General features: G+C 51.0%; 36 protein-coding genes, 2 tRNA genes and 1 riboswitch (2 of these 39 cut by a window edge). Of the genes, 19 read left to right on the top strand and 19 right to left on the bottom strand.

The genetic code is table 11. The features are described from left to right. Positions 1–239, bottom strand: partial view of an NAD(P)/FAD-dependent oxidoreductase gene (locus QMG16_RS01260; protein WP_281791853.1) — the beginning only. The gene continues 688 nt to the left of window position 1, outside the view; the window shows 239 of its 927 coding nt (coding positions 1–239); the start codon lies at positions 237–239; the stop codon falls past the left edge of the window. A 711-nt stretch (positions 240–950) separates the two neighbouring features. Here QMG16_RS01260 and resB point away from each other — a divergent pair. The 6 genes from resB (at position 951) to QMG16_RS01230 (ending at position 5,637) form a co-directional block, all read left to right on the top strand. Continuing rightward, entirely contained in the window at positions 951–2,327 is a 1,377-nt protein-coding gene (resB, locus tag QMG16_RS01255; protein ID WP_281791852.1) for a cytochrome c biogenesis protein ResB, read from the top strand. Positions 2,328–2,334: 7 nt separating this feature from the next. Beyond that, complete coding sequence (gene ccsB, locus QMG16_RS01250) at positions 2,335–3,183, top strand: c-type cytochrome biogenesis protein CcsB (RefSeq protein ID WP_373878698.1); 849 nt, start codon at positions 2,335–2,337, stop codon at positions 3,181–3,183. A gap of 20 nt (positions 3,184–3,203) precedes the next feature. Continuing rightward, a complete protein-coding gene (locus QMG16_RS01245; RefSeq protein WP_281791850.1) occupies positions 3,204–3,401 on the top strand; it encodes a twin-arginine translocase TatA/TatE family subunit in 198 nt (65 codons plus the stop codon). Between the two features lie 115 nt (positions 3,402–3,516). Further along, positions 3,517–3,903 (top strand): Sec-independent protein translocase protein TatB, encoded by a 387-nt coding sequence (tatB, locus tag QMG16_RS01240; RefSeq protein ID WP_281791849.1) that lies wholly within the window; start codon positions 3,517–3,519, stop codon positions 3,901–3,903. Between the two features lie 145 nt (positions 3,904–4,048). Beyond that, positions 4,049–4,819, top strand: a complete 771-nt coding sequence (gene tatC, locus QMG16_RS01235; RefSeq protein WP_281791848.1) for a twin-arginine translocase subunit TatC — start codon at positions 4,049–4,051, stop codon at positions 4,817–4,819. Between the two features lie 155 nt (positions 4,820–4,974). Beyond that, positions 4,975–5,637: an XTP/dITP diphosphatase gene (locus QMG16_RS01230; protein WP_281791847.1), complete on the top strand. Its 663-nt coding sequence runs from the start codon at positions 4,975–4,977 to the stop codon at positions 5,635–5,637. Positions 5,638–5,903: 266 nt separating this feature from the next. Here QMG16_RS01230 and QMG16_RS01225 read toward each other — a convergent pair whose 3' ends face one another. Beyond that, a complete protein-coding gene (locus tag QMG16_RS01225) occupies positions 5,904–6,917 on the bottom strand; it encodes a proline racemase family protein (RefSeq protein WP_281791846.1) in 1,014 nt (337 codons plus the stop codon). A 195-nt stretch (positions 6,918–7,112) separates the two neighbouring features. After that, complete coding sequence (locus QMG16_RS01220; protein WP_281791845.1) at positions 7,113–7,523, bottom strand: iron-sulfur cluster assembly scaffold protein; 411 nt, start codon at positions 7,521–7,523, stop codon at positions 7,113–7,115. 594 nt (positions 7,524–8,117) lie between these two features. Between QMG16_RS01220 and QMG16_RS01215 the strand changes: the two genes are divergently transcribed. Both QMG16_RS01215 and QMG16_RS01210 read left to right on the top strand, forming a co-directional pair. Beyond that, complete coding sequence (locus QMG16_RS01215; protein ID WP_281791844.1) at positions 8,118–8,987, top strand: universal stress protein; 870 nt, start codon at positions 8,118–8,120, stop codon at positions 8,985–8,987. Positions 8,988–9,335: 348 nt separating this feature from the next. After that, on the top strand, positions 9,336–10,232 hold the full coding sequence (locus QMG16_RS01210) for a cytidylate kinase-like family protein (RefSeq protein WP_281791843.1): 897 nt from the start codon (positions 9,336–9,338) through the stop codon (positions 10,230–10,232). 288 nt (positions 10,233–10,520) lie between these two features. On the opposite strand, the gene QMG16_RS01205 is transcribed toward QMG16_RS01210, so the two are convergent. From QMG16_RS01205 to QMG16_RS01140, 14 genes are all read right to left on the bottom strand, one after another. Next, positions 10,521–12,212 (bottom strand): SulP family inorganic anion transporter, encoded by a 1,692-nt coding sequence (locus tag QMG16_RS01205; RefSeq protein ID WP_281791842.1) that lies wholly within the window; start codon positions 12,210–12,212, stop codon positions 10,521–10,523. A 445-nt stretch (positions 12,213–12,657) separates the two neighbouring features. Next, the gene (locus QMG16_RS19475) at positions 12,658–12,933 is read right to left on the bottom strand and encodes a DUF2442 domain-containing protein (RefSeq protein ID WP_373878646.1); all 276 of its coding nucleotides are present in this window, start codon (positions 12,931–12,933) and stop codon (positions 12,658–12,660) included. Continuing rightward, entirely contained in the window at positions 12,917–13,153 is a 237-nt protein-coding gene (locus tag QMG16_RS01195) for a DUF4160 domain-containing protein (RefSeq protein ID WP_281791840.1), read from the bottom strand. Before QMG16_RS01195 ends, QMG16_RS19475 begins: the two co-directional genes overlap by 17 nt. Before the next feature lie 1,033 nt (positions 13,154–14,186). Then, positions 14,187–15,641, bottom strand: a complete 1,455-nt coding sequence (locus QMG16_RS01190; RefSeq protein ID WP_281791839.1) for a catalase — start codon at positions 15,639–15,641, stop codon at positions 14,187–14,189. Between the two features lie 710 nt (positions 15,642–16,351). After that, positions 16,352–16,427 (bottom strand) — tRNA-Val (locus QMG16_RS01185). A gap of 114 nt (positions 16,428–16,541) precedes the next feature. After that, positions 16,542–18,425 (bottom strand): tetratricopeptide repeat protein, encoded by a 1,884-nt coding sequence (locus QMG16_RS01180; protein WP_281791838.1) that lies wholly within the window; start codon positions 18,423–18,425, stop codon positions 16,542–16,544. Beyond that, positions 18,422–19,207 carry a pseudouridine synthase gene (locus QMG16_RS01175; protein ID WP_281791837.1) on the bottom strand — a complete coding sequence of 262 codons (786 nt, stop codon included), beginning with the start codon at positions 19,205–19,207 and terminating at the stop codon, positions 18,422–18,424. Before QMG16_RS01175 ends, QMG16_RS01180 begins: the two co-directional genes overlap by 4 nt. Further along, positions 19,204–20,232 (bottom strand): tryptophan--tRNA ligase, encoded by a 1,029-nt coding sequence (trpS, locus tag QMG16_RS01170; protein ID WP_281791836.1) that lies wholly within the window; start codon positions 20,230–20,232, stop codon positions 19,204–19,206. The genes QMG16_RS01175 and trpS overlap by 4 nt, the downstream gene beginning before the upstream one ends. Positions 20,233–20,275: 43 nt before the next feature. Beyond that, on the bottom strand, positions 20,276–20,929 hold the full coding sequence (locus tag QMG16_RS01165; RefSeq protein WP_281791835.1) for a site-2 protease family protein: 654 nt from the start codon (positions 20,927–20,929) through the stop codon (positions 20,276–20,278). A gap of 182 nt (positions 20,930–21,111) precedes the next feature. Then, on the bottom strand, positions 21,112–23,796 hold the full coding sequence (locus QMG16_RS01160) for a CBS domain-containing protein (RefSeq protein WP_281791834.1): 2,685 nt from the start codon (positions 23,794–23,796) through the stop codon (positions 21,112–21,114). Between the two features lie 12 nt (positions 23,797–23,808). Continuing rightward, on the bottom strand, positions 23,809–24,693 hold the full coding sequence (gene xerD, locus QMG16_RS01155) for a site-specific tyrosine recombinase XerD (RefSeq protein ID WP_281791833.1): 885 nt from the start codon (positions 24,691–24,693) through the stop codon (positions 23,809–23,811). A gap of 183 nt (positions 24,694–24,876) precedes the next feature. Next, complete coding sequence (locus QMG16_RS01150) at positions 24,877–26,538, bottom strand: hydroxymethylglutaryl-CoA lyase-like TIM-barrel protein (protein WP_281791832.1); 1,662 nt, start codon at positions 26,536–26,538, stop codon at positions 24,877–24,879. A 180-nt stretch (positions 26,539–26,718) separates the two neighbouring features. Further along, on the bottom strand, positions 26,719–28,158 hold the full coding sequence (locus tag QMG16_RS01145) for an acetyl-CoA carboxylase biotin carboxylase subunit (RefSeq protein ID WP_281791831.1): 1,440 nt from the start codon (positions 28,156–28,158) through the stop codon (positions 26,719–26,721). A 307-nt stretch (positions 28,159–28,465) separates the two neighbouring features. Next, positions 28,466–28,729 (bottom strand): hypothetical protein, encoded by a 264-nt coding sequence (locus QMG16_RS01140; protein WP_281791830.1) that lies wholly within the window; start codon positions 28,727–28,729, stop codon positions 28,466–28,468. A 440-nt stretch (positions 28,730–29,169) separates the two neighbouring features. Between QMG16_RS01140 and QMG16_RS01135 the strand changes: the two genes are divergently transcribed. From QMG16_RS01135 to QMG16_RS01095, 9 genes are all read left to right on the top strand, one after another. Further along, positions 29,170–29,246, top strand: a tRNA-Trp gene (locus tag QMG16_RS01135). A 335-nt stretch (positions 29,247–29,581) separates the two neighbouring features. Then, positions 29,582–30,292: a DUF1614 domain-containing protein gene (locus tag QMG16_RS01130; RefSeq protein ID WP_281791829.1), complete on the top strand. Its 711-nt coding sequence runs from the start codon at positions 29,582–29,584 to the stop codon at positions 30,290–30,292. A 467-nt stretch (positions 30,293–30,759) separates the two neighbouring features. Beyond that, positions 30,760–32,121, top strand: coding sequence for a Trk system potassium transporter TrkA (gene trkA / locus QMG16_RS01125; RefSeq protein WP_281791828.1), 1,362 nt, complete (start codon positions 30,760–30,762; stop codon positions 32,119–32,121). Continuing rightward, positions 32,122–33,570 (top strand): TrkH family potassium uptake protein, encoded by a 1,449-nt coding sequence (locus QMG16_RS01120; RefSeq protein ID WP_281791827.1) that lies wholly within the window; start codon positions 32,122–32,124, stop codon positions 33,568–33,570. Between the two features lie 233 nt (positions 33,571–33,803). After that, on the top strand, positions 33,804–34,529 hold the full coding sequence (locus QMG16_RS01115; protein WP_281791826.1) for a hypothetical protein: 726 nt from the start codon (positions 33,804–33,806) through the stop codon (positions 34,527–34,529). A 443-nt stretch (positions 34,530–34,972) separates the two neighbouring features. Continuing rightward, a riboswitch (FMN riboswitch) is annotated at positions 34,973–35,125 on the top strand. A 114-nt stretch (positions 35,126–35,239) separates the two neighbouring features. After that, entirely contained in the window at positions 35,240–35,893 is a 654-nt protein-coding gene (gene ribB, locus QMG16_RS01110; RefSeq protein WP_281791825.1) for a 3,4-dihydroxy-2-butanone-4-phosphate synthase, read from the top strand. Between the two features lie 296 nt (positions 35,894–36,189). Continuing rightward, positions 36,190–36,861, top strand: coding sequence for a heavy metal response regulator transcription factor (locus QMG16_RS01105; RefSeq protein ID WP_281791824.1), 672 nt, complete (start codon positions 36,190–36,192; stop codon positions 36,859–36,861). A gap of 4 nt (positions 36,862–36,865) precedes the next feature. Continuing rightward, a complete protein-coding gene (locus QMG16_RS01100; protein ID WP_281791823.1) occupies positions 36,866–38,266 on the top strand; it encodes a sensor histidine kinase in 1,401 nt (466 codons plus the stop codon). 207 nt (positions 38,267–38,473) lie between these two features. Beyond that, entirely contained in the window at positions 38,474–39,958 is a 1,485-nt protein-coding gene (locus QMG16_RS01095) for a DegQ family serine endoprotease (RefSeq protein ID WP_281791822.1), read from the top strand. Positions 39,959–40,244: 286 nt separating this feature from the next. Here the strand turns inward: QMG16_RS01095 and QMG16_RS01090 are convergent, their stop codons facing one another. Further along, positions 40,245–40,715 carry a glycoside hydrolase family protein gene (locus tag QMG16_RS01090; RefSeq protein ID WP_281791821.1) on the bottom strand — a complete coding sequence of 157 codons (471 nt, stop codon included), beginning with the start codon at positions 40,713–40,715 and terminating at the stop codon, positions 40,245–40,247. Between the two features lie 584 nt (positions 40,716–41,299). Here QMG16_RS01090 and QMG16_RS01085 point away from each other — a divergent pair. Then, on the top strand, positions 41,300–43,135 hold the full coding sequence (locus QMG16_RS01085) for a PAS domain-containing sensor histidine kinase (protein WP_281791820.1): 1,836 nt from the start codon (positions 41,300–41,302) through the stop codon (positions 43,133–43,135). Between the two features lie 60 nt (positions 43,136–43,195). Continuing rightward, positions 43,196–44,101, top strand: coding sequence for a hypothetical protein (locus tag QMG16_RS01080; protein ID WP_281791819.1), 906 nt, complete (start codon positions 43,196–43,198; stop codon positions 44,099–44,101). 204 nt (positions 44,102–44,305) lie between these two features. Here the strand turns inward: QMG16_RS01080 and QMG16_RS19470 are convergent, their stop codons facing one another. Further along, positions 44,306–45,000: the 3' portion of a calcium/sodium antiporter gene (locus QMG16_RS19470; RefSeq protein ID WP_373878645.1), read on the bottom strand. 277 nt of this gene lie beyond the right edge of the window; only the last 695 of its 972 coding nucleotides appear in the window; its start codon lies off the right edge, out of view; it ends in the stop codon at positions 44,306–44,308.

The raw sequence follows: 45,000 nt of genomic DNA, 5'->3' as shown, positions 1-45,000 counted from the left end.
AAGAAGCGGGCACCAAACTTTTCAGCCTGCCGCTGCCCCTGTTCCAAAATATCCACTCCCTTTAATGTGGTATCCATACAACAGTAGTTTTCCACGTGAGCCTTGAAGAGAGAACTTCTCTCCATGCGTCCCAAAACCGCTACAGTGGCCTTGGCACGGGCCGCATGCACTGCAGCCTGCAACCCGGCAGGTCCGCTTCCCAGAATAATCACATCAAAATCGAGCAATTCCTGACTCATGAATTTCTCCTTCCAGAATCGCATCAACAGGCCAGAGCCCGCTTCCACGATAACGTTTTCAAAGCATTGAACCATGCAGAAGGTTTGTTTATCCGTGCTCTTTGCGTCCCTGTAGTGAACTACCACGTAAAGAACATTCGAAACTATAATACCTGTTCATTGTCGATGCAAAATAACGGGAGAAAAATCTATTCCTTACAGGTGAAATGTCGCGGGGTTCCAGCTCAACAGTCGACTTTGCATTACTTGAATCATGGAGATTTTCGTTCCCGTACCATAAAGATCCTTGCACCTGCTTTCCAGGTGGATTTCTTTTAGGGAGTAAGTCGCTCTTGCTCCCCCATTTACCATGGAGGTACAGAGATCACGGAGGAATCCCATAAGAATTCCAATGGCTTCTCCGGGCCGAGGTGGTGAATAACAGGATATTAGAATCCCCCACCCCCCTTATCCCATAAGGAAAATGTCCCTCAAAAATCATTTTCCTACAACGGCATTCATTTTCTGCGCTTCTGCAGACCCTTCCCACGATTGAAATTCCGTATCAGTTTTTTATATAAGCATCCTGTCCCCATTTTAAGGGAGGGGACAATCGGGGGAACAAAAAGATCTTGGAATACTCTCTTATCCCTCTTGTCATAAGGAACTGCGGCGAGTTAATAAACGCAGTACATCAGGTTCCCTCATTCAAAGTGAAAGGCTGAAGAAAACATGCAGCAAAACAAAGGATTGTGGCAGCAGATATACCAAACTTTTGCATCCCTGAAATTATCCATTTTCATTTTTCTCACTCTGGCAGTGGCTTCAGTCATTGGAACCCTTCTTCCCCAGGGTTTGATGGAGCAGGATCTCGAACAACATTTCAGTCCGACCGCGACATGGTGGATCGCAACATTTGGGCTTCATGACCTCTATCGTACAGGTTGGTTTCGATTCCTCCTTCTCCTGCTCTGTTTGAATCTTATTGTCTGCACCATACAAAGGCTCCCTAAGGCCATCAAACTCCTCAGGTACCGCGACGACCACGTGGACCCGGAGAAGTTGACGAAATTCGCTCACCATAAGCATTTTTCTACGAAGCTTGGTTGGGAACAAACAAAAGATGTCTTGGCCCGAGTCATCGCAAAAGAATTTGGCACTACAACTGAGCTGCAAAATGAAGGTTTGTACAGTGCCATAGCCGAAAAGGGGCGTTGGAGCACTTTAATAGTTTACGTTGTGCATTTCAGTGTTCTCATCGTTCTTTTGGGAGCCCTGATAGGATCCCTGTTTGGATTCAAGGGCTTCATGAATATTTCTGAAGGTGAAGCAACTGCCGGGGTTGTCCTTTCCAGCGCAGACCGCATCCTCAACCTTCCCTTTCAAGTACGTTGCGACGCATTCGAAGCCTCTTTTTATGAAACGGGAGCCCCCAAGGATTTTCGATCGGATTTGACGATCATCGAAGACGGTAGGGAGGTACTCCAGAGAACCATTCGAGTGAATGATCCCTTGACCTATAAAGGAATTACATTTTATCAGTCTTCTTATGGTTCTTCGGTCAGGAATGCCGAAGTGGAGTTTCAGGATGTCGATTCGGGCAAAACCTACAAATTGGTGCTTCCTTATCGTCAGGCCATTCCTATTCCCGGCACAACCGACCGGGTTCAAGCCATGCAATATCAACAGGACATGGCTCAATTTGGACCAGCCCTGGCACTGGTTCTCTTTCGAGAGGGTCAGGAGCCTTCCGGGTCCTGGATTCTGGTAGACATGCCGAAATTCCACGGGAACCGCATTCAGAACTATCAGGTCAAAGTCGATCATGTGGAACAGAGCCGGTATACCGGACTCCAGGTGAAGCGAGACCCTGGTGTTTGGATCGTCTGGTTTGGATTTGTAGCCATGCTTGCGGGAATTGGTCTCACCTTTTATACGAGCCACAGAAAATTATGGATTTGGGCTGAGCCGGCGGGTGAAGAAAGAGAGTGGGGAAAGGTTGTTATTGCAGGAAGGACAAATAAGAATCCGCTTGCTTTTGAGCAGGACTTCAACCACCTTTGTGAACGTCTGCAGGAAGAACTCAAACAAAAAGATCAAAGGGAATAATTAAATGATTGAAAGTTCTCTTCTTTTAAGCATAACCACATTTGCATATCTTCTATGCATGGCTTTCTATTTGGTAGGAGTGGTCTTCCGCACCGATCGGATGCTTCTGGCAGGCAGTATCACCGCGTTTGGCACACTCGTCATTCAAGCCATCGGCATTCTCCTGCGCTGGTGGGAATCCTACCGGATTGGCTACGGCCATGCCCCGCTTTCGAATCTTTATGAATCTCTCGTCTTTGCCGCCTGGTCTATCATGCTGCTTTATGTTATTTTGGAATTTCGGAGCAAACAAAGGGTTCTCGGCGTTTTTCCCTCCCTGTTTGCGTTTCTTGCCATGGCCTATGCGTCTTTTTCAGACCAGATTGATTCGAAGATCCAACCCCTCGTACCGGCACTCAAGAGCAACTGGCTCATCGCCCACGTCGTTACATGTTTTCTGGGCTATGCAGCATTTGCCGTCTCATGCGGAATCAGCATCCTCTATCTTTTGAAGAAGAATCAGATGTCTGATTCAAATGAAAAAGGAATACTGATATACCTGCCAAGCTCCAGGCAACTGGACGAGTTCAATTACCAGATGATCTTTTTCGGATTTTTATGGCTCTCACTGGGTATCATCACCGGTTCCGTCTGGGCCAATTCCGCATGGGGAACCTATTGGAGCTGGGACCCGAAAGAAACCTGGTCCCTCATCACCTGGCTGATCTATGCGGCACTGCTGCACGCTCGAACCATGAAGGGCTGGCGAGGAACCCGTGTGGCCTGGCTCTCCCTTTTGGGATTTGTCTGCGTCCTCTTCACTTATTTTGGTGTCAATTTCCTTTTGAGCGGCTTGCACAGTTACGCCGTTAAGTAACAGAAAAAAGGAGACAGCAAATGCTTGGTTTGGGGCCCATGGAATTAGTCATCATACTCTTTCTTTTGCTATTTTTCTTTGGCGGCAAAAAGCTGCCGCAAATAGGGGAAAATCTGGGAAGAGGCATCAGTGAATTCAGAAGATCCCTAAAAGGAAAGCCATCCAACCTCGCCAGTCCCGGAGGAGACGGCACCGGAAAAACCGACAGAAAATCCTGAATCCCGCAGGGGGAGGTATTCTTTCTAATGAAAGCTTTTGCCTGCTTTTACCTTAAATATGCAAGTAATGTTCAATTCTTTTGTTTGTTTCGAACCCCATAAGGAGTAAATTTCGATGTTTGGCATTGGATTCCCCGAGCTGCTTGTGATTATGGCGATCGCCCTGATTGTCGTCGGGCCAAGTAAACTTCCCGACCTGGCAAGAGCCCTGGGGCGTGGCTACGCTGAATTCAAAAGGGCTACCAATGAACTCAAAGAAACTTTCGATCAGGATGACACGGTGCGAGAAATTAAGGACGAATTTCACTCAGCGCAACGTGAAATCCTTTCAGGAAAAAGTTTCTTGAAGCCATTGGAAGCCGTCAATTCAAGGATATCCCCAGCCAGCGAAGAGCCGCCGGCTAAAAGTGTTCCAACGGAAAGCAAGGGGGGAGCGGGGAGGAAACCAAAGCAGTCCGATGCGGAAAAGTCCGATGAAGACTCGCATGCGAATTCAAGATAGCGTTTTTAAATCAATTTCATCTAATTTGCGCTGCCAGCGACAGGGGCGCTCAAGGAATGTTGCGATGCGTCACATGATATTTTGTTGTTTTCACTCACCGGCGCCTGCAGTGTAAACTTAACAAATGATAAGCGAGTAAATAACGATGTCAGTGGATAAGATGCCTTTCACCGAACATTTGGAAGAACTTCGCAAAAGACTCATTTACATTGCGGTAGCCATCGGAATCGGTTTCCTCATCAGTTACGCCTTCAAGGAGAAGCTCTTTGAAATCCTCATGAAACCCTGGATCGAGGCGCTTCCCCAAAACCAGGGGGCAAAGCTCATTTACACCGCACCCCATGAAGCCTTTTTCACCTATTTGAAGGTTTCCTTTATTGCGGGGTGTGGTCTCTCCGTGCCGGTCGTCGTCTACCAGATATGGAGTTTCATCGCTCCCGGCCTTTACGAACATGAGCGACGTTACATCATTCCCATCGTGTTCTTTTCAAGCTTCTTCTTTGTGGGCGGGGCGCTCTTCGGATATTTCCTGGTTTTTCCCATTGGATTCCAGTTCTTCACTTCGTTTGCCAACGATTATATCACCCCCATGATCAGTACCAGGGAGTTCCTGACCTTTTCCATGAGGCTTCTTCTGGGGTTTGGCTTCGTTTTCGAATTGCCCATTTTCGCCTTTTTCCTTGGCAAACTGGGACTCGTAACAGCCTCGTTTCTGAGGCGTCAGCGCAAGATCGCCATTGTCGTCATCTTTATCATCGCTGCGGCTCTCACACCCGGCCCCGATGTCTTTTCACAATTCATGATGGCGGCCCCTCTCCTCATACTTTATGAAGCCAGTGTATGGATCGTCCATTTCTTTGGGCGCAAGGAGAAAAAAGAAGAGGCCGTTGAGGAACAGCCGGATACTGTAACCTAACTCGACATTGTCAGATTTCATCTGAACCACGGAGACACGGAGAACACAGAAATTTCATTTGAAGGTCTTTCTCCGTGGTTAATGTGACAATTAGTGATCTAATCCTATCCAATATTCTGATATATCCATTTCCTAAGAGAAAGGGCTAGAAACACATGCAGAAAATCACGTTGATCGTAGCAACACGGAACAAGGGGAAATCTAAGGAAATTCAAGAGTATCTCCAGGGCTTTCCAGTGGAGATCAAGGACCTGAACGACTTTGGACCGATCCCTGAAGTTATAGAGGATGGTGAAACTTTCGAAGAAAATGCCTACAAGAAAGCGAGCTTCACGGCCAAAGTGCTGGGACTACCCGCACTGGCGGACGATTCGGGCCTTGAAGTGGAAGCACTTCATGGAGCGCCTGGAGTCTATTCTGCACGATATGCAGGCCCCAACGCCACCGATGAACAAAACAACTCCAAGTTATTGGAAGCGCTCTCGGGAAAGTCGGAACGCAAGGCACGCTTTTGCTGCGTCCTCTCACTGGCAGTCCCCACAGGACCGGCTCTCACTTATGAGGCCAGTTGCGAGGGTGTTATTCTGGAGGCTCCCCGAGGCACCAACGGCTTTGGCTATGACCCGCTCTTTTACTATCCACCCATGAAGAAAACTTTTGCCGAAATGACACTGGAGGAAAAGGCCCAGGTCAGTCATCGCGGCAAGGCACTGAAAGAGTTGAAGGACGAATTCGACAAGGTTCTTAAATGGTTGAACATGAGGCTGGCTGAGGAGAAAAAAATTCTTGGCCTGGGAGAAGATATTTGCGTTCATTAAAAGGCCTGCTGCCCCGTCTCCACCTGCCCCTCTTACCAAAGCGGATTTGCACGTAAGAGAGTCTTTCCCCGGCACTTTGGATTCCCCAAAAAGAGTATTTGCAGCCGCATACTGTGTGACATGAGCTCCGATACTCACCCAGCGGGAGGAAGGCTTTCTTATATTCACGCAAATGCCGAATTCTGTAATTCCCCCCGGTAAAAACCGGGGGGTATCCATAATCAATTACCAATGGCAGCCGCTATGAAAAACGGCAAAAAGAAGCGCTATCGGCCGAGGACAAAGCCGTACATGAGCGGATCATCCGGGTCCACAACGAACTGCTGGATTCCCGTAATGTACGCTCTGCCGGCCACAAGAGGATTTACCGCGGCAAAATCACCCACTCGGGTTTCACTCAAGAGCTTTCCCGTGAAACGAGTCCCTATAATGCTTTCATTGATGAATTCAACCCCCAGGGGGAGCTCGCCCCTCCCGAAAAGAGCGGCCATGGTCGCTGAGGTTCCCGTGCCGCACGGACAGCGATCCAGCTGCCCCCTGCCAAAGATCACCACGCTGCGGGAAAAGGGCCTGGAAGGTTCCGGTTTTTCGTAGATTTCCGTCAATTCGACCGAAGCAATATGCTCTTTTGTGGGGTGACGCACGCTTAGTTTCTCATTGACAGCGCTTTTCACCCTCATCCCCAGCTCGATGAGTCTTGAAACCTGGTCAACCTGAACCGCAACCCCCAGATCCCTTGCCCTCACCACAGCAAAGAAATTTCCACCGAAAGACACATCAACCGTGATTTTTCCAACATCGGGAAGATCGAGTTCCAGATCCCTGACATATAAAAAGGAAGGCACATTGGTCAGGGATACTTCAACCAGCTGTTTGTTCTCGATTCGGGCATGCCCCTTGATCCGTCCGGCAGGGGTATCGAATACAACCGTGGTTTCCGGCTCCGCCATGGTCACCATACCCGTTTCAAGGAGAACCGTGATAGCACTCATGGTGCCATGGCCACACATGTCGACATACCCACCGTGGTCCATGAAGAGGAGACCGTACTGGGCTTGATCCGTCGTTGGAGGCGTGATGATGACTCCGAACATGTCGTTGTGCCCCCTCGGTTCGTGCATGAGGAGTGTTCGAAAATGGTCCAGATGTTCCATCATGTAGCGCTTTTTTTCCGCCATGGTAATGCCCGGTATGAGCGGCAAACCACTCAAGACCACCCTGGTGGGTTCCCCCGCCGTATGAGCGTCAATGGCTGAAATAATATGGGCAAACCTCGCCATCCTTCACTTCTCCCCATTTCTCAAGTCGTCAGCGGCCAATGCTCCATCGTTTCAAGAGCAATAGGCATGCCGTTCCCTGGTTTTAAGGATTTTTGAGATGTGGCGGATTCACAATGACATATTCAGTCCTTCCAAACCAAAGGAGAAGATTCCGGCACAATATGAATCCCTCCTTCGCTTTGAGAATTCCCATCGTCAACTGTGAAGGACCGGAGACGTCTTCGCCCGGGCATCATCCAATGCAAGGCGCAAAGCCGCTACAGCCAAGTCTGCACAATGGCTTTCGTTTTCCGGAAGCGTTTCCAGGTATCTTATCACGTCTTCCGGAGTGATCCGCCCTGCCTCGGGCAGGGTCTTTCCCTCAGCCAGGTGTACAACGGCATTGGAACATGCTACGGAATAGAGACAACCGTCAGTCTCAAAAGAAGCGGACCGGATTTTTGCTTCATCCAACATGAGAAAAATCTCTATGGTGTCCCCACATTCACGAGTCTTTTTCCCATAGCCATCAGGCTTTTCCAGTGTTTCCCTCTTAAAAGTTTCAAACGCCATTTCCAAAAACTGCAACGAATGTCGTTCCCAGAAATCCAAACCACTCTGTTCCATGCCGAGTCCTTTTGAATATTGCATTGAATGTCGCAGAAAAAAAAATCAATATTTCCCCATCGCATCAGGTCGCGGCAGACTCTGACGGATTTTCCATTAATTCCCATGATCGGAACGATCACAACGAAAAATGAAAAAGGCAAAGAGATGCAAGCCAATATGGAAAGCGGGAAACGCTCTTGAAAAGCGATGTTATCATGAGCCATGAGCTATGAACCATGAGCCTTTTTTCATATAAAACCGCTCATCCTTCACGACGATTGCACTCACTCTTCGTTTCCTCCAGCAAAGTGATAGCCTCCCACGCCTTGCCCCGTGAAACTATAACCTAAGCCATTGAATTTTTAAACGTCCCTATCGATGCACCATAAGTCGCGTTCACTGCATCACTGCAGGATGCAAGAATGACAGATTTTTTCTCATTGTATTGAATTCAACTCTGATAGCGGGTAAAGTCAATTTTTGGAATCATGGATATCTCTTTCGAATCATCCGTTCCATCCCCTTCATGAATGACTCGAAATGCGAAAGGGTGATGCTTCCCTCCATCCCCAAGAACCGACTCTATATTTAACTTTTTATGAGGAGAACCATATGGAAAAACATCTTCTGATTGCCATCGGTGATGATTTGAGTTCGCTTCATGGAATCCGCTTTGTCACGTCGTTTTTTGCCCATAAAGAAGAGATCAAACTGACCCTCTTCAATATTACCCCGGCCCCTTACTCTCCGGAACCCGACAAGATAGAACGCGCCGGCTTCAAAGCCACAATTGTTCAGATGAACACTGCGGAGATTGCAAAGCACCCTTCCCTTCAGACCAGCCAGACCCTTTTGCTCAATCGAGGATTCCCTGCGAAGAACATCACCATCAAGTTGATGACCAAGCACAGTGGAACGGTAAGAGACATTGTTCACGAGGGCAAGAAAGGAAAATATGACGCCGTAGTCCTGGGGAGGCGGGGCTACAATATTTTCGAGCAGGCACTGGCGACGAGCGTCAGCCGCGAAATGCTGGAACAGGAGATCGGGTTCCCCCTCTGGATTTGCCGGCGCGTCGAAGAAGGGCGCAAGAATGTGCTCCTTTGCGTGGACGAAACGGAACCCAGCATGCGCATTGCCGATCATGTGGGTTTTGTACTTCAAGATGTTAAGGAGCATTCAGTCACCCTTTTCTATGTCGACGAAGGTGGAGGAAACAAAGCGGAGACCGTTCTGGAACAGGCCAGGAACAAACTCAAGGAAAACGGCGTGGAAGAAGAAAGGGTCACGAGCCGGGTTGTTTACACCGCGGAAGTCCCCAAAGCCATCCTGAGCGAGGCGGAACGGGGCGCATACGCTGTAGTGGCCATGGGCCGCGGAGGAAAACAGCCGCAGGGTTTCCTCAGGAGATGGCTCATAGGGTCAAGAAGCTTGAAAGTGATGGAAGAGTTGGAAAAGAGCGTTTTGTGGCTGAGCAAATGAGACGTACCCGGCTTTCCCAGGCGATCGAGTCGCAAAAAACGAAATTTTGGAGGCAATCGAGGAGAAGATAAAACCAGGTATCCCTGGAAGATGGCTTGAAACGGGCGTGGGTCGTAGCCGCTGACGGACAAAGTTTTGCGACGTGATACCGAGGTATTTTGAAGCGCGGATTGGCGGATGGATCCTTGTAGGATGCTCACCCGCCCCCAATATTACCCCATTGACACCCTGTCTCTTTCCTGACATACTCCGCCCGAAAAAAGTAGGTTTCCATTTCAAAAGAACAAAGATGGCCATGATTGCAGTCGGGCCGGTTTGCTAAATATCTTATCTTTGCTGCAGGGGCAAATGGCCATCATTACAATTTCAAGAGAATCTTTCAGCCGGGGCGAAGAAGTAACCACCAAAGTTGTTCAAAGGCTCGGCTATAAGATGGTTTCCCATGAAGTAATTTCCGAAGCCTCCCGAAAATTCCAGGTCTCTGTGAATAAGTTGGAACGGGCAATTCATTTCGCACCGTCACTTCTTGAACGGTTTTTCTCCAGAAAACAAAAATATGTTACCTATGTCGCCGCCGCCACACTGGCCTATTTTAAAAATGACAACATCGTCTATGACGGCTTGGCCGGACAATTTTTCGCCAACAGAATCTCCCCGATGACGGCTAAAATTCTTGCTTATTTCAAAAACGATAATGTGGCTTACAGCGGTTTTGCCGAGCGATATTACACCAGAACCATCTCGCATCTTTTAAATGTGAGGATGACGGCAGACATGGAAGACCGTCTGCATCTGTTGATGAAGGAAAAGAATCTGGCCCGGAAACAGGCGATGCGCGTATTGAAAAGGGATGACCGTCAGCGCAATGCCTGGAGCCGTTATTTTTATGGTGTGGATAGTACGGATGACGATTTATATGATCTGGTGCTTCATATGAGCAAAATGAGAGTCGACGAGGCGGCGGATGTCATATGTGAAACCGTGACAAAGCCTAAATTCAAGACCTCCTTCGACTCCCAACAGGCTATCGAAGATCTGGCCTTTGCCGCTGAAATCAAAGCGGCTCTCTATGACTATTATCCCGATTGTGAAGTTGTCGTCGATAGGAAGTCCGTCGAGATCTATGCCCGATTCACGATCCATACCGATACAATGATCGCCGATAAAATTAAAGCCAAAGTCCTTAAAATGAATGGAGTGTCATCGGTTTCGGTTATACTTATTCCCAGCATTGTTTTTACCTAACTGCCGGGAATGGCAGTTTCCCTTATCCCTCTTATAGTACTCATGATCATAATTACGCAGCCATTTCTTTGTAGGAACGGCTTCCAGCCGTGACAGGAACCGACAACCGCATACCTTGTCGCAGCAGGATGCCACTCCTATCGAAAACATATGGGTAAGCGGTTGCGTAATTACGAAGACCAGTATTTAGGTGGGGCCTGGCGGATGGAAATGCGGAAAGCATGCTGAGAAAGATAAAGTAGATCGTACCCTGCATCACCATGAAACCCCACCGGAATTATCCCGATCTCACATCGACGCTTCCAGTCTGCTTCGCAACTCCCTGGCCGCCAAAAGATCTGTAGCGAAAAGGTTGTCTCTGCCTATCAGATCATTGAGCCCCGTTTTTTCAATCACATCCTGCACATGTTCCTTGAAGCCGCTGAAGCAAAGGCAAATATTGTTGCTCTTGAATCTGATGATCAGTTTGGAGAGCATGTCCACACCGGAAGCATCGATGTCGTTGATCCCGCCGCAGGAGACCAGAATCGTGTTGATCCCCGGATTGCCCCGTTCCATCTCGAGCACGGCTTTCTCGAATGTGGCGACATTGATGAATCGCAACGCACCGTCGAAGCGGATGGCGCCCAGTCGGCGATGTAAGGGAGGCAGGTTGTGGCGTTGGGCGTCGCCCAGAGTTCCATCCTGATGAATGCCCAGTTTAGCGATGCGTGGCCGCATCATTCGATACAACATCAACCCCAGGGAAAGACCGATGCCGATCAGTATGCCATTCTGAATATTGGGGGAGAACGCCAGCGTGGCGGCAAAGGTCGCAACCGCGGCGATGCCATCGTCACGACTGACGCGCCAGGCACGCAACATGATAGGGAAATTGATCAGGCCCACTACCGCCACCATGATGATGGCCGCCAGCACCGGCTTGGGCAGGTGATAGAGCAGCGGCGTGAGAAAAAGCAGAGTGATCAGCACGCAGAGGGCTGAAATCACGGAGGACAATCCGGTGCGTGCATTGGAGGCCAGGTTGAGTGCCGAACGTGAGAACGATCCGCTGACCGGCATGGAGTGGCAAAAAGCGGCGGCCACCTTGGCCAATCCCTGTCCGATGAGCTCTTTGTTCTCATCCCAGGGCACGCGGGTATTGTTGGAGATGACCTTGGAACTGGACATCGCTTCCATGAAGCTGACCACGGCGATAATGAAACCGGCCGGCACCAGAGACATCGCCGTATGCCAGTCGAGGGTCGGAATGCTGAAGCTGGGCAACCCTTTCGGGATGGCACCGACCACCTTTCCACCCATGTCGACAAAACCTATAGCATAGCTGCCCCAGGTCAGCACAGCCACGGTGATAAGCACCCCTGGCAGTTTGGGGGCATATTTCTTGAGCGCCACAATCATCAAAATGGCCGTAACGCCAAAGCCCAAGGACAAGGTGTGCATCGTATTGATACGTTCGATCACCTGCAGAATGTCGAGCAAAAAATGGGATGACTGGGGAGCCGGTATGCCCAGCATGGTCGGTAATTGCGCCAGTCCGATGATCAGGGCGGCGGCATTGATAAAGCCCATCAGCACCGGGTGCGACAGGAAGTTGAGAATCGCCCCGACCCGAAACGCGCCCATCAGGATTTGAAACAGACCCGACAGTAATGCCAGCAGGATCACATAGGAGTAAAACAATTCAGTATCCGCAACAGCCAGCGGTGCAACACTGGCTGCGGACAGCAATGAGGTCATGGCGACCGGACCGGTGGAAAGCTGACGCGAGGATCCGAACACGGCGCCGATGATGGTGGGGATCAACGCGGCATAAAGGCCGTAATAGGCGGGTACGCCGGCCAATCGAGCATAGGCCAGCGATTGCGGAATGGCAACCAGTGAAACCGTTATACCGGCCATCAAATCGGATTTGAAGGTGGAAGTGTCGATCCATAAGGGCGCAAAAATCGATGAGGTAACGGTGGCTGCATATTTCATAAAAAATCACTCCTGGTGGCAGCAATGTCTCTCTCGAAAACTGCATTTCTGTTTAACAACAGTAAAAAAACGGTTGTAAGCTACTCCTTCCCGCAGGTTTCTGCAATAATTTTTAACCGGCCGCCGATTGAAAAGACTCAAGACATGAGAAATCGGGCAATAAAATCCTCTACAGAGCCTGGTACACTTCTGACCTATCCTTGTCATTCACCCCAGATAATCCAGGTCCGCTTGAGCATTGCGTTATGTGGTTTTTCTTTGTGTTCTCTGTTTTCTTTGTGTTCCTGAACACATAACGAGAAGATCAGCGGCGGCCAAGGAGCTTGAAGAAAACGGCACTATCTGTTCCCGCGCGTCCACTTCACTAAATTGTTGGCCCATAATGACAGGATAATTGACAAAAATGCTGCTTTTCAAAGTCGCATCTCTACACTGCCTCAGCACTTTAGTCAGTGGAAGAACCCTTGGGACGATGGGCGGGAGAACCGCAAAGCATCCCCTCTACACTGATGTCTTCATCAATATCTGGCCAGTGAATGCCTTGTCCATCACCGATTATCTCGAAATTCTGACGCTGGTCGGGAGTTGCCTCTGACAGCCGCCAAGACCACGCAAGAGGAACACTGATGGTTCGACCGTCTACAAGGTGCGCTACGATCTCGTCTTCTGTGACCTGAATGTCCAGCAGCCTAGGCTCGATTACATTAACCGCAATGCTCATTCCATGCCTCCAAGAAAGTATTCCGATTGGAGCTGATGATCTGTCGAATCGCATTCAGCCCCTTCGGAGAAAAGCCGTAGTTCTTGCTCAGAGCTACGGGTTCGAGCCAAAACTTGCAAACAAGCTTCTCGCGTTGAACGTGCACATGCTTCGGTTCATTACAGTCGAAGCTGTAGAAGTAGAATCTGTATAGTCCCGAAACACCTTTTACTGTAGGCATGATCTGTTCATCCTGCTATGACCGATATGCTGAGATTTCTTGCTTGCATGATACCTCTCACCGTACGACCTGCGTACGCCAATGGGGGCGGAGCCGCCGGAGGCGGCGCAAACTAGTGCGTAACCGGCGCGCCGAAACGGCACGGACTGCTTGCGAACACCACTAAATCATGCGGTCCCGAGGATTGCGCGTCCGGTTCACGCAAAGTGTACGCCCGGCATGGGCGTGAACTTATGGGGTGCAAGTCCCCTGTACGTGAATCCTGTCAGTGATTTGATCACTGACACAAGCAAAATAGGACGATTATTTTGAGTTTTTCAGAAAAAGGTAGTTTCGATACTATCCAGAAAATAAAGTACAAGACCATAACATATTCAACGAACCATGCAACTGCATTAACACGAACAAGTATGTCGTTTAGATGAAAACCCAGGAAATTGAAGATGAGCTCTGGCAGTGGATGATGGAGATTGATAAGGAGATCATCCATAATAATAAAAAGCAACAACGTAATCCATAACGGTATGTAAAGTTTTAGAATTCGGCACGCAGCCGAGGCACAGGAGCAGGAGAATAGAATAATGGGTGTTTGAGCAGGCGAAAGCGGTCACATGTCAAAAAGGCTGTCTGTTTTTATGCTCCCGCAATGTAAGCTTTGTCAATCAGGAGATTCCTGATTTTTCGAGATTTGGCAACATAAGGAATTCCGATGGAATGATGTGTGTTTGTAAAAACCCTGTGCTCGGACTGCCATCTTGCATTGGAAATGAGAAACGAACACCCGGTCAAGGGTCCGCGGGATATTTCGGTTTGGTTGTAGGGCTTTATTGACTTTTCTTCGTTCGTTTTCGAAAGGGTTCGTTATACTTCAATGATTGATCAGAGAGACACCCCCTTAGGCGCGAAGGCGGCTATTTATTACACACCAAGCACCAATGGGGGTGCAGCCTTGAGGTGCCAGCCAAAAGGCGTGGCTCGATCCCGAGTTAGCTGATGGCTTCTATTTCTTGAGCTCTCTCACAAGTATCTGAGATCAGCCCCCTTGTACGCCCTTGGCTATGCGATCGCCGATCTCCTTGTCGATGTTGCGCCAGTATTCAAACGCACGCTTCAACACGGGTTCAGACACGCCGTTTTTCAGGTGCCCCACCACGTTGGACACCAGCCGATCGCGCTGGGCATCATCCATCACTTTACGCACCAAGGTGCCGGCCTGGCCGAAATCATCATCGTCCTTGCGCTTGGTATAGGCGGCGCGGACGAACTCACCGCCGGCGCTCCAAGTGGCCGCCTCGGGATACCGCTCGGGGTCGGCCTTGGGGCCACCCTTGGAGTTCGGTGCGTACACCGGATCAGAGACTTTATCAATTCGCATGGCACCGCCCTTGCTATAGTTGTGGACCGGACTCTTTGGCCGGTTGACCGGGATCTGTTTGTAGTTGGCACCGAGGCGTGCCCGGTGGGCGTCGGAGTAAGAAAACAGACGGGCAAGCAGCATCTTGTCCGGGCTGGGGCCGATGCCGGGTACGAGATTGTTCGGCTCGAACGCCGCCTGCTCGATCTCGGCGTGAAAATCGCTCGGATTGCGGTTCAGCGTAAGCCGGCCGACTTCGTGCAGGGGGTAGTCGCCGTGGGGCCAGACTTTCGTCAGATCAAACGGGTTGAACCGGTAGGTATCGGCATCTTTAAAGGGCATGATCTGCACCTTGAGCGTCCAGCTGGGATAATCCCCCCGCTTGATCGCCTCGAACAGGTCGCGGCGATGGTAGTCGGCATCCTCACCGGCGATCCGGTCTGCCTCCTCCTGGGTGAGATACTCAATGCCCTGGTCGGTCTTGAAGTGGTACTTGACCCAGAAGCGCTCGCCTTTGGCGTTGACCCACATGTACGTGTGGCTCGAGTAGCCGTTCATGTGCCGATAGCTCCTGGGAACTCCGCGATCGCTCATCAGAATGGTGACCTGATGGGCGGACTCGGGAGACAGGGTCCAGAAGTCCCACTGCATGTCGTTGTCGCGCAGGCCGCTGTCCGCGCGGCGCTTCTGCGAATGAATGAAGTGCTGGAACTTCATGGGATCGCGTACGAAGAACACCGGCGTGTTGTTTCCCACCATGTCGTAGTTGCCCTCGGTGGTGTAGAACTTGAGCGCAAAGCCGCGCACGTCCCGCCAGGTGTCGGGACTGCCACTTTCGCCGGCCACCGTGGAAAACCGTGCCAGCACTTCGGTCTTCGTACCCGGTTGGAACACGGCCGCCTTGGTGTAGGAGCTGACGTCCCGGGTCACCTGGAAGTATCCGAAAGCCCCCGAGCCCTTTGCGTGGGGCTGGCGGTCCGGAATCATCTCCCGGTTGAAGTTGGCCATTTGCTCGATCAGGTAGTGGTCCTGCAGCAGAATGGGACCATCAGGCCCTACGGTGAGGGAATACTCGTCGCTGGATACAGGGATGCCCGCATCGTTGGTTGTGGGTTTGCGGTCGTTGTCGTTCATAACAAGGTCTCCTTTCAATTGTTGTTTCAGTGGCCCATCACGCTTTCGATGCGCCTGATACGCTAACGATTAACGTGAGGAGCGGCCGAAGCGGCGGAGGGAAAATTTGCAAGCGTAATCTGAAAATTATTCCTCTCCATGGAAATTATAGGCATTGGGATCCATTTTTGCTCGCGGTTGCATCAAGATTGGAATAGAGAACAGTAAATTTGACGGCTTCCAGCAGACACACTTCCTGTCGAGCCAGGTGTAAGTTCAGGTGTAAGTTATGGCTATAAATATTAAACCTGACTTTTGCACTTTGACATGAGCGATGCAAGGAGAGAACAGTGCCACCAGTTGGTCTTGCCGATGGCTTTTTATATGAAAACCGTGGGAAGAAGCGAACAATCTTCAAGGGAATATTGCAGCATGGATCGGAGACAGTGCGTGCTTCCATCGAGAGGAAATCAGCCAGGCTGCGAGTGAAGTTGAAGAAGTGTCCGAGGGATCGGAGGCTCTCCAAGGACGAGATGGGCGGATCCGAGTGTTGGTTGTAAGCGGGACGGTTGGGTGAGGATACGATGCAATGCTACCTGGCGGCGGACACCCTTGCCGTCCGGCTAACAGTTCCCCCTGTCGGGCCTGTAGAGGACTTTCACCTCCAAGCCCCCTGCCGGACGCACAAAAAAAGGCTGACCTCTTTAAGTCAGCCTCATTACTAACAATTTTGGTGGGCGGAAGAGGATTCGAACCTCCGACTTCCACCGTGTGAGGATGGCACTCTCACCGCTGAGTTACCCGCCCATCAATTGGAGAAGCTTTATACAACAGAAACCGACGGGGTGCAACATAAAACTCTTTTTATAAAGCAACCCCTTCCATCAACAGGGTATGAGAACCAACAAAAGCGGAATTTCATCAAGATTTCTTTTTGGGAGGGGCCAGAGACTTTCGCCGCAACCGGAGATAATCGTCTTGCGCCTCTTTATCTTTCGGATCCAGCTTCAGGATCTGTTCCAGCTTCTTGGATGCTTCAGCATAATTTCCAGTATTTTCATATAGATTCGCAGCCTGCTTCAAATGCTTTTTTTCCTTGGGCTGCAAGCGGATCAGCTGCTCCAATTCCTTCAAGGCGCCCTGAGAATCCCCCTGCTTCAACAGGCCATACAGCAGATAGTTGTGGAATGTAATGGAATCGGGAGCACGCTCGGCGACACTCTGGAAGAACGCCACCATTCCTTTGTAATCCCCCTTCTCCTTGTAGGTGGAGAAGAGGGAGTCATAATAGGACGAATTCTTCGGGTCCAGCTGAGCCAATGATTTCAAGGTTTCGAGTTCCGCTTTTTCATTTTTCGCCTTGCGATAGATGTCCAGGAGATACTTCCGGGATTCCACATCCTTGCTGTCGCGAGCGGCAATGGCTTCAAAAGCGCTCGCTGCCTTGTCCCACTTTTGGGAGTCGTAATAAAGGACGGCGAGATTGTGTTGAACGGTCCTGTTTTCGGGCTGCAATCGAGCTAGTTTTTCATAGGCCTCCTGCAGTGCTCCCTTATTGTTCGTCTTCTCCAGAAGGGCGACCAGCCGGACCAATGCCGCCTTATTCTGGGGACTTTTTTCTAAAACCTTTTCATACACATCGCGCGCCCTGTCCACCGCTCCCTTCTTTTCCAGGAGTGAACCCAGCTGCATCCAACTTCTGATGTCACCAGGATTGGATTGGAGGTATTTTTCCATGGCAGGAATGGCCTTGTCCAGGTTGTCGCTCTGCTGGTAGGTGACTACCAGATTATAAAGAACATTCTGATCCTTCACTCCAGATCTGATAGCCCGCTCATAGCTCGCTGCCGCCTTATCCCAATTTTTCGCCTGAGTATTGAGATCCGCAAGAAAGAGAAGGAGCGAACTCCTGAAATCGCGGGGAATTTCCCGCTGATACTTTTCCAGAAACCTCACTGCATCGTCCTTGGATTTGTACCTTTGGATGTACTGTAAAAACTCTTTGAAGTATTCCTCGTCTTCAGAAAGTTTGATCAAATCCAGGTAGACCATGAGGGCCTCATCCACCTGATTTTGCTGTTTGTAGACTTCAAGCAACCGTTCGAGAACGGATTTGGACTTTCCGGACTGATCGACTTCTTTATAGAGTCTGGCGGCTTCCTCATATTTTTTCTTTTCAAAATAGAGTGCAGCCAACTGTGTTTTCACCAGAACGTTTCCGGGATTTCCCAGCAGAGCTTTTTCCAGATAACCGATTTTCTGATTGTCACTGGTTGCCGAGGTCGCCTTTTGCAACCAATCTTTGCCATCCAGTTCCACCAGAAAAGAGACCTTTCCAATGACCCGGTTCCAGAGCAGAACCCGAATTTCAACCGTTTTGGGTGTTTCAAAATCCTCCTGCGGCATCAGATCCCTGATGACGGCGGGCTGTTCCTTTATTGATTCAATATCGAAATCCGATGCATCGACTTTCACTCCCCAGGAAACCCACCCGTCCGTCTGAACGCTCAAGAGGTGAAGAGAATCTCTTGGATTCACTACACATTGAGAGTCCGGCAGGAGAATGACTTCCTGCCCATTGTGCTGGAATCGCAGGGCCAGGAGTTTTTTGGGAAAGGGAAGATAATTGGCGATGCGTTCCTGGGGAACGGAACCGATCAACCAATAGCCCCCCACCCCCAACAATGCCAGCAGGACAAGCCATGCGAGAAAACGGAAAGGACGGCGTTTTTTTTCCTTTTGTCGAGATGCAACTAAAGAGTCATCTAAACTGTAAGGATAGGTTCTCCGACTTCTATTGTTCATTTCCTTCCGGTTTGCTCCTCTTCAAGTTGAACCAGTTGATACAGCCGGCGCACTTCTTTTGCGGATAAGGTTCGGAAAGCGCCCGGCATGAGTTTTCCCAAGGTCAGAGGACCATAGGCCACTCTTTTGATTTTCAAAACCGGGTGTCCCACCGCTTCCCCCATACGTTTGATTTGCCTGTACCAGCCTTGATGCAAAACAATCCGCAGCCAGCCGGCCTTGGGCAAAAGTCGAAGGATCGACACCTCTGCGGGGGCGGTTTTTCCCTCTTCAAGAACGATCCCTGAACGCAGGCGGCTCAAAGCCTCGGCATCCGGTTGTCCCTGCACTTTCACTTCATATGTTTTAGCGATTCCGTATCGTGGATGCTGCAGCCGGTTACCCAAAAGACCGTCATTGGTGAGAAGCAGCAAGCCCTCAGCATCATAATCCAGGCGCCCCACGGGAAACAAACGTACTCCAAAATCCGGGATCAGATCAATGACGGTCTGACGTCCCTGCGGATCCTTGAGAGTCGTAACACACAGTTTCGGTTTATAGAAAAGCAGGTAGACTTTTTTCTCGGCGATGGAAATTGTTTTCCCGTCAACGATGACTTCATCTCTGCCAGGATCCACGCAACACCCCAATGTCGTGACCACGCGGCCGTTGACCGCGACCCTGCCCTGTCGAATCATTTCCTCGGCTGCACGGCGCGAAGCGAGCCCAGCCTGCGCGATCACCTTCTGAAGGCGCACCCCTTTCACATCTACCGGCGTATCTTCTAAATGAACGGCTTTCAATTCTTTCTTTCCTCAACCCGGCACTCCGGATTCATACTCAAACCGATGGCTTCCCGCACTTCGACCATTGTCCGGCCCGCTTCTCTTCCGGCCACCTCCCTCCCTGCTTCAAGGATCTCCCGCACCACATGAGGTTGGCCCTCGAGCCGCAATCTCTTTTCCCGAATCGGACCCAATCTTGCCAACACATTCTGCGTCAAACGCTTTTTGCATTCAACACATCCGATCCTCGCGGTTCGGCACCCTTCGGCCACATCGGCAACTTCCTCCGGAGGCGAATAGAGTCTGTGGTAAGCAAATACCGGGGAAAGCTCCGGATTTCCCCGATCAGTGCGGCGAACGCGCTGAGGGTCGGTCATCATCTTAGCTATTTTCTCGCTGATACTCTCCGCCGATTCTGTAATGTAGATGCAGTTTCCGTAGCTTTTACTCATTTTCCGCCCGTCAAGCCCCGGCAACACCGGCACCTCCGTCAGAAGAGGGTCCGGAATGGGGAAGACTTCCCGCTGATAGATGAAATTGAAGCGCCGAGCGATCTCTCTGGTGAATTCCACATGGAGCAATTGATCCTTCCCCACAGGGACTCCATTGGCTTTGTACATGATGATGTCCGCCGCCTGCAACACGGGATAGCCCAGAAAACCATAGGTCGAGAGGTCTTTTTGATCCATTTGCTGCAGATGTTCCTTGTAGGTGGGGTTCCGCTCGAGCCAGGGCAGAGGAGTAATCATTCCCAAGAGCAGAGAAAGCTCCGCATGTTCTTTTATATCCGACTGAATGAAAAAAGTGCACTGCTGCGGATCCAGCCCCACACTGAGCCAGTCCAAAATCATATTCCATATGTTCTGCCTTATCCGGCTGGAAGATGCGTAATCGGTTGTCAGAGCATGCCAGTCCGCAACAAAAAAAAAGCATTCGTACTGCTTTTGAAGCTGGACCCAGTTATCGAGGGCACCATGGAGGTTCCCCAAATGCAGACGTCCCGTGGGGCGCATACCGCTGAGAATTCGCTTTCGCTGTATCATCGAGATAAATTCTTCACTCCCTTCCCGTTCCTACCGTATCGGATCAATAGAGAAAAAGCCGCACAAAAGTATAGACAACAGGGCGCACGACATACCCCCAAAGCCCCGTACCGATCAGCAGCAAAACGATCAACAACCCGTAGCGTTCCATGCTTTCCAGTTTAGAGGCCAGGGAATAGGGAAGGACTCCCATCAGGATATGCCCCCCATCCAGGGGTGGAATGGGCATCAGATTGATCACCATCAAAACGAGATTGAACTCTACGGATATGAGGGTCATGTGCCGAAGCGGCACCAGAACCCAATCCAACTGTCCCGGGGCTGCAATATGGCCGCCCTGAATGCTGCGAAAGACCAGGGCGCTGATACAGGCCAAAAGAAAGTTCGTCATGGGCCCGGCCAGGGAAACCAAGGCCATATCCCGGCGTCCCCCCTTCAGGTTTGCAAAGTTGACGGGGACCGGCTTGGCCCACCCGAAGAGGAAGGGGGATTTGGTAACCAGCAGAATGAGGGGAAGAATCACCGTGCCCACCAGATCAATATGGGAAATGGGATTGAGTGTGATGCGCCCCATCATTCGGGCGGTGGGATCTCCCCGTTTTTCGGCAACCCAGCCATGAGCCACCTCATGGAGGATCACCGCAAAGAGCAAGGGGACAGCGTAAAGAATTGCATCTGCTATTATATTGCCTACCATATATTTTTTTCGATCCTCGATTCGCCGTTTGTCATTTCAGGGAGATGGCGGATTCCAATATCCCGTCATTCACCACGGAGACACGGAGGGCATGGAGAAGATTTTGGAATTCCTCTGTGATCCCTGTGCCTCCGTGGTAAATGAGGATTTCAAGAGCGACTCACTCCCTTAAGAACCATCTTTCAAACACCCTCGGAAAAAGACATCCCGGAAGACATATTTTTTTCTGCATTTTCAAAAATTTCCGGATGATGCACCTTCAAATAGCCCCACTCGTCCTGCAGACTTTTCACTTCTCCATTGAGATGCGCATCGATAAGTTCATCCAAAATGATCCTGTAAATCGGCCCGGGGGGGACTCCCATCGCCTTGAGGTCCTTGCCCTTCAATTCCGTGCGAACGCGCCGGTAGCGGTGGAAGTAGTGACTGATGGCTTTGCGGACCTCTTCCCGTTCCGTCCTGGCCATCATGAACAGGAGCTCTTCGGGCTTAAATGGCTGTAAAGTTCGATAGATATCACTCGGACGGTGTTCAGGCAACTGGAAAAACCCCCTCAGAAGGGATTCCACCTGCCCGTAGGTCCAGAGCATTCTCTCTCTTTGGTTTTCCGTCATTTCAAGGCGGTTCCATACCTTTTCCAAATCATTGCGGTGCAAACCGGATAAGAGCCCCAGAAAATATACCCAGGATCCTTCCAGTGGTTCGTCGAGAAAGCTCAGTCTGTACCACGAAATCATATTTCGAATGCGATTGAAGAGTTCTTCCATCCTGGTGTCAAATCGCATGCCGGAAGCAAGCAGGCCCAGAACTCCATATTCGTCCATCCTGCGGACCGCGGGTACGGGGTTCTCCTCCATGAGTATCAAATCGATTTCATGAAAAAAGCGCCGCCCTCCAAGTTTTTGAATCAATCCCATGCGAACGGCGTTTTTCATGAGTGTAGCCGTCTGCTTGCCGATCTTGAAGTTGAACCGTTGTTCAAACCGAATCGCACGCATGATCCGTGTCGGATCTTCCACAAAGCTGAGGTTGTGCAGAACCCGAATGATTTTGTCCTTCAGATCTCTTTGACCACCGAAAAAATCGATCAGTTGCCCAAAGTCATCGGGGTTCAGAGTGAGCGCCAGCGTGTTGATGGTAAAATCCCGTCGATATAGGTCCATTTTAAGAGAACTGAACTCCACGATGGGAAGCGCCGCAGGATACTGATAATATTCAAACCGTGCGGAAGCCACATCCACCTTCAATTTATCGGAAAAAATGAGCACCGCCGTATTGAACTTCTTATGACACCGGGCTCGAATGCCATGGCTTGCAGCGAACTCTTTGGCAAATTCGATGCCGTCTCCCTCCACCACAATATCGATATCCAGGTTCGGGCGCCGCAAAAGGAGATCCCGAACGAATCCACCAACGGCATACGCCTTGTAGTGAAGCCGGTCGGCCAGCTTCCCCAGATCCTTTAGAATCGCAATAACCTCGCCGGGCAACTGTTCCATCACCACGCTGTGAATGCTCTTTTTCTTCGGCCATTGCGCCGGATTCAAAGCATCGGCAAGAGTCTGCGGCTTGTTGGAATGGTCCGTAACGAGAAAATTGAGGAGATCCCGACGGGTAATCACCCCGACCACTTTGCCGTCGTCGATGACGGGCAAAATCCGTTGCTGATGTTCCACCAGGTAGGTCTGGATTTCGAGAAGTGTGGCATGAAGGCCGACGGTGACAAAGTCCGAGCTCATGAATTCACGCACGGTGTGTTCCACGAGCTTGTGAAAGATGGCCTTTTCCAGGATCTGGCGGGTAATCAGGCCCACAATGACACCGTTTTCCATGACGGGCATGGAGTTGATGTTGTAACGGACCATGATTTGCTCGGCTTCTTTGATGGAAGCATCCGCCTCGACATAGACCACCGGACTGCTCATGAGGTTCTCCGCCATGGGAAAGGGCGTTATACTGCTCTTCAACACCTCGAGAAGCCTGTCTTCGGCCTGGAATAACGTCAAATCCCGAATCGTGGCCGATGCAGCCGTCGTGTGCCCTCCTCCGCCGAAGTGAGAGGCAATGAGTCCTACATCGACCTCGGGAATCCGGCTGCGGGCCACGAGATAAATACGATCCTCCATGCGCCCCAGGGCGAAAACCACATCCAGGTTATGAATATCTTTGAGTTTATGAACCAGCAGCGCAAAATCCCCCACGTACTTGTCCACCGAAACGGTGGCGATGCAGACTTCGATCCCCTGAATGTCATAGGTGCGTGCCGAAAGAATGAGCTCGTTCAGAATGCCGATCTGCTCCGCGGTCAGTTCCTGTGTGACCATATCCGAGACCACATTGAGGTCCGCTCCCTGGCGGCGCAGGTAGGCCGCCGCTTCGAAATCTTCAGGGGTCGTGGAATTGAAGGTGAATGATCCCGTATCCTCATAAATTCCGAGGCATAAAATCGTGGCTTCCTCCGGGGTCAATTCGATCCCCCGTTCCCGGATGAGCTGCGTGAGAATCGTGACCGTCGCCCCCACGGGTTTGACCACGGATACGTGTCCTTTGACATCTTCCGAAGTATCCGGGTGATGATCGTATACGTGAATTTCAACTTCGGGGCGATGGATGATTTCTTCAAACTTGCCGATGCGCGAGAGCTGGCGGGTATCCACGAGAATCAGCCGGTGGACCTGTTTGAGATCCACATCGCGCAGGCGCTTGAAGTCGTAAATATAGACCGCCGACTTTATAAAGAATTCGCGAAGAGTGCGTTCCTGCGATCCGGGAAAGACGAGAATCGCTTCAGGATACAGCTTCTTGGCCGCAATCATGGAGGCCATGGCGTCGAAATCGGCATTGATGTGGGTGGTGACAACTTCCATGGACATTTCCTGTCAGGAACGGGGATGATATTTTTCGTGTATCTCTTTCAATCTCGCTCGCGCCACATGCGTATAGATTTGCGTCGTGGAGATATCCACGTGCCCCAGCATGGTCTGCAAGGACCTGAGGTCCACGCCGTTTTCAAGCAAATGGGTTGCGAAGGAATGACGCAGCATGTGGGGAGTGAGATTTTGCTGAATTCCAGCCTGCACCGCATAGCTTTTCATGATCTTCCAGACTCCCTGACGCGAAAGCTTCCCGCCATGATGGTTCAGAAACACTTCCTGGCTGAAACCTTTTTTGAGAAGTCTGGGGCGCCCCTCTCGAAGATAAGTCGTGAGAGCCTCGGCTGCCCATTCCCCCATGGGAACCAGCCGTTCCTTGTCTCCCTTGCCTCGCACTACAAGGTACCCTGCATCGAAATGGATCTGTTGAAGCTGCAGGTCCGTCAGTTCGCTAACCCGAAGACCCGTTGCATAAAACAGCTCCAGGAACGCCTTGTCTCTTTGTCCCAGGGGCTGACTGATGTCGGGCTGATTCAAGAGAGCCTCCACTTCAGCCGCCGAAAGAACCTTGGGGAGCTTGGCGTTGAACCTGGGGAACTGTATGCGCGCTGCGGGATTTTTCTTCATGCGTCCCGTCCTTTCAAGATAGCGGAAAAAGGACCGAATCGCCGCCAGCCGCCTGCTCCTGCTCCTGTGAGAAAGCCTTGCCCCAAGCCATTCCAGATATCCGAGAATCTGTTCGCGGGAAACGTCATCGAACCGCGTGATCTCATGGTCTTTGAGATATTGGATCCATTCCTGAAGATCACTGTTGTACGCGCTCAGCGTGTTGGCGCTCAATCCTCTTTCCACCGACAGATAACTCGAAAAAAGATCCAGCAGTTCATCCATGGAATTGCACTCCTTCAGTGAACTCCGAGAAGCCGGCATTTGGGCATCAGCAGATTTCTCCATCAAAACAGAACCCCCCAGAAGGGCTCACGGCTGCGATATGCTGCGTGAAACACCTGTGGGGGGCTGGAATAAAGACGCAATCGATGAACTAAATACTCAAGATCGCAATGACGCGGCCCATCAGTGCCCCCCGGCCTTCTTATTGCGGATGGGGGTGCTGTAAGTTTGAAAATGGTAATCCACCAGAAGCGAAGTCTGCACGGAATCTCCTACACGGCGGGTGGAAACGATGTCTATGGAATGCGTTTTTCCATCGTAGTCGGGAATGTTGATGCGCTCCCCATCCTCGAATTTCTTTCGCCGGAACCAGACTTCAGGGGGGAGGAGCCAGGTCTTCCCGAACCGTTCTTCAAAGACAAAGTATTCCAGGGCATCCCGTGGAAACTGAAGATAAAGGCATACCTCTTCGTCTGTTACGGGACGCTTCAGCTTCATCTCAAGTTGACCTCTTTTCTCATTGAAGTCTTCATCGGGAAGTTTCCTGATGCCGCCCTCCTCCTTGAGAATCTGCTTCCAGTTCTTTCCATCCGTCCGGTTACTCTCGAGAACCTTCTTGTAAATCCATGCCGGTGGGTCATAAAAGGGAAAAGGTCCATAACGGCCCAGAAGAAGGCGCTTCAAATCGTCCGAGGGCTTGCAGTAGCGGCCGTGAAGAACATTGTTCACCGCCGTGGTCCAGAAGATCTGACTTCCGGGGGTCACCGACCAGATGTTCCCCAGTTCGCGATTGACCTGCACAAGATCGCTCAGAACCTCATGTATCCGTTCGATAAGCCCGAGTTTTTCCGCCTGTTCGAAAGCGATGTTCGCCGCACCTCCCGCCAGTTTGTGGCGCTTGACCGTGGGATCGAATCCCCGGTACGGACTTTCAAACTGTTCATAGACGCGACGCTCCCGCCTCAAAATATCGGAAGCGTCCACCAGGGGCTGGATCTTGAAGCCCGGAGCACTGAAACCATAGTCGTTCAAAATCTGGATGAAACTCAGAGCCGGAGCTTGGCTGTAGATGCCGCCGAAGCCGTGATCCGAAACTTCTACGATCTTGACGCCTTCCAACACGGCGGCCACCATTCGAGCGAGATCGTTGCCGTCGGTATTGTGGCCATGATAGGCAAGCAGCAGATCGGGGAATTCATGCCGAATGGCTCCCACCAGGTTGGCGATTCTATTGGGGGTGCCGAGAGCGGAATGATTCTTGATGCAGAGGATGATATCCTCCCCCATGTTCGAGATGATCTCTTTCACTTTGCCGACATAGTACTCGTCCGTATGTTCCGGCCCCGTACTGAAGCAAATGCAGGGCATCAAAATCTTTCCCGCATTTTTCACCTCTTCTGCCACCACTTGCAAGTTTGGGACATGATTTAGAAAATCATAAATGCGCCAGACATCTATGTACCGGGAAAAAAGCCGGACCGTCTGTCGAAGTGTGCTGTCGGGGTAGGGACGATAGCCGAAAAGATTGCGCCCGCGGCACACCGTCTGCAACAGCGTGTTGGGCATGGCTTTTCTTACGAGGCGCAATTTCTCAAAGGGATTGATCTGCTTGCGCAGCAGATCCACGTGCACTGACGCCCCTCCCGAAATCTCAAAGGCGAAATATCCCGTTTCATCCCTGTAGGGAGCCACCTTGAGTGTGGTATTGGGCATGATGCGACATTTAAAATCCGACTGAGATACGTCCCGTTCATTATTGGTCATGAAATATCCGGGAGTATTCCGAAGAAAATCAAGGATTTCCTGGCTGGACATTTGAGGAGTGATTCGTTTAAGCTCCGCCATACTGGACTCCTATGTGTTGCACATGGCACACAGCCATTGTTTCAGAACTTCAGGATTGTTGATTCTCCGTCACCGCATCCCCGGACCGGCAGGTCAAGGCTCCGTGCTTCGTCACTCAAGGGACCCTTTGCCCCCTTCACACGCTCATCGAACCGCCCCCCGGTTTTGGCCTGGAAGCTTCTAGGACTCGGCGTACGGATTATAACCATAGGCGTTTATTTCAGCGACCAGACTGGCCAATTTTTCCAGCTCGGGCACTTCCTCCTGGTAGTCCAAAAGGTGAGGGTGGGTTTCTATATATGAAGTATCGAATCGCTGCGCAATGAAGTCGGGATCTTTGACAATCTGCTTGTAATACGGAATAGTGGTTTTTACACCGGCGATGGCGAAACTGTTGAGCACCCGGTGAAGCCGGTCCACCGCCTCGCGCCAGGTGAATCCGTAAACCGTCAACTTGACGAGCATGGAATCGTAGTAGCGAGGAATTTCGTACCCCTGATAGACCGCACCGTCCAGTCGAGTGCCGTGTCCGCCTGGTGACATATAAATCTGCACCACACCTGGGCTTGCCATGAAATTGTTCTTGGGATCTTCCGCGTTGATCCGAAGTTCGATGGCGACTCCGCGGAATGTAACATCTTCCTGACTCAGGGAAAGGGGCTGGCCCGAAGCGATGCGGATCTGTTCCCGGACCAGGTCAACCCCCGTGATCACTTCCGTTACAGTATGTTCCACCTGGATGCGCGTATTGACTTCGAGGAAATAAAAACGGTCTTCCTCGTCCAGAAGGAACTCCACCGTTCCGGCATTGAGATAATTACATGCCCTGGCTGCCTGCACGGCCGTGTCACAGATGCGGTTCAGGACCAGCTTGGGAAGATTGGCAGGGGCGATCTCGATCATCTTTTGATGCCGCCTCTGAATGGAACAGTTTCGTGTGCCCAGATGGATCACATTCCCAAAGTCATCGGCAAGGATCTGGACCTCCACATGTCGTGGCTTCACAAGACTCTTTTCCAGGTAGACCTGATCGTTTCCGAAGGCCATTTTGGCTTCGGAGCGAGCCATTTTCAGATTCTTGAGCAGTTCGGGCAGGTCGTTGGAAAACCGGATTCCACGCCCCCCTCCTCCGGCAACGGCCTTCACCATGATGGGAAATCCGTACCTCTCTGCAAACCGCGTCGCCTGCTGCTCCCCCGCTTCTCCATCATCCAAAACCGGAGTCCCGGGAATCACTGGAATACCCGCTTTAGCCATGATCTCTCGGGCGACGACCTTGCTTCCCATATCGGAAATAACCTTGGGGGGAGGTCCAACAAAGACAAGGCCCGCTTCGGTACATTTTTTAGAAAAATTGGGGTTTTCTGCAAGAAAACCATAGCCGGGATGAATGGCTTCGGCCCCCGTGGTCTGTGCAGCCTGAATGATGCGCTCAATGCTGAGGTAATCTTTGCGTGGGCCGGAACCAATACAAATGGCTTCGTCGGCCCTCATGATGTGCATTGCAGTCTTATCCGTCTCCTCATAAATCGCAACGGTTTTGATACCCAGTTCCTGGGCCGAGCGTATGATCCGGATAGCAATTTCCCCTCGATTTGCAACCAACAGTTTCTTGAACATACTTGCGCTCACTCTCTCAGAGAAGGAATCCAGCTTTCTTCTATAGTTCGCTCATGGCCACATGGCCCGTCAGGAAAAATTCCTGGTCGGAACAATGCCCGCTTCTGCCACAATGGTTTCCCTCAGGGCGAATCAGATCCTGACTCACTCAAGGAAAATCATTCGGTCGGTGTTCTGTTACAAAGGATTTTATTAACACAAGAAGTGAGCTGACATCAATGGGAGAGGTGCTATCAAGATAGAATTAGAAAATCGAAGGAAAAAGACGGAGACAAACCACTCCGCTCTGCACCCGAAGTCTTTGATCCTATCCTCTTGCAGCAATCGCTCCTTTTCTCAGGCGTTTTTTCCGGTTCAGCAAATTCAAATATTCCCTGTCAAGCAAGTTGCATTTGAACGGCTTGATTACCGCATTAACATCCCATTTCGGACGCCCTTGATCCGCAAGCAGATCCTTGATGCTGTTCCAACACTTGGGCGAGTAATATTCGCACTGAGCCCCCTCGTTGAAGAACTCACAGTGCCTCTGGCTCACATATTTTTCATATTTTTGACAGTATTTTATTTTCATCCATCCTCTCCTTCTCTACCACACCTGCCCCATTTATTGGAAATAACGATATTTTTTGTAAAAGTGTAATCAATGTTCAGTCACTTGACAAGTCCATATCAAATAAATTTGATAAAAATCATTCCATATCAAACGAAACATCAGGAAACAAAGTCACAACGACGAAATTTCTTTTCTTAAAACACCATTACTAAAACAGTGTCCCAAAAGCCGAATACATACCCGGCACCTCACGAATTTTCATGTGAGTCCCTATACAAGCCAGGAAATTATCGATGTAATCTTTTGATTAGCAAAATTCAAGCCTTCAGACTCAATGAGGCAAGAACATTCCAAGAGATGAAACCCGATAAAAGGAACTTTGTTGACTGAAATGAGGCGGGGAAAAAATATTTTGCTTTACATCGGCGGGAGAAACCATTATACAGATTGCCACCTGCAGGCCAGTAGCTCTAACGGTTAGAGCACCGGACTCCAAATCCGGGGGCTGGGGGTTCGAATCCCTCCTGGCCTGCCAGAAAATTCAAGGGGTTACAGGTTGAATCTGTTTCCCCTTTTTTCGTTGCGTACATGATATTGCGTACATTCAATGCAGTTTTCCTCACCTCTGCGTACATCCGTTCCCGGCAAGAGGTAATTTTTCGCTTTCTTTATAATGACATTTCCTAATACATAACAAATATTCAGTTTTCAAAGAGCGGTATTCAGACTCTCCAGAGACATTCTCTATAGAAAAGAATGTCTCATATGTCCCGATTGACCGACAAAAGTCTGTAAGATTTTGATTTATCGGAAGTCTGAGAACCAGACCGCCCGATGCAAAGACTCTCTCTTGAAACGAAGGGAAATGAAATGCATTACTTTCCATTATCACTACCATTCTTGCTGCTTTTATTGTTTCTTTTCATCTTCCTGGTCACCCTCGTTGAAGTCGGAATTCTAAGCTATGCATACCAAAGAATCGGGATTAACCAACGGTATGTGTTTTCCTTGATGCTCTTTTCACTCTTGGGAAGCTATATCAATATTCCCATCTTCGAGCTTCCCCCAGAGCAAGTTATCTCGAATTCATATGTTGATCTCTTCGGCATACGGCATATCATTCCCCACGTTCAGGAATGGCCGGGCACCGTCGTTGCCGTAAATGTTGGCGGTGCGCTTGTACCCTTCTTTCTTTCCATCTACCTCACAGTAAAAAACAAACTTTACGGACTGGCTTTTGTAGGAGTGGGCATTGTCACATTTCTGGTCCATCAGCTGGCTTATCCCGTAAAAGGGGTGGGAATTGCGGTGCCATTCTTCACTCCTCCGTTGGCCTCCGCAATTGTGGGGCTCGTTATCTCCCGAAAATACGCCCCAGCTCTGGCATATATTTCAGGAAGCATGGGAACTCTACTGGGCGCGGACATTACAAACATCGATAAAATTCGAGGCCTTGGCGCCCCAATTGCCTCGATCGGCGGCGCAGGAACTTTCGATGGCGTCTTCCTGACGGGTATCATCGCAGTGTTGCTTGCAGGCTTTTGGTCAAGTAGGGACAGAGGGACATCCCTTGCTCCGTGATAGTCTGCTCTTACCAGATTCTATTTTTGAATTGCTTTTACCAGGGCCACGTCGGCACTCTCTCGCAGGGTTCAGCCGCTCGCAGCATGTTCACTATTTGACAAGATTGGTACAGCGTCAGGCGAACAGGTTCAGCGTCTTTCAGGATTTGGACCAGTTCTGAATCTGGTAAGCATCCGGTGGTTTCACTCTTGGAAACATTTGGTTGTCACGTGGGAAATATTGGGCACCTTGATCACCGATAGATTTGATTTACGATTCAGTCACTTTTCAAAATGAGAATTGCTGCCGGAAGATTTCCCTATCCTGCAATGAACAGTTGAAAGTATAACGATTAAAGATTTATGCATCCCTTGAATGGGCAGCCATTATATGCACTCGACCATGCCCAATGGCGGATGGCTGATGAACGTATTTCGCAGGTTCCCCTCTGTCTGGCCACGTAAAACGAGAAAGGATTCCCCGCATTGAAGATCATTATCGTGGGAGCCGGTGAAGTAAGGTTTCATATCGCGCAAAAGCTGGCTCTCGAAAGCAAAGAAGTGGTCATTATCGACAATCGCGCGGAAGCTCTGAAGCGCTTTTCCGAACTGCTTGACGTTCAGACGATTCAAGGGTCCGGCAGCAGCCCCTACGTTCTGGAGCAAGCCGGCGTTCAGCATGCGGACACTTTCCTGGCCGTTACCGATAAGGATGAAACCAACCTGGTGGCATGCCTTTTCGCCGATGCACTCTCGCCCGGCATCGTCAAGCTGGCGCGCATCCGTGACGAACACTACACCACTTACCACGCGGAACTCACCCGGAAGATCCTCAACCTCAGCATGATCATCAACCCCGAAACGGAGGTCGTGAAGAGCATTACAAGATCCATGAACGTTCCGGGAGCGGAAGACTTCAGCGAATTTGCAGGCGGCAGAATCAAGCTCATCGGCATTCGAGTGAACGAGAATGCCGCGGTGACCGGAACCCGCCTTATGGAACTCCGGGCCAACGTGGGTGCGCTTCGATTCATTGTGGCGGCTGTTTTCCGAAACGACCGGTTGATCATTCCCTCGGGAAAAGACCGCATCAAAGCGGGAGACCTCGTTTATTTCGTCTGCGAAGCCGAGGATACGGAAAAGGTCCTCGAACTCTTCGGAAGCCGCATGGAATCCCTTCGGGACATCCTCATTGTGGGCGGGGGAAATATAGGGTTGCGCCTGGCAAGACACTTGGAAGAAAAGCCTTTCCATGTGCGACTCATTGAAAAAAACCTGGAACGCTGCGAATTCCTGGTGGAACAGTTGCAACGCACTATCGTTCTCCACGGCGACGGCACGGATCAGACCCTCCTGGAAGAAGAAAACATCCAGGGAATGGATGTGGTGATCTCACTCACGGGCGACGAAGAAACCAACGTGCTGACCTCTCTTCTCGCCAAGCGGCTGGGAGCCAAAAGGTGCATCACTCGACTCAGCAAGTTCGCCTACATCCCCATTGCCGGAGCCATCGGACTGGGCCACATCGTCAGCCCCAGGCTTTCTGCCATCAATACCATCCTCCAGCACGTACGCCGGGGGAAGGTGATTTCGGCGGTTTCCCTCAAGGAAGAAGCGGAAGTGCTGGAAGCCATCGCCCTGGAGAGTTCGGGTATTGTGGGAAAACCGCTCAAGAACCTGCACTTTCCAAAGGGCGCGATTGTTCTGGCCATTCTGCGGGGAGATCAAAGCATGATTCCCACGGGAGACACGGTGGTGTTGCCCCAGGACAATGTGATCATCCTTTCCACCCGGAAAAACATTCCGCGCGTCGAAAGGGAATTGATGGTGAAGCTGGAGTACTTTTAGATGCGTTGGAGTTATGTCATCCGGACTATCGGGGCCCTCATTTTCTGCATCGGGCTGACCATGCTTCTCCCCCTGGGCTTTGCCCTTCACTACAAGGATGGAAGCGAACTTCCCCTCTTCAAAGCCCTCCTGATCGTCCTCGCCACGGGTCTGGGCTTGTTCGTTGCTTTTCGGCACTCCCGGGTTCCGTCCATGACCCACCGTGAAGGAATGGCCATTGTCGCACTCGCCTGGTTGACCGCGGGATTGGCGGGAGCGTTGCCTTTCTATTTGGGATCCACCACTGAATATTTTGTGGATGGCTTTTTCGAATCCGTATCGGGCTTCAGTACAACGGGAGCCTCCATCTTTACGGACATCGAAAAAGTGCCCAGAGGCATTCTCATGTGGAGGAGCCTGACCCACTGGCTGGGGGGCATGGGCATCATCGTGTTTTCCCTGGCCATTCTGCCCTTTCTTGGAGTCGGTGGGATGCAGCTCTACAAGGCTGAAGTGCCCAGCCCTGTTCCGGACAAACTGAGACCCCGGATCCACGATACGGCCATGGTTCTATGGAAGGTCTATCTTTTCTTTACCCTGGTTGAAACCGTGATGCTCATGTTTGGCGGAATGGATCTTTTCGAATCCCTGTGCCACACGTTCGGAACCATGGCTACAGGCGGATTTTCCACAAAAAACGCCTCCATCGCCCATTACGGCAGCGCCTATATCGATGCGGTAATCACCGTTTTCATGCTTATCGCTGGAATCAACTTCTCCCTTCATTATTTCGCTCTCATGGGCAGACCCAGGGTCATGTGGAAAGATCCCGAATTCCGTTTTTTCATGATGCTCGTAAGCATCTTCACAGCTGTGTCCACCTTGAGCGTCTTTCGGGAAACATACGCAAGTTTCTGGGAATCCCTGCGACATGCGGCATTTCAGGTCGCTTCCATCATTACGACGACGGGATACGCCACGGCCGACTACGAAAAATGGCCGCCCCTGCCCCAAAGCATCCTGTTCTTCTGCATGTTTCTGGGGGCTTCGGCGGGATCCACGGGAGGAGGCATGAAGTGCATGCGGATCATGCTGCTGCTCAAGCACGGGTATCTCGAACTGCTGCGCCTCATTCACCCCTGGGCTGTGCTGCAGGTCAAACTGGCGGGGCGTCCTGTCCCGGACGAGGTCATCAAAGGGATATGGGGATTTTTCATCCTTTACCTGGCGCTTTTCATTCTCTCTTCATTCCTGCTGGCTGCCATGGGGCAGGATATTCTCACCGCCTTTTCCGCCGTTGCGGCAAGTATTGGGAATATCGGCCCGGGGTTCGGCAACGTGGGTCCCACAGAAAATTACGCCCATCTCCCTCACTCCGCCAAATGGCTCCTTGCCCTATGCATGCTTCTGGGACGTCTGGAAATCTACACGGTCATCGTCCTCTTCGTCCCTGAATTCTGGAGAAAATAGGAAGACCGGCCCTTCCCAGGATAAAACGAGGCTTGAGAGAGCAAAAATGGGACAAGGCAAACACACCGGAACGGGCCACGGTCATGACAATATTCATCATCCCGGTTATATTGTGTAGACGGGATCTCACCCGCGTGGAGTATAAAGTCTCTCAATAGGCAGATCTGCTGAAGGATGTTCATATTCACTGAGGTTGAAAGGTTGCGTTTCATAGGAAGGAGCTTACGTAAGGAATGAAAAAGAAAATCTTTTTGCTTATATTGTCGATACTGGTCCTGGGAACTCCAACTTTTGCCGCCCGTGGAGGGCGCGGGGGAAAGGGAACCGGACCGTCGGTCCGTGTCTACAGAGTGAAGACGAACAATGCGAATCAAAGCGTGCGAACACCTTCCGCCAACAACATCACTCCTTTCAGCGTTTCTTCACCGAACGCCTTTCAATCCGGCACACTTTTCGGGTCTGGAGGGGCAATCGGTACCTCTGTCAACCCTTTTGCCCCAAGCGCAACCACTGTCAACCCCTTTGGAGCGAACAGCACCACCGTCAATCCCTTTGCACCGGGACCGGCTGTCAGTAATCCGTTCACTCCCGGATTGACGGCTGCCAATCCTTTTGTGAATGGATCCGAAACTACCAATCCTTTTGCATCAAATGGGATGACGATGAACCCTTTTGCCCCCAGTCTGACGACGGTCAACCCTTTTGCTTCAGCGGCGGTCAAGAATCTGTATGATGTCATCAATGCGTACAGCCAGTCGGTTGTGGCCGGTCAGCCCTCTGTGAATTTTTCCAGGCCGGGGACAACCACAAGTTCAAGCCCATACGGTCAAGGTTTCAAATCGACCGACATCTTTTCCACATCCCCTTCCCCCGGCACATCTCCTCTTTCTGGCACATCCTCTCCCCCCGGTACATCGCTCACTCCTTTCCAGACGGGACTCCCTGTTCCCCAGCAATGATCAGGCATTCCATCGGGCTGAGAGGAGGCAAAGACAATGTTTGAAAATCCTTGAGAATGCGTTTACACAGTTGAACCTTCGGCTTTTTTGATGAATACATACAGCACGTAGGTCGCGTTGAGTTTCGAAACGCGACATGTCATTATTGTTTGTTGCGTTTCATTTCATTCAATGCAACCTACGCACTGAACCGTATTGTCCCTTAGCTCGTAGGCCGCTTCTTCCAATCACTTTGGATTGCACCCAATACATACATACAGCAGTTTTCATTTTGAAAAGCCTACCCCCTCGAGGGGGAATTTTTAGGATAAAGTCTCCCTTCGAAGGGGGATTGAGGGGAGATGTCGAAAATGCCAATATCATGAGAGACATCCAAAATGAGAATTGCTGCAACACATACAAGGTCATTGACAATAATTCGGGCAGTGGTACTTTATCGACTCACTTATTCTCAGGGCGGGGTGGAATTCCCCACCGGCGGTATCCCGGCTTTACGCCGGGGAGCCCGCGAGCGCTCCCTTCGATTCGAAGGGAGGTCAGCAGATCCGGTGTAAAGCCGGAGCCGACGGTAAGAGTCCGGATGGAAGAGGATAAGGCAGTCAGCACCCACCTCAGGCACCGTTTCCGGTGCAACGCTGTTCGTGCGTGCTAAGGCAGCTGTCTGTCCCTGCGCCCTGATTCTGGTAAATTATCAACAAAGGAGTGTTACCATGAATCAGAATTTGTTAGTTCGGTTTGGAAATTCTTTTGAACGGGTGGAAAAAGCCCTCACTTCGCTTCGCAATGGTCGAGGCGTTCTGGTCACAGACGATGAGCAAAGGGAAAATGAGGGCGATCTGATTTTCGCCGCTGAAACCCTGACTGAAGCACAAATGGCTATGCTGATCCGGGAATGCAGCGGTATCGTCTGTCTGTGTCTCACCGATGAAAAAGTTCGGGCACTCGGTCTTCCCATGATGGTGGAAAACAACTCCAGCCGGTTCAAAACCGCCTTTACCGTATCCATCGAAGCTGCACGAGGGGTCACCACGGGCGTATCCGCCGCCGACCGGGTAACGACAGTGAAGGCCTGCATCGCAGATCATGCCAAACCGGAGGACCTCCATCGGCCTGGACATGTCTTTCCCTTGAAGGCCCGCAGAGGGGGTGTGCTCGAACGCCCGGGACACACGGAAGCCACCGTAGATCTCATGCGCATGGCCGGCCTGAAACCTTACGGAGTACTGTGCGAGCTCACCAACCCCAATGGCTCCATGGCGCGCATGCCGGAAATCGTGGCCTTCGCCGAAAAATACGACTTGCCGCTGGTCACCATCGAAGACTTGATCCACTATCGCAACAGCATGGAACAGAAAGCAAGCTGAAACCGTTCCTTGACGGGGCCGGCTACTGTATACCCCCATGACCGGAACCGTCGCAGCAAATAATGAAAACCACAGCCGTTCGTGCCGGGGCATCGAAGCACGAACGGCGTTCACCCTTTAGGGAGTTGGCGGATTCCAATATCCCGTTATTCATCACGGAAACACGGAGGGTACGGAGAAGATTTTGGGATTCCTATGGAATTCCTCCGTGACCTCTGTACCTCCGTGATAAATGGGGATTTCAAGAGCGACTCACTCCCTGGATACCATAGGGCGAATCGGAAAGGGTCAAATCGATGCGGCTTCTAGTCGTGGAAGATGAGAGAAAGGTTGCCGGCTTTATAAAGAAGGGGTTGGAAGAGGAAGGCTATGCGGTGGATGTGGCCTCCGACGGCAGGATGGGCCTTCGAATGGCGCTGGATCGCATTCACGACTTGATTCTTCTCGATATTCATCTTCCCGAAATGGATGGTCTTTCAGTGCTTCAGGAACTTCGAAAAGAAAGGGTTTCCATTCCGGTTTTGCTTCTCACCGTCAGGGCAACCATTGAAGACAAAGTACTTGGCCTTGACGCGGGCGCCGACGATTATCTGACCAAGCCCTTCGCATTTCAGGAACTCCTTGCGCGGGTTCGAGCCCTCCTCAGGCGACAAAGCGAATCGAAGCAAAACGTTCTCCAGGTTGCCGACCTGATTCTCGACCCCAGCCGGCGATCCGTCTATCGTGGGTCCGAAAAAATCGATCTCACCAGCAGAGAATTCGCATTGCTGGATTACTTCATGCGGAATACCGGCCGCGTATTGACACGGACCATGATTGCCGAACATGTCTGGGACTATGATTTCGACTCCATGACCAACGTGATCGATGTCTACGTGAACTATCTTCGCAAAAAGATCGATTCCAACCGGGAAACGAAGCTGATTCACACGGTGCGAGGTGTGGGTTACACCATGAAAGTGGAGTGACCCCTTGCGTATCCGATCGATCCGTGCCCGCCTGACTCTCTGGTATATTTCCGTTTTGGCCCTGACCATCCTCATGTTGGGCGGGACTGTGTACGGGCTTCTCTCCTACAGCCTGATCCATGAAGTGGACAATGTTTTGAACGATGTCGCAAAGGTTTTGGCCGAACGGGTTCATGGCGGCTCCACCACCTTTTTCCCCTCCGATATCAATGAAATTTTCAAGCGGTTTCTAGGTTTTGCTCCATGGGACCCCTACTACCAGATGATCGACCCGCGCAGCCGCCACGAACCGCACTCACAGGTTCCGGAATCGCAAACGATCCCTCTCAGCCGAAAAGCATTGGAAAATGCCTACGTTGGCCGTTCCACTTTTGAAACGATGGAAGGCACCTCGAGCTATCCCCTGAGGACCCTGACCATGCCCGTCATGGAAGGGGGACGTCTGCACCGGCTGATCCGGATCGGGATGTCCTTGCAAAACGTTTATGAAACCCTCTTTCGTTTTCTCCTCATCCTGGGCACGTTGTTCCCCATGGGGCTGTTGCTCGCGGGACTGGGCGGTTGGATTCTGGCGCGCCGCGCCCTGAAGCCCGTGGACCGAATGGCCGAAGCCGCTCAACGCATCAGCGCCCAACATCTTGCCGACCGCCTGGAAGAAACCGGAGCGGGCGACGAACTGGACAGACTCGCAAAAACTCTGAACCAGATGCTGACAAGGCTCGATAAAGCCTTCAACCAGATTCGGCAATTCAGTGCGGATGCCTCCCACGAACTCCAGACCCCTCTGACCATTCTCAAAGGAGAACTGGAAGTTGCCCTTCGATCTTCCAGAACATCGGAAGAATACCGTGAAACACTCAAGAGCGCCCTTGAAGAGATAGACCGTATCGCACACCTCGTTGAAGGGTTGCTGATCCTGGCCCGATCCGAAGCGGGAATGCTGCGTATCGACCGACAGCCGGTGGATCTGGCCAAGCTCGCAGAAGAAGTCTTCTGGCGATTCAAAACGTTGGCCGACTCCGACTCTATAGATTTTAGTCTGAGCGCCAGTGACCCTGTTTTCGTCCAGGGAGACCGTGAACGCCTGCGGAGGCTTCTTTTCAATCTTCTGGACAACAGCATCAAATATACTGGGAGGGGAGGACAGATCTCCCTTTCGCTGAAGCAGGTTGACAACTGGGTGTACCTGGAAGTCAGCGACTCGGGGATGGGCATCTCGAAAGAAAATCTGGAACGGATATTTCAGCCGTTTTATCGCTCAGAGGAAGCCCTTTCCTCTCCCGGTTCGGGGTTAGGGCTTTCCATAGCACGGTCCATCGCTCTCGCCCATGGGGGCAGGGTCGAAGTTCAAAGCAGTCCCGGCAGAGGAAGCACCTTCACGGTCATCCTGCCAGTCCTGTCATGAAACACCCCTTTCTGCACGCATTCAATCCTGCGACCACTCGCCAATGACCGGAACAGCCACAACCCTTTTCGCATCAACATTAGAAACTTCTAATCCAACTTTAATCTGCCTCTAATCTTCTCCTCCTATACTCAATTCCAGGCAAATGGTTTCAGCAGGGCACCAATCGATCACTCTATTTTTGATGGAATTCAGGAGGAGAAAAATATGTTCAAAAGCTTTGAGAATTTCTTGAAAAACAAAATCTTTGGTATCAAGACCGTGGGCGCTGTGGCTTTTTCCTGCCTGCTGGGAGGCATTGTCCTGGCCTCCGGGCTCAACTGGACGGGATTAGCGGTGGCTCAAGATCCCGTCAGCAAAGAGCAGAGCTTTTCAAGCACACCATCAATCCCCTCATTGGCTCCTTTGGCGGAAAAGCTGACCCCTTCTGTAGTCAATATCAAAGTTGTAAAGGTCGAAAAGGCTCGGTTCCCCATGAATGAGTTTCAGAACGCCCCTTTTGGGGATTTCTTTGAACGATTCAACAATGACCGCATACCTACTATCCCTCATGATCAAAAAGTAGAGGGAAGCGGGTCCGGTGTCATCATCAGCTCCGATGGATACATTCTGACCAACAACCATGTAGTTGAAGGCGCCAAGGATCTGAAAGTAACGCTGGCCGACCAACGCGAATTCAGAGCGCAAATCCTTGGGCGGGATCCAAAAACCGATCTTGCCGTCGTAAAGATTGAGGGTGGAAAGGATTTTCCATCCGCACAAATGGGCAATTCCGACCAACTGAAGGTGGGTGATGCGGTCATGGCCATTGGAAACCCCTTTGGTTTGAATCACACCGTGACCTCCGGAATAGTGAGCGCCAAAGGCCGGATCATAGGGGCCGGCCCCTATGATGATTTTATCCAGACCGATACCTCCATCAATCCGGGCAACTCGGGCGGCCCCCTCATCAACATGAACGGTGAAGTGGTGGGAATAAACACAGCCATCCTCCCCAATGGGCAGGGGATCGGATTTGCCATCCCCATCAATACCGCCAAACCTCTCATTCCGCAGTTGGTGAAAAATGGTGAAGTGACGAGAGGATTCATTGGAGTGAACATTCAGTCTGTAACCCCCGAATTGGCCCAGGCACTGAACCTCAATGGCCATAAAGGCGCCCTGGTGGCGGACATTACCGGCGGAGGTCCCGCCGAAAAGGCCGGCATCAAGCGTGGAGATGTAATCGTTAGCTTCAACGGCAAAGAGGTCAAAGACAACCATGAACTTCCTGCAATGGTCGCTGGAACACCGGTTGGTGATGAAGCGACCGTAGTGGTCCTGCGTGACGGCAAAGAAAAAGAGTTCAAGTTGAAGATCGCCAAACTTCCTTCAGACGAAACAGACGTGAATGACTCGGAAAAAACCGATCGAGGCAAATGGGGCATGATGCTTCGAGATGTAACGCCGCAAGTGGCCCGGCAGTACGGTCTAAAGGACGGCGATGGCGTGCTGGTAGTGGGCGTGGAGCCTGGAAGCCCCGCCGAGCGAGCATCCCTTCAGCAGGGGGATATCATCCTTGAAGTAAACCGCGAGCCGGTAAAATCGGCCGATGAAGCAAAGGAAAAAATTACCAGGGCGAGTGACAAGAAATCCCTGCTCCTCCTGGTAAAAAGAGGAAACGCGAGCATCTTTGTGGCACTCACGAACTAGCTGAACCGACGTCTCAAAAGCGACCGTTCATCATAAAGGAGACGGAAAAAGCGGAGAGTCCGGGGCAGATCACAAATCGGCTGTTTTCCCTCTTTGCGCATAACCTGCGGATAAGCAAATGAAAGAGAACGGTTACAACTGGACGGCGTCAGGCAGTATAACCAAAAGGGAGGTGATTGCAGAACCACTTCCCTTTGGGTTATCCTTCCGGCATTGGAAATTGACCCCGGTCCAGCCAGGGTTTTTCCGTCATGGGAAAACACCTTGGATCCGGCACGACCATTCATTATCCATCACCCGCAAGTTCTTCCGGTTGTTCTTCCTCGCGCATCATTTCTGCAAGCCGCCTGACCCTCTCACCTGCCCGGGCGGCCATCTTGCTCTTGAGAATCTGTTTGGCTGCGTCTTCGTAGTTCCTGCGCTCCAATGCATTGATGATTCTTTTGGACTGGCGGAGCTGCCATCCAAACATAAACACCAGAGTCACCAGGACCTCCTGCCTTCTTTCCGAAAGTTCATCAAAGAAGGATACATGATTTCTCGCCGCCTGTTCAGCTTTGCGGATGTCTTCATCCAGCCATTTTTCGGCCTGAGCTTTCGTGATTCCCTCGATCTTGTAACGTTCGATGGTTTCCTTGCTGCACCCGGCAGCTTCCAGATTATGCCCGTATCCGCAAGTCCAGCTTCCCAAGGGGGACATGAATGCATGCAGCTTGAGCCCTTCTTCGCGTTTTAAATCTTTTTTCAATTTTTCCAAATCCATATTCCTTCTCTATCCTTCCTTATCACTCCCGGTGCTGAGTGCAACCGTCAAAACAATGAGTCATCCAAATTGCACAACCACCGGCAACAAAGATAAAAAGAGGGTATCAGAGTACAAGTGTTGGATCAGTGTGCACCACTGATTGACCAGAATATCTCTTTACATGGGATGCATTCCGCCAAAGAATGCTGTAACCGAAATTACCATGGCAGGGATGATGATGGTTTATTCAACTATAGACTAACCTTTATTCAGCGGAATATCCACCCCGAAAACATCTTCGGCATGCAGATGGGATATTTTTCCCCGTGGATATCCACCGCCGGCTTTCAAAAACCGAGCTTTGCCCGTCCGGCTCCTTTCAGACCACTCCGCTCAAGCCTTCAACCTCGGGCCAAGCTGATCAGAAAACCGGACGAATGACTTCGGACAGGCTCCAATGTCAATTTTGCACACCCAATAAGCACCAGGTGTGTTATTTTAGGTCACCATCCAAACTGAAAACAACTCCTTACGGAAGTTGAGCCTTGTCGAAAACTCTTGAGAGAAAATTATAAGACATAGATAAGTGGATCAAAATGAACCCAATCTTACATCTAAGTCAGTTCCGACCACGAAAGATTATGGTGAGTGTCCTTACCGCGGCGATGCTCGTTTCTCTGGCCCTCTTCTCTCTGTGGTACTGGGCATCTTGGAGAATCGAACAGATCATCAGCCGGCAATTCAACGAACAACAGCTCATGCTGGCACGAAAGATCGCTGATAACATTGAGGGATATTTTGACCTGTTGGAAAATCAATTGATGAGCTATTCCGAATTATTCCAGGTGGAAAGCGAGACTATGTCTCACTTTCGCGCCTATGGCGCTCTCGAGTTCAAGAATAAACAGGCTTTCGGTATCCTGGACATACAAATGTTTGATCCCGAGGGGCGGCTGGAGTATTCCTGGAGCCACCCCGATGGGCAGGCGCCGCAGGAAATCCAAAATCTGGATACAGCCTGTGTGGATTGGGCCAAAGACCCGCAGCATTTGGGTTTGATCTTCCTCACCAAGACATTCACTCTATCTGATGCATCCGGGAAAAGCCGACTGGCCATGGCTATCCTGACACCACTTTACCGCACGAACTCTTCCCTCGCACCGCAAAACAAGAGCTTTGCCGGCACCCTGGAAATCATTTTTGATCCCTCCTTTGTCTGCCAAATGGCAACCGAGAATGTCAGGTCGGGACAGACCGGTTACGCCTGGGTCATCAATCAGGACGGAACGTTTCTGGCCCACTACGAACCGACCTTTGTGGGCAAAGACGCCATTAGAGTGCGAAAGGAGCGCAATTCTCATCTTTCATTTGACAAAATCCAGGATATTCAAGCAAGTCATATCCTCAAGGGTGAAGAAGGGACCGATTGGTACGAATCCGGCTGGCACCGGGAAAGGTTGGGGAGAATAAAGAAGTTGCTGGCCTACACTCCCGTCCGCTTCAACAAAGGCATGGTCCATGGCGTCATACAAGTTGAGGATAGCGCCCACAATCTCTGGGGGGTGGGAGTGACAGCTCCCTTCGACGAGGTTTATGGACTGGTTGGAAGCCTTCAGATCCAGGTGGGATTCATGGCCGGCTTCATTTTCCTTTTAATCATGGGCGTGAGTGGCTTGCTTATCGGTGCGGCTTACAACTGGAACGAGATCCTCAGCCGGGAAGTGGAACTAAAAACAGAAGCCCTGCGTCAGAGCCATGAGCGACTGTTGCGTTCCGAAAGATTTGCCGCCGTGGGGGAAGCGGCCGCCTACGTGAGGCACGAAATAAAGAATCCGCTCATGATCATCGGCGGATTTGCCCGGCAACTGGATCGTGACCTCAACGTGCCCGGCAGCGCACGACAAAAACTGAAAATCATCGCCGATGAAGTACAGCGCCTGGAAAATTTCCTCGGGGACCTGCGCGACTTTACGCAGCCTGCAAGCCCTGTCAAGGAAGAGGTCGACCTCAATAAAATCATTCGGGAGGTTCAGACGATGATGCAGGAAGCAGCCAAAGAAAAACGTGTCCAATTGGAAAGCCGATTGGACGGGACCCTGCCCACCAGTCTGCTCGATCCCAATCAAATGAAGCAGGTACTCATCAATCTGATCAAAAACTCCATAGAAGCCATAGAAAAAGATGGTTCCATCACGGTTTCCACCCACAGTCAAGGCGGTCATATCTGCCTGCAAGTGGCCGACACGGGCAGGGGGATCGAACCCAAAATAATTTCAGAGATTTTCAACCCCTTTTTTACCACAAAAAAGACCGGTACAGGATTGGGACTGGCAGTGATAAACAAAATCGTCGAAGATCATCATGGCACGGTCAGTGTCGAAAGCACCCTGGGCAGGGGAACAACCTTCACCATCATTTTGCCCTGTGAGTGATTAGCGGCACAGGTTTGATCAATCTGCAAAGAAGAACCCTGTTGGAGAGGAACGGATTACATGAAATGTTTTTTTCATTCGGCCGACCTGGATGGTCATTGTTCGGGCGCTATTGTCAAATACGCATATCCTCAGTGCGAGATGATTGGGATCAACTATGGCCAGGAATTTCCATGGACCCAAATCGAACGGGGCGAAAAGGTTTTCATGGTTGATTTTTGCCTGGAGCCCTTCGAAGATATGCTGAAGCTTAAAGAACAATGTGACCTGGTTTGGATTGACCACCACAAGACGGCCATCGAGGAGAGTAAAAAATATTTCATAGAAAATTGGGCGGGAATCAGAGAGATCGGGAAAGCCGCATGTGAACTGACTTGGCTCTACCTTTTCCATTCCGTGGAAAGTTCCTTTCCAGCCAGGCCCATTCCACTGACAGTCCATTTTCTTGGCCGGCACGACGTTTGGGATCATTCCGACAGCAGGACCCTCCCCTTTCAATATCGCATGAGGTTGGATGACATGAATCCCGAAAATGACGAGGCAATGGAACGCTGGAAATTTCTTTTTGAGAATCCCGCTCCTGAAGTCATGGAACGAATGATTCGGGAGGGGCATCTCTTGCAGCGTTACGAAGAACAGCAAGACGCAAAATTCTGCAGGGCTTACGCTTTTGAAACGGAATTGACGGGATATTCGGAGGAGGGAGGAAGAGCCGGTCGGTACAGAGCCATTTGCTGCAACCGGGGATTCACCAATTCCAGGGTTTTCAATTCCGTCTACGATCCCCAAAAGCACGACCTCATGATCGCATTCTCGCGCCTCCCTCTTCCCAGCAGGAAGTGGAAAGTATCGCTTTATGCCACCAAGGAAAATGTCGACTGCGGCGCCATTGCCAAATTTTTTGAAGGTGGAGGGCATAAGGGTGCAGCGGGTTTTCAATGCTCGGAGCTTCCGTTTGACTATTAACTCCCATGACCGGAACGGTCACAACGAAAAATGAAAAAGGCAAAGAGATGCAAGCCAATGTGGAAAGCGGGAAACGCTCTTGAAAAGCGATGTTATCATGAGCCATGAGCTATGAACCATGAGCCTTTTTTCATATTAACGCTTGGTGCCATATTCCCCCCAACATTCCATGGGTCGGCACTGCAGAAATCGAGTTGGCTATGCTCACCGGCCGAAAACCGTACTTGCCAGGTAGGCGGTATAGCCCACATAGCTGAGCAGCAATGCTCCGCCTTCAAAGCGGTTGATGCGGCCGAGACCATGAACCCCATAGCCGATGACAAACAGCGAAACGGTCAATGTGGCCATGACCAGGATGTCCCGGGAAAAGACCTCAGGCCCCACCGTAATGGGGTGGATCATTCCGGCGATGCCGACCACGGCGAGGGTATTGAAGAGATTGGAACCGAGCACGTTGCCAAGGGCGATGTCGTGCTCGCCTTTACGGGTGGCGATGATTGACGAGGCAAGCTCAGGCAATGACGTACCGACTGCAACAATGGTCAGGCCAATGATCAGGTCGCTGACGCCAAAGCCTTGGGCAATCTCCACCGCCCCCCACACCAGGATCCGGGAACTGACAATCAGTACAATCAGACCGATAACCAGCCAGAAGATGGCCCGCCGGATCGGCATGATGTGAACCTCCAGTTCCTGCTCCATCTCTCTGCCCAGCGCATCGGCTTTCTTCTGCATGCCCTGCCAGATACTCCAGGCCATCAATCCGCCGAATGCCCCTAGGAGAACGAAGGCATCGATGCGCGAGATTTCCCCATCCCAGAGCTGCCAGGCGGCCAGAGCCGTGATGGTGGTGAGAATGGGCAGTTCCTTGCGCAAGACCTGCGAATGGACAGCGATAG

This window comes from Desulforhabdus amnigena (assembly GCF_027925305.1).
Taxonomy (GTDB): domain Bacteria; phylum Desulfobacterota; class Syntrophobacteria; order Syntrophobacterales; family Syntrophobacteraceae; genus Desulforhabdus; species Desulforhabdus amnigena.
This window is presented reverse-complemented; position numbering and strand designations above follow the sequence as displayed.

Coding starts and splice junctions, on each gene's coding strand:
- resB (WP_281791852.1), top strand. CDS start 951: ATGCAGCAAAACAAAGGATTGTGGCAGCAGATATACCAAACTTTTGCA.
- QMG16_RS01245 (WP_281791850.1), top strand. CDS start 3,204: ATGCTTGGTTTGGGGCCCATGGAATTAGTCATCATACTCTTTCTTTTG.
- tatB (WP_281791849.1), top strand. CDS start 3,517: ATGTTTGGCATTGGATTCCCCGAGCTGCTTGTGATTATGGCGATCGCC.
- tatC (WP_281791848.1), top strand. CDS start 4,049: ATGTCAGTGGATAAGATGCCTTTCACCGAACATTTGGAAGAACTTCGC.
- QMG16_RS01230 (WP_281791847.1), top strand. CDS start 4,975: ATGCAGAAAATCACGTTGATCGTAGCAACACGGAACAAGGGGAAATCT.
- QMG16_RS01225 (WP_281791846.1), bottom strand. CDS start 6,917: ATGGCGAGGTTTGCCCATATTATTTCAGCCATTGACGCTCATACGGCG.
- QMG16_RS01220 (WP_281791845.1), bottom strand. CDS start 7,523: ATGGAACAGAGTGGTTTGGATTTCTGGGAACGACATTCGTTGCAGTTT.
- QMG16_RS01215 (WP_281791844.1), top strand. CDS start 8,118: ATGGAAAAACATCTTCTGATTGCCATCGGTGATGATTTGAGTTCGCTT.
- QMG16_RS01210 (WP_281791843.1), top strand. CDS start 9,336: ATGGCCATCATTACAATTTCAAGAGAATCTTTCAGCCGGGGCGAAGAA.
- QMG16_RS01205 (WP_281791842.1), bottom strand. CDS start 12,212: ATGAAATATGCAGCCACCGTTACCTCATCGATTTTTGCGCCCTTATGG.
- QMG16_RS19475 (WP_373878646.1), bottom strand. CDS start 12,933: ATGAGCATTGCGGTTAATGTAATCGAGCCTAGGCTGCTGGACATTCAG.
- QMG16_RS01195 (WP_281791840.1), bottom strand. CDS start 13,153: ATGCCTACAGTAAAAGGTGTTTCGGGACTATACAGATTCTACTTCTAC.
- QMG16_RS01190 (WP_281791839.1), bottom strand. CDS start 15,641: ATGAACGACAACGACCGCAAACCCACAACCAACGATGCGGGCATCCCT.
- QMG16_RS01180 (WP_281791838.1), bottom strand. CDS start 18,425: ATGAACAATAGAAGTCGGAGAACCTATCCTTACAGTTTAGATGACTCT.
- trpS (WP_281791836.1), bottom strand. CDS start 20,232: ATGATACAGCGAAAGCGAATTCTCAGCGGTATGCGCCCCACGGGACGT.
- QMG16_RS01165 (WP_281791835.1), bottom strand. CDS start 20,929: ATGGTAGGCAATATAATAGCAGATGCAATTCTTTACGCTGTCCCCTTG.
- QMG16_RS01160 (WP_281791834.1), bottom strand. CDS start 23,796: ATGGAAGTTGTCACCACCCACATCAATGCCGATTTCGACGCCATGGCC.
- xerD (WP_281791833.1), bottom strand. CDS start 24,693: ATGGATGAACTGCTGGATCTTTTTTCGAGTTATCTGTCGGTGGAAAGA.
- QMG16_RS01150 (WP_281791832.1), bottom strand. CDS start 26,538: ATGGCGGAGCTTAAACGAATCACTCCTCAAATGTCCAGCCAGGAAATC.
- QMG16_RS01145 (WP_281791831.1), bottom strand. CDS start 28,158: ATGTTCAAGAAACTGTTGGTTGCAAATCGAGGGGAAATTGCTATCCGG.
- QMG16_RS01140 (WP_281791830.1), bottom strand. CDS start 28,729: ATGAAAATAAAATACTGTCAAAAATATGAAAAATATGTGAGCCAGAGG.
- QMG16_RS01130 (WP_281791829.1), top strand. CDS start 29,582: ATGCATTACTTTCCATTATCACTACCATTCTTGCTGCTTTTATTGTTT.
- QMG16_RS01120 (WP_281791827.1), top strand. CDS start 32,122: ATGCGTTGGAGTTATGTCATCCGGACTATCGGGGCCCTCATTTTCTGC.
- QMG16_RS01115 (WP_281791826.1), top strand. CDS start 33,804: ATGAAAAAGAAAATCTTTTTGCTTATATTGTCGATACTGGTCCTGGGA.
- ribB (WP_281791825.1), top strand. CDS start 35,240: ATGAATCAGAATTTGTTAGTTCGGTTTGGAAATTCTTTTGAACGGGTG.
- QMG16_RS01105 (WP_281791824.1), top strand. CDS start 36,190: ATGCGGCTTCTAGTCGTGGAAGATGAGAGAAAGGTTGCCGGCTTTATA.
- QMG16_RS01095 (WP_281791822.1), top strand. CDS start 38,474: ATGTTCAAAAGCTTTGAGAATTTCTTGAAAAACAAAATCTTTGGTATC.
- QMG16_RS01085 (WP_281791820.1), top strand. CDS start 41,300: ATGAACCCAATCTTACATCTAAGTCAGTTCCGACCACGAAAGATTATG.
- QMG16_RS01080 (WP_281791819.1), top strand. CDS start 43,196: ATGAAATGTTTTTTTCATTCGGCCGACCTGGATGGTCATTGTTCGGGC.